The sequence below is a fragment of the Actinoallomurus sp. NBC_01490 genome, from assembly GCF_036227085.1.
Taxonomy (GTDB): Bacteria; Actinomycetota; Actinomycetes; order Streptosporangiales; family Streptosporangiaceae; genus Actinoallomurus; species Actinoallomurus oryzae.
Map to the genome: position 1 here is coordinate 5673863 of NZ_CP109433.1, position 57671 is coordinate 5731533.

The window sequence follows — 57671 nt, forward strand, 5'->3', positions numbered from 1 at the left end:
GGCCCCGCGCGCGTACGCTGCCGCCCGCGCTGGAGAAGGTCTCGGCCGCGATCCACGCCATGCCGACGCTTCTCGGCAACGGCGCGCCCGGCCTCGGCTCGAACTCCTGGGTGGTCGCGGGCAGCCGCACGGCCACCGGCAAGCCGCTCCTCGCCAACGACCCGCACCTCGCGCCGGCCATGCCCTCGCTCTGGTACCAGGCCGGCCTGCACTGCCGGCAGGTGGGCCAGGCGTGCCCGTTCGACGTCGGCGGCTTCACCTTCTCCGGAGTCCCCGGCGTCGTCATCGGGCACAACCAGCGCGTCGCCTGGGGCTTCACCAACCTCGGCCCGGACGTCACCGATCTCTACCTCGAACGCGTGAGCGGCGGGACGTACGAGTACGAGGGCCGCCGGGAGCCGCTCCAGACGCGGACCGAGCAGATCAAGGTCGCGGGCGGCCGGCCGGTCACCATCACCGTGCGGGCGACGCGGCACGGCCCACTGATCTCGGACGCGTTGGATGACGCGCGCCGGGCCGGAAACGGCCTCGCCGTCGCGCTCCGCTGGACGGCGCTGGACCCGGGCCGTACGGCCGACGCCATCGGGCTGATGGACACCGCGCGGAACTGGACGGAGTTCCGCGCCGCCGCCGCGTCCTTCGAGGTGCCCGCGCAGAACCTCGTGTACGCCGACGTCGACGGGAACATCGGGTACCAGGCGCCGGGGCGCATCCCGGTCCGTACGAAGGGGGACGGCACCTGGCCCGCCGAGGGCTGGACGGGGAAGCAGGAGTGGAAGGGCTACCTGCCCTTCGACCGGCTGCCCGCGGTCTACGACCCGAGGCAGGGCTACATCGTCACCGCGAACAACGCCGCCACCGGTCCCGGCTACCCGGACCTGCTGACCAAGGACTGGGCGTACGGTTACCGCGCCGCGCGCATCGAGCAGCTCATCCGGCAGACGCCGGTGATGGACGCCGCGGGGATGGCGCGGATCCAGATGGACGACCGCAACGGGTTCGCGCCGGCGCTCGTGCCGCACCTGCTCCGCGTCGGCGCGGGCGCGGCGGTGGACCTGCTGCGCGGCTGGGACTACACCCAGGGCGCCGGCTCCGCGCCCGCGGCCTACTACAACGCGGTCTACCGGCACCTGCTCATCCGCACGTTCAACGACGAGCTGCCGGACGGCGCCCGCCCCGACGGCGGTGACCGCTGGTTCGAGGTGCTGCGGAAGCTGCTCGACCGGCCGGCGGACCCCTGGTGGGACGACGTGCGGACGACCGGGGTGAAGGAGACCCGCGACGACGTCCTGCGCGCGGCGATGAAGGACGCCGGCACGGAGCTGCGCCACCGCCTCGGCGGCGACCCCGCGAAGTGGAAGTGGGGCGACCTGCACCGGCTGGAGCTGACCAACGAGACGTTCGGCGACTCGGGGATCGGGCCGATCGAGTGGCTCTTCAACCGCGGCCCGCTGAGGCTGGGCGGCGGTGACTCGCTCGTCGACGCCACCGGCTCGAACGCCCAGACCGGTTACGGAGTCGACTGGGTGCCGTCCATGCGCATGATCGTCGATCTCGCGGACCTCGACCGGTCGCGGTGGATCAACCTCACCGGGGAGTCCGGGCACGCCTTCGACGCGCACTACTGGGACCAGGCGAAACTGTGGGCGCGCGGCGAGACGATCCCGATGCGCGCCACGCCGGAGACGATCCGGCGCGAGGCCCGGCGGACGCTCACCCTGACGCCCTGAGCGCTCGCCGTCGTGTACGCCGGGTGACGGAAAGAACCCGGTCCCGTGCCGGCCGGACGTTATCCTGCCGCAGGGGAATGACGGGGGTGCGGGGGGTCGTCATCACTGATGTCGAGGGATCCGGGGGTCCGGGGCCGTGGCTTCGCTGGCTGCCGTTCCTGGCGATGGGCGTCGTCGCACTGAGCGACATACTCGCCGGCCCGGACGTACGGTTCCGGCCGCTGCTCGCGCTCGGGCCGGCCTTCGCGGCCCTGTGGTGCGGCATGCGGCGCACCGCGCTGGTGGGCGCGGCCGCGCTCGTTCTCGACGTGCTGCTCAGCTCCTACAGCCACGCGCTCGGCCGGCGGCAGAACACCCTCATGCTCGCCATGGTGGCCGGCATCACGGTCGCGAGCGTCTTCGCCAGCTCCGGACGGCAGCGGCGCGAGCGTCTGCTCGCGGAGGTGCGGTCGGTCGCCGAGGTGGCTCAGCAGGTGCTGCTGCGTCCGGTGCCACGCCGGGTCGGCCCGGTGCACGTCGCGGTCAGCTACACCTCCGCGACCGCGGAGGCCCGCATCGGCGGTGACCTGTACGAGGTCGCCTCGACCCGGGCCGGGGTCCGCGTCATCGTGGGCGACGTCCAGGGCAAGGGCCTGGAGGCGGTGGAGACCGCGGCGGCCGTGCTCGGGGCCTTCCGCGAGGCCGCCTACGACGAGCTCGAGCTCACCGGGGTGGTGGCGCGCATCGAGGCCTCGCTGGGCCGGCGGCTGTCGGGGGAGAAGTTCGTCACCGCGGTGCTGGCCGAGTTCGACGAGGGCGACACCGCCACGCTCGTCAACTGCGGTCACCCGTCGCCGCTCATCCTGCGCCAGGGCGGCGTCGGGGAGTTCGCCGAACCGGAGGACGTCGCGCCGCCGCTGGGCCTGACCGGCCTTGCCGACACCCGGCCGCGGCCGTACACCATCGGCTTCGCGCCCGGCGACCGGATGCTGTTCTACACCGACGGCGTCATCGAGGCGCGTGACAGCGAGGGCCGCTTCTACCCGCTGGCCGACCGCAGCGGGCTGCTGAAGGCCGCCGACCCGGAGAAGGCGCTGGAGGAGATGCGCTCCGACGTGCTGCGTCACGTGGGCGGGCGGATCACCGACGACGCCGCGATGTTGCTGGTCCGCCGCCGCTGATACTCCTGGGGCCTGCGTGGCCGATGTCTCCTGAAGGGTAGTGCGGTCCACCCGCCTGGCTACTCCTCACGCATGGCAAAGAGCCCACTACTAAGAGTAGTGGGCTACTGAAAGTAATCAGCGCAGGTCACGGGGGCTAGAACGCCATCGGCCTCCGGTCCTTCGTGCGCCATTCGATAGGAGCGGAGATGTCGGGGATCACACTCGACCACGGAGTTCGGGAGGGGCCGGACGCACCCGCGGCGACGCGATGTCGTCGTCCACGCGTGTGCGTGCCGGCTCCGGGGCCGGCTGCCGGGCCGGCGGCGCCGGCGTTACCGCCGGGGGCTTGTCCGGGTGACCGGGCGGGAGGCGCCGCCGGTCCACCGGAACGCCGTGGGGGTGGCACGTGATCGCGACCCTGCGGCAGTTCCGGTCCTTCGGCCGGCCCGCGCAGATCCTGTTCATCAACGAGATCGGCGTGAGCATCGCCCTTCTCATGCTGGTGCCCTACCTCGCCGACCACCTCGTACACGGCATCGGGGTGGCGGTCTGGATCGTCGGCATCGTGATGAGCCTGCGCCATTTCAGCGAGGGCCTCTTCGTCATCGGCGGCACGCTCGCCGACCGCATCGGGTACAAGCCGATGATCACCGCGGGTTGCCTGCTGAAGGCCGTCGGCTGCGGGATGTACGCGGTGTTCGGCAGCCTGCCGTGGCTGATCGCCGCGTCGGTGCTGACCGGAGTCTCCAGCGCGCTGTTCGTCCCGGCCAACCGCGCCTACCTCGCGCACGAGGAGAAGGAGCGGACCGTCGACGCGTTCGCGGTCTTCAGCGTCTGCCGCCGCCTGGGCGTGCTGGTCGGCCCGCTCGTCGGCGTCCCGCTCATCCACTTCGGGTTCCGTGCGGTGAGCCTGACCTCGGTCGCCATCCTGCTCGCGCTCGCGGCGGCGCAGTGGCGCTTCCTACCCGCGATCTCCGGGCCGGAGACGGGCTCGTCCCGGCCGATCTGGGCCGACTGGCGGGAGGCGCTGAGCAACCGGCCGTTCCTGGCCTTCGCGGCGACGATGTTCGCCTCGTACGCGCTGACGTTCCAGATCTCGTTCGGGCTGCCGCTCGAGATCCGTCACATCTCCGGCGGGCACGCGGGGATGACCGCGCTGTTCGTGATGTCCGCCGTCCTCGGTCTCGCCCTCCAGGTCCGCCTGATCAGCTGGTGCGAGAGGCGTTGGACGGCGGGTCAGGCGATGGTCCGCGGCCTGATCCTCATGGGGGTGGCGTTCATACCGCTGATGCTGCCGCCGATGCAGGGCTCGACGGTCATCCGGCTCCTGCCGATCCTCGTGTGCGCGGCGACGCTCAGCGTCGGATCGATGATGCTGCACCCGTTCGAGATGGCCACGATCGCCAACCTCTCGGGCGGCCGGGTGATCGGCACGTACTACAGCGTCAACAACCTGCTGTCGGGCTTCGGCGGGGTCTTCGGCAACCTGGTCAGCGCCGCCGCGATCGGCCTGTCCCAGAGTATGGGCATGAAGAGCCTGCCCTGGCTGGTGCTGCTGCTCCTCGGCCTGGCGTCCGCGGCCTGCCTGAAGTTCGTGGACCGCGGTGACCGGCTCTCGCCGGCACCGCTGCGGCCCCAGAGCGCGCCGGCGACGCCGTGACGGACGGCGGGGTGACCGGCCGGTGCCGGTCACCCCGCGCGCTCCGTTCGGGCGGTCGGCGGCTCAGCTCGGGGTGGAGGACGCGGCCGGGGAGGACGCGGGCGGTGTGGTCGGGCTGCCGGCCCCGCCGCTCGCCACGGTCATCACCGGCTTCTTCAGGGCGCTGCCCTTGACCCAGGTCTTCCAGGGCATCTGGTAGTAGCCCCAGCCGTTGTTCCACTCCAGCTTCCGGGAGGACCCGGTGATGTTGATGATGTCGCCCCGCAGGCTGAGGTTGTAGAACCAGCGGGCGCCGGCGACGCTCTGGCGGACGCAGCCGTGGCTGCAGTTGCGGTGGCCGAGGCACTCGTACTCACCGGGGCTCTGGTGGAGGTACTCACCGCTGTTGCTGATCTGTACGTCCTTCAGCACCAGCTCGTGGTAGTAACCCGCCTCGCCCTTCTTGACGTTGGGTGAGGTCATCCAGACCTCGGGCAGCTTGCCCATCGCGAGGTGAATGCCGCTCGTGGTGCGGAAGTCGTTGCCGTGGGAGTCGCCGCCACCCGTGCCGCCGCTGATCGGAATGGTCTTGGCGAGCTTGCCGTCGACGTAGACCTTGCTCTTGTGCGTCTTGAGGCTGACCTTCGCGACGTGCGACGCGCCGATCTTGAAGCTGCGCTTGAAGTCCTTCGTGCCGTACGCCTTGGAGGAGGCGCGGACGCCCGCCATGTGCGCCACCACCGATACCGACGTGTGCGCGGGCCAGTAGGACTTCGTCCGGAAGATGACCTCCTGGGAGGTGATCCAGCGCCAGGCGCCCTCGACCGGCTTGGTGGAACGCACCTCCAGGGCCTTCTCCACCGCGGCCTTGTTCGTGACCGGACCGTCGAAGTTGATCATGATCGGCATGCCGATGCCGACGGTCTCCTTGGAGCCCGGCGTCACGTCACTGATCGAGATGGAGGACGACGCCTTCATCGTGGAGAACTTGCTCGTCGCGGTGGTGACCTTGCCGTCGGCGTTCTTGGCGGTCGCCGTCACCGTGTAGATGGTGCCCGGCTTGAGCGTCCACTTGGTCTGCCAGCTCTTCTTGTCCGCCGACAGGACACCCTCGACGGTGCTCCCGCCGCCCTGCACCGTGACCTGGTCGATCACGCCGCTCGCGGCCGTCACCTGCACGCCCTTGTCCGGGCGGACCTTCTTCACCCCGTTCGCCGGGGTGATCGTCGCGGCGGCGGCCGGAGCCTTGGCCGCGGACTGGCTGGCGTTGCCGCTCGACGAGCAGGCCGCGATCGGTGTGAGGAGTAGCCCGGCCGCCACCGGCGCGAACCAACGACTGGACCATGTCACTTTCATCCTGCGATGCACCCCTGGGACCCCACTCTGCTGCAGACCATGCCAACTCAGTACAGAGAACGTTCGAGCCGTACATGTGATCGACCCCGCACAATCCGGGCATCATACTATCGATCACTGAATGGCCATTCCGGGGTTTCTCAGGTATCTCCCAGTCGCTCGTGCCACGCCGGAAATCGCCTGCGTTGACGGTGAGTGACATTAGGCGGGGCGCCCGTTCCTAATCGGCGGGTCCGCCCGAGGTCGGGCGTGCTCTGCCGGGTGCCGCGAAGCGGGGCGACTCCATTTCCCGATTCTTCGCGCGGGGCATCCGGGGGTGGCGTATTTCCGACTCCCGGCGCGGTCGCGCGCGTTCCGTTCTCGTGCGCCACCGGAGATCCGGCCCGCGCTCAGCGGCGTACGGCGGCCTGGTAGGCGCGCAGGGCGCCGGGGTCGTCGGCGCTGCCGTGATGGTGGATCTGCCGCCACCGTTCCTCGCCGGGAACCCACGCGAAGAAACGGCTCGTGCGGAACTCCACCGGTACCCGCGTGCCCTCGGCGTCCGTGTACTCGCAGCGTTCGCGGCCGGCGAAGACCGCGGTGTCCGCCGTGACGTAGGTCGCGGCGTCGGTGAAGGTCACGCTCAGGTCCATGCCGCTCGAGAAGATCCGCCGGTACAGCTCGGTGATGGCCGCGCCGGAGCGGATGATGCCGCCGACCGGGTTGTCGAGCTGGGCGAGCTCGTCATCGGACCACACCTCGGCGAGCGTGTCGAGATCGGCGCTGTTCAGCGCGTAGTAGAAGGTCTCCAGCGCGGCGACCGCCCCCTCCCGGCCGCGCAGCGTCGTGCCGGCGAGCCGGTTGCGGGCGGCCGGGCCGAAGTCGTAGTCGACCACTTCGTACATGTCGCTCCTTGGGGAGATCGCTGCTATGCCCGGGTGTCGTCCGCCCACGCGGGGTCGGCGACCTCCCGGGTGAGGTCGCCGGCGTCGACCTGCTCGCCGCAGGTGGTACAGAGCGTGACCGGCTCCAGCGGATGGTCGTGGTGCAGGATCCGCACCGGCGGCGCCGTCACGGCCCACCGGTTGCCCCACGTCAGGAGCGCGCGGATGACCGGGCCGAGGTCACGGCCCGCCTCCGTGAGGTGGTAGCCGTCGTATCGCCCGCCCTCCTCGGACGGCCGGCGTTCGAGCACGCCCGCCTCGACCAGGGTCTTCAGTCGCGCGGCGAGCCGGTCGCGCGGGGCGCCGGTGCCCCGCGCGATCTGGCCGAACCGGTGGTTCCCGAGCAGCACCTCGCGTACGGCCAGCAGCGCCCACCGGTCGCCGACGATCTCCAGCGCGGAGGCGGCGGAGCAAGGGCGGCCGGGAAGGGTGGCGGGGTCGATGCGCGTACCGGTCATGGCCTCACGCTAGCGGCTTACGGTTTGATTCTCAAACCAGATTGCGTTTAAGGTCTCGCCCATGACCTCTGTGGTTGGATTCTCAAACCGTTCTCGCGTGGCCGCCGGCGTCGTGGTGCTGGCCGTCTTCATGACCAACCTCGACCTGTGGATCGTCAACGTCGCGCTGCCGGCGATGGGCGCGAGCTTCTCCCACGGCGGCCGTCCCGCGTCGCTGGCCGACCTGTCCTGGGTGCTCAACGCCTACGCCATCACCCTGGCCGCGCTGCTCGTCGTGCTCGGCCGGGCCGGCGACCGCGTCGGGCAGCGGCCCGTGTTCATCGCCGGGGTCGTCGTGTTCACCGGTGCCTCGGTCGCGTGCGCGCTGGCGCCGGACCTGGGGGTCCTGGTGGTCGCGCGGGTCGTCCAGGCCGCCGGGGCGGCCGCCCAGCTGCCGACCTCGCTCGCCCTGCTCCTGGCCAGCGTGCCCGCCGAGCGGAGGACCGGTGCCACCCGCGCCTGGGCCGCGTTCGGCGGCCTCGCCGCGGCCGCCGGGCCGGTCGTCGGCGGGCTGCTCGTCGAGGTCGACTGGCGCTGGGTCTTCGTGGTGAACCTGCCGGTCGGCGTCGTCGCCGTCGTCGCGGGGCTGGCCGCCCTGCCCGCGCCCGCGGCGCGGGAGACCGGGCCGCTGCCCGACGTGTGGGGCGCCGTGCTGGTCACCGTCGCGGTCGCCGCGCTGACCGGAGCGCTCGTGCAGGCCCCCGGCTGGGGATGGGCCTCCGGCCGCACGCTCGGGCTCCTCGCGGTCGCCGTCGCGGTCGGCGCGTGGTTCGGGCTGCGGTCCGCGCGCCACGCGACGCCGCTGCTGGAACTGCACCTGTTGCGCCTGCCCCGGTTCGGGGTGGCCGGCGCCGGCACGTTCCTGTTCGGGGTCGCGTTCGCCGTGATGCTGCTGTCCAACGTGCTGTGGTGCCAGGACGTCTGGCACTGGAGCGCGCTGCGCACCGGCCTCGCCCTCGTGCCCGGCCCCGCGCTGGTCCCGATCGTCACCGCGCTCACCGCGCGGGCCGCGCGCCGGTTCGGTCACGGCCCGCTCGTCGTGGCCGGCGGCCTGCTGTTCGCCGCCGCCATGCTGTGGCGGGTCGCGATGGTCTCCACCGCGCCGGACTATGCGCGCGACCTGCTCCCCAGCCTGATCCTCGGCGGCACCGGCGTCGGCCTGACGCTCGGCACGCTGATCGCGGCGGGGGTCCAGTCACTGCCCGCGGCGCGTACCGCCACCGGCTCCGCCCTGGTCAACTCCTTCCGGCAGATCTCCTCCGCCCTCGGCGTCGCACTCCTGGTCACCCTGCTGGGCTCCCGTGTGGACGCGGGGTCCACCGGCGACTTCCGCCTGGCCTGGACGCTCGCCGCCGTCCTGAGCGTCGTCACCTCCGTCCTCGGCGCCCTGCTCGTACGGGCCCGGACCCCGGCCGTCTCCCCGGCGCCGTCCGGGCGGGAGAGGACCTCAGTGTGACTCGCGGCGGACCTCGCTCCCGCTGGAGCCGGTGAGGAAGTCCAGGTCGGCGCCCTGGTCGGCCTGGAGCACGTGGTCGATGTAGAGGCGCTCCCACCCGCGTGCGGGGGCGGCGTGCGCGGAGGCGGACGCGGGCTCCCGCGCCTCGAGCTCGCCGTCCGGCAGCTCGACGTCGAGCCGCCGGGCGGCCACGTCCAGGACGATCATGTCGCCGGTGCGGACTTTGGCCAGCGGGCCGCCCGCGGCCGACTCCGGCGCGGTGTGCAGCACGACCGTGCCGTACGCCGTGCCGCTCATGCGCGCGTCGCTGATCCGCACCATGTCGCGCACCCCGCGGGCGAGCAGCTTGGCCGGCAGCGGCATGTTCCCGACCTCGGGCATCCCCGGGTACCCCTTGGGGCCGCAGCCCCGCAGCACCAGCACGCTGTCCTCGTCGACGTCCAGGTCCGGGTCGTCCAGTGCCGCCCGCAGGTCCTCGATGCTGTCGAAGACGACCGCGCGCCCCCGGTGGCGCAAAAGCGACGGCGACGCGGCGGCCGGCTTGATCACCGCGCCGTCGGGGCACAGGTTGCCCCGCAGTACGGCGATGCCCGCCTCCTCCTGGAGCGGCGCCGTACGGCGGCGGATGACCGTATCGTCGTGGATCTCGGCGTCGGCCAGCCCCTCGCCGATCGGCCGCCCGGTGACCGTCGGCGCCGAGGCGTCGATCAGGTCGGCCATCTCGTTCAGCACCGCCCGCAGTCCGCCCGCGCGGTGGAAGTCCTCCATCAGGTGCGCGCCGGCCGGCTGCAGGTCCACGAGCAGCGGCACCTTGGCCCCGGTCTGGTCGAAGTCATCCAGGGTCAGCGGTACGCCCGCCCGGCCCGCGATCGCCAGCAGGTGGACGACCGCGTTGGTGGAGCCGCCGATCGCGGCGAGCGCCACGATCGCGTTGAGGAACGACCCGCGCGTCAGGACCGTGCTGGGCCGCCGGTCGCTCGCCACCATCTCGATGATCGTGCGGCCGGCCTGGTGGGCGCGTTCGAGCAGGCGGCTGTCCGGCGCGGGGATGCCCGCGACGCCCGGCAGCGTCATGCCCAGCGCCTCGGCCATGCAGGCCATCGTCGAGGCGGTCCCCATCGTGTTGCAGTGGCCGCGGCTGCGGATCATCGACGACTCCGCCTCCAGGAACCGGTCCTGCGACAGCGTGCCCGCCCGCACCTCCTCACTGAGCCGCCACACGTCGGTGCCGCAGCCCAGCGGCACACCGCGGAAGTGCCCGGTCAGCATCGGCCCGCCCGGCACGACGATCGCCGGCAGGTCGACCGACGCGGCGGCCATGAGCAGCGCGGGAATGGTCTTGTCGCACCCGCCGAGCAGCACGACGCCGTCGACGGGGTTGGCGCGGATCATCTCCTCGGCCGCCATCGCCGCCAGGTTGCGGAACAGCATCGCGGTCGGCCGGAGCTGCGTCTCGCCCAGCGAGGGCACCGGCAGCTCCAGCGGCACGCCGCCGGCCTCCCACACACCGGCCTTCACGCTCGCGGCGACCTCGCCGAGGTGGCTGTTGCACGGCGACAGGTCGGAGGCGGTGTTGGCGATCGCGATGTGCGGCCGCCCGTCGAACGCGTCGGAGGGGAGTCCGCGCCGCATCCAGGCGCGGTGGATGAAGGCGTTCCGGTCCGTTCCGGCGTACCAGTGCTGACTGCGCGGCGTCATGGGCGTGCTCCTGCGGTCGGCGGCGTCTACCGCCCATACTGGTCCGTGACCTCCCGGATTGCGACCGTCCGGTGATCACGAGAATCTGGGCACCGGGACGACCGGGCCGTTTCGGCCCGTACGGGAACCGGCCGCGCGCCGATCCCGGAGGCGGACCGCCGGGCGCTCGGTCCGCTCGCCGGACGCTTCCCGTGTTCGGCTGAGAGCCGATTGGGGCGCGAGTTGTCGGTGGTGTTGCCTACCCTTCCTTGGTCGGGCGGGTGGATGACGGGGGGAGTGGGCTGTGAGCGGCCGTAGGGCGCTGGATCTGGACTCGCTGGTGGTCAGCGACCGGTTCCGGCTGTTCAACTTCACCCGGCGTGACGACCACGTCGCGTACCTCTGGGTGCTGCGGGCCATGGACCGGCTGCGCGCCGTCCACCAGGTCCAGGTCGACAGCGACCAGGTCGGGGCGGCCCTCGCGGAGCTCGCCGAGCTGTACGACGACGTGCCCACGCTCGACGGCAACCTGCGCAGCCGCCTCGACGCGCTCTATGACGACCGGGTGGTCCACCGGTTCGACGACGCCTCACGGGCGGGCAACCTCGTCCGCTACCGCAACCGGCAGTCGGTCTACCAGTTCAGCGAGCTGGGCTACTGGGCCTACACCGCGGTCGAGGACCTCCTCGAGGCCCGCATCCAGGACGCCAACCTGTCACGTCTGGTCTTCTCCGACATCCTGGAGGACCTCAAGGCCCTCGCCGCGGCCAACCGCGCGGGCGAGACCGAGCAGGTCTACCGCCGCCTGTCCCGGCTCGACTCGGTGATGGAGGACATGGGGCGGCGCTCGGCGCAGTTCCACGTGACCCTCGGGGAGATCGTCCGTTCCACCGACACCTCGCCGGACCTGTTCCTCCGCTACAAGAACGCCCTGCTCACGCACATGACCGACTTCATGGCCGAGCTCGACCGCTACCTCGCGCGGCTCGCCCGCGCGGTGCACGAGGTCGAGGACACCGGGCTCGGCACCCTCCTGGCCCGCGCCGCCGAGGCCGATGAGCGGCCGTTCATGTCCTACACCGAGCGGCTCGACGAATGGGAGCGCCGCTGGGCCGCCCTGCGCGAGTGGTTCGCCGCGGAGGGCGACTCGCGCGCCGGCGACCTGCGCTCGGCGACCCGCACGGCGGTCTCCGGGGTGATCGCGCTGTTGCGCCAGATCACCGAGGCTCAGCGCGGGGGCGTCAACCGGGCGACCCAGCTGCGCCACCTGGCCGAGTGGGTGTGGCGCGTCCCCGACACCGACGCCGCGCACGCGCTGATGTCGGCGGCGTTCAACCTGCGTTCGGCCCGTCATCTCGGCGGCGCCCACGACGACGCCGAGGAGATCTCCGACCGCGCCACCTGGTGGGACGCGCCCGGCGTCGAGCTGTCGATCAGTCTCTTCCGCACCGGCAAGGCGCCCACGACGGGCGTGCCTCAGCCCGTGCGGGCCAACGCGGGCGCCCGCGTCGAGTTGCGGCGCCGGCAGGCGGCCGAGCGCGCCGCCGAGCGCGAGGCGGCCGGCCGGCTGCTGGACGCCGGAGCCTACGACCGGGTGCTCGACGACGACGAGACGCGGGTCCTGCTCAAGCTCCTGACCCGCGCCCTGGAGGCCCGCACGGTCGTCGCCGGCCGGCTCGGCGCCGGATCCGGCGCGAGCGACACGGTGATGATGCGCCTGTCGCCGGCCGAGGAGGGCAGCACGGTCCTCACCACGCGCGGACGCCTCCACCTGCCCGGCTTCACGGTCGAGATGGCGCCCGCCCGGCGAGGGAGGTCCTGATGCGGCGCCCCCGCGCGGCCGCCGGGGTCCAGGCCACCGACCTCGGCGCCTACCAGCAGGCGGTCCGCCGCGTGCTGACCTGCGACCTGATCACCGCGACCCGGCCGCGGCCGGGCGTGCTCGAACAGGTGCTCCGCTGGGCCGACGAGATGACCCGCGACTTCCGCGAGCTGCTCGGCTACACCCTCATCGCCGACACGCGCCAGGTTCGGCTCGTACGCCGGCTCGACCGGCTCGACCCGACCCAGGGCCTGATGTTCGCCCGCAAGGGCGGCCGGCCCTTCGACCAGCGGCGCATGGCCTATCTCTGCCTCGTCCTCGCCTCGTTCCAGCGGTCCCGGGTGGAGATCAGCCTGGCCGACCTGGTCCGGGTCTTCACCCCGGCCGCCAACGCCATCGAGGGCCTCGGCTTCGACCCGACGGTGAGCGCGCACAAGGCGGCCGTGGTCGACGTCCTCGGCTGGCTCGTCGAGCGCGGGGCCCTGCGCCTGTCCGACGGCTCGCTGGAGGCGTGGGCCCGCGACAGCGAGCACGGCGACGCGCTCTACGACATCGACCACGACATCTGCGCCGTCCTGTTCAAGCCCGCCCGGCCGGTGCAGCACCTGACGAGCGCGGCCGGCCTGCTCGACGACCCGCTGTCGCGCGTCGACGGCGCCGTACACCCGCAGGCCGTGGCACAGCGCGCGCGGAGGCTGCTCACCGAGCTGCCCGTGGTCTACTACGACGACGTCGAGCCCGCCATCGCCGACCTGCTCCGCCGTCCGGGCCTCGCCGAGGACCTGGCGCGCTTCACCGGCCTGGTGGTCGAGCGTCGCGCGGAGGGCGTCATGCTCGCCGACGCGGGCGGAGTGTTCACCGACCGGCCGTTCCCCGGGCGCGGCGGCGCCGTCAACCGTACGGCCGGGCTGCTGCTCGCCAAGATCGCCGATCTACTTGAGGACCCCGAGCAGGAGCCGGCGCTGATCGAGACGCCGCGCGAGGCCGACGACCACGCCGCACTCGTGGCGCGGATCGACTCCGGCCTGCCGGAGGCCGGAGTCGTACGCGAGCTGGCCTGGACACCACCCGAGACCGAGGAGCCGGCGGCCGGTCCGGCCGGCACCGCACCGCTGGTCGAGCGGACCCGGCTGGAGACGATGGTCGACGAGCTGTTCGAGGAGTTCGGCGCGGCGTCCTTCACCAGCGCCTGGCAGCACGACCCGCGCGGCCTGCTGGACGCCGCGGTGACGTTCCTGGCCGAGCTCAGTCTGGTGCGGCCGGTCCCGGGCGGGGTGCTCGTCCGGCCGGCCGCCGTGCGCTACCGCAACATCACGCTGGCCCTCGCCGACACCGCGCAGCTTCCGCTGCCCGCACCCGCAGGAGGAGAGACGTCATGACGGCACGGTTCCGCCCTTCTCGCGCGGGCGTCATCAACGTCTGGGACTACGCCGACGAGGAGTTCGTCTTCGCCGACGGGCGGCTGGTCCTGCGCGGTCACAACGGCTCGGGCAAGACCAAGGCCCTGGAGGTGCTGTTCCCGTTCGTCCTCGACGGGGTCGCCGACGCCCGGCGGCTCGACCCGTTCAGTGGCGACAACCGGACGATGAAGTCCAACCTGCTCTATCGCGGCCAGGAGTCCGAGTACGGCTACGTCTGGATGGAGTTCGCCCGAGCGGGGGATGAGGCGTCCACGGACGGGCGCGACCGTCAGGCCCGCGCGGAGGAGACGGTGACTCTGGTCATCGGCCTGCGGGCGCACCGCAACCGTGACGGGGTGCGCTCCTCCTTCTTCGTCACCGGCAAGCGGCTCGGCGTCGACTTCGGCCTGCTGGGCCCCGACTCACGGCCGCTGACCGACCGCCAGCTCCGCGAGTCGCTGGAGCCGGGCGCCTCCTACAAGACGGCCACCGAATACCGCGACGCCGTCGACGCGCGCCTGTTCGGCCTGGGGCGCGAGCGCTACACCCAGCTCCTCGACCTGCTCCTCGCGCTCCGGCGCCCGCTGCTGGCCAAGGACCTCGACCCGGCCAAGGTGTCCGACACGCTCACCGCCGGCCTCAGCCCGGTCGATGAGGATCTGGTCGACCAGGCGGCGCGCGACTTCGAGAACCTCGCCGCCGTACAGCGCCTCTTCGACGACCTGACCGCCGCCGACAGCGCGGTCACGGCGTTCATGGCCGACTACACGACCTACCTCCAGGTGCACGCGAAGGCCAAGCTCGACCGCATCGGGTCGGGGTTCGAGGGCGCGACCGGGCACGCACGGGGCGTCGCCGAGGCGCTGGCCGAGGTCGAGCGGGCGACGGCGGCCCACGCGGCGGCGGTCGCGGCCCGTGACGCCGCCGAGGAGGAGCGCTCCACGCTCGGCGCCCGGCTGGGCGCGCTGAAGAGCCACGACGCGTACCGCAAGCAGGGCGACCTCGACCGCATGCGCACGCAGATCACCGCCACCGCGGCCGAGATCGACAAAGAGCGCGCCCGCCTCGACCGCGCCGGGGAGACCGTACGCGCCCTCACCCGCGAGGCGGACGAGGCCGACGAACGGCTGCGGTCCTCGCGGCTGGCGGTCGGCCGCTGGACGGGCGCGCTGGAGGACGCCGCCGAGCGGGCCGGCATCGCCGCCGACGGCGACGGCCCGGCCGACAGCGGTGAGGAACTGGCGGTCGACGCCTCCGCGCGGAGCACCGCGCGGCGCGACGACGTCGCCAAGGTGCGCGAACACCTCGCGCTGGTCGGCGCCGCCGAGGCCGACCGCGCCCGCGCGGAGGAGGCGGTGACCGAGGCCGCCGACAAGCTGGCCCGGCGGGAGACCGAGTGCGCCGAGGCCGACGCGCATCTCGCCGCCGTGCGCGAACACGCTTCCTCCGCGCTCGCGGACTGGGCGTCGCGCTGGTCCGGCGGCGAGGAGCCGGTCGCCGAGGCCGCCGACGTGGAGGCGCTCACCGCCGCCCTGGAGCTGATCGGCGAGGCGGGCGCGCGGAGCCTGACCGAGGTGTTCGCCGACCTGTCCGACGACCGGCGTCTCGCCGTGGTCTCGCGCCGCCAGGACCTGGCCGGGCGGCGCGAGCGGCTGGCCGCGGAGCTGGCCGGGCAGCGCGCCCTGCGGGCCGAGATCGAGGCCGAACGCGACGACGCGCCGCCGCCGAGCGACCTGCGCACCGCCGACCGCACGTCCCGGCCGGGGGCGCCGCTGTGGCGGCTCGTGCGCTTCGCCGACGACGTGGAGCCGTCGAGGGCGGCGGGCATCGAGGGCGCGCTGTACGGCGCGGGCATGCTGACCGCGTGGATCCATCCGGATCCCGCCTCGACGATGGCGGCGGTGTCCGAGACCGAGGCCGACGGTTACCTCGTCCCGGTGACGCCGGGTCCGAAGGGGCCGACGCTGGCCGACGTCCTCGTGCCCGAAGAGCAGGATCTGGTGCCGGCCGGGGCGATCTCGGCCGTGCTGCGCTCGGTCGCGCTGACCGATGATCCGGCGGGTTTCTCCGGCGCCGCGGCGGTCACGGACCGGGCCCAGTTCAGCCTCGGCGTCCATGTCGGCGCCCGGCCGAAGGAGGCTCCGGAGTTCATCGGCGCGACCAACCGCGAACACCGCCGCCGGGCGCGCCTGGCCGCCTGCGACGAGGCGATCGCGGAGCTGGAGGCGCGTGACGCCGAGGCCGCCGCGGAGTCCGAGCGGCTGGAGGAGCTGCTCGGCGACTTCAAACGCGCCCAGCGCGAGCTGCCCCCGGCGAAACCGGTGGTGGACGCGGTCAAGCGGGTGGCCGACAACGCCATTCTGCTGACCGTCGCCCGTACCGCCGAGACGGAGGCGCGCAAGGCCCTCGAAGGCGCGTCCGCCGAGGTCGACGCGCGCCGGCGGCGGCTGCGCCAGACGGCGGCCGAGCGCGGCATGCCGGCCACGGCCGAGGCGGTCGACGCGGTCGCCCAGGCGGTCGAGGACTTCACCGCCGCCGCCGGCCACCTCGACGCCGAGCGGCGCAACGTCGCCGTCCTGGCCAACGACGTCGCCGGCCGCCGCGACAACATCGAACGCCTCGCCTCCGACCGCGCCGAGAGCGCCGAGGCGCTGGCCGAGAAGGAGAAGGCGCACGCCGCGGCCGTCGAGGAGCTCGCCGAGCGGGAGAAGGCCCTCGACGCCCCGCTGAAGGAGGTCCTCGCCCGGATCGAGGAGACCGAGGCGCTGATCAGGGCGGCCGACGAGGAGTACCGGCGGCAGCGGTCCGAGGCGGAAAAGCAGGACCGCCGCCTCATCAAGGCCGAGGCCGACCTGAGCAACGGCCGCAAGCTGGTCACCGAGGCGATGAACGGCCTGTTCGAACAGGCGGCGTCCTTCGCCCCGTACGCCCACCGCGACCTGCGGGTCCTCCTGGGCGTCGCCGACGCGCGCCCCTGGCCCGCCGACGCGAGCTGGGAGCCCGCCCGCGCCGGCGAGGCCGTCATCGAGGCCCTGTGCCGCCCCACCGCCGAACCGGCGGACTCCGCCACCGCCGCCTCGGACGGCGGCACCACGGTCACCGGCGATCCGACCGTCACCGGACCGGCCGGTACGGGTTCGGCCGAGGCCGGCGCGTCCGGCGTATCCGCCGCGCCCGACGCTGTCGCCGGCGCGGCGGGCACGGCCGGTACAGCGGACACGATCGGGGCGGGGACGGCCGGTCCGGGCGAAACCCGCGTGCCGGGGGCCACCGCCGGGACGGCCGCGGGCCGCTCCGCGCCGCTGGATCCCGCGGCGGCGGTGCGGGCGGCGTTCCCGGCCGGTGTGGTGGAGCTGCTGGACGCGTTCCGGGCCGAGATCGGCGGGGGCCGTCCGGTCACGGACGGCGCGCTCAAGAGCGCCGCCGGGCGGATGTCCGACGCGCTGCGCACCTTCGGTGACGCGCTCACCTCCTGCGAGGCGGACTACCGCCTCGACTACGACCCCACCGGCGTCGTGATGGTCTTCGTCATCGACGAGGACGGCCGCAACCCGGTCGGAGTCTTCGCCTCCAGGGTCGCCGAACGGGCCCGGGAGCAGGGCGTCCTGCTGGAGGAGCGCGAGCGTACGGTCCTGGAGGACGAGCTGCTCACCGGCCTGGCCCTGCAGATCCACGGGCGCGTCCTGGCGGCGCGCGACCTCGTCCGGGGGATGAACGCCGACACGCGGTCCCGCCCGATGTCGTCGGGCACCGCCATCGGCATCCGCTGGGCCCACTCGGACCGGATCGACGACCGGCAGCGCGCCACGTCACGGCTGCTCACCCGCGACGCGCAGGGCCTGGGCCCCTCCGGCCTGGCCGAGCTGCGCGGCATGCTCCGCGAGATGATCCGCGACTACCGCGCCGCCCATCCGCGCGCCACCTACAAAGAGGTGCTGTCGGAGGTCCTCGACTACCGCACCTGGCACACGTTCGAACTGCTGCTCATCGTGCCGGGCGAGCCCGAGGTCCGTCTCACCCGGGCCCGGCACTCGGTGATGTCGGGGGGTGAGAAGTCCGCCGCGATCCACCTGCCGCTGTTCGCGGCCGCGAACGCCCTCTACTCCTCGGCCGGCCCGAACTGCCCGCGCATGATCGCCCTGGACGAGGCGTTCGCCGGCATCGACGACAAGTACAAGCCGGACCTGCTCGGCCTTACGGTCAAGTTCGACCTGGACCTGTTCATGACCGGCCACGACCTGTGGGTGCACCACGAGACGGTCCCGATGGCCGCCCACTACGACATGCACCACGACAAGACCGCGCACGCGGTGTCGGCGATGCTCGTCCTGTGGGACGGCACCCAGCTCATCGACGCCGAGGCCGGGTTCGCCGGCAACGACGAGCTCGCCGAAGAACTCCTCGGCATCAAGCCCCGCCGCCACGTCCCGCCCGTCGCCGACGACTCGCTCCTGAGCGCCCTGCCCGAGGGCGAGGACGAGGAGGACGAGCCGTGACGGTCGAGGAGCGTGCGATCGAGCGCTTCCACGGCCCGGCGTACCGGCGGCTGCTGGATCGCGCGCGCGACCGGCTCGAACGCCGCGGCGGTCCCTGAGCGGCACGATCAGCCTTCCCGAGCCCACTCATGACGAGCGCAGGGCACTCGACGGCCTCCTCGGCGGCGCGCGGCGGCCGGATGCCAAGACCACCTCGGTGGATCTGACCCGGCTGGACGCCGCCGTCCGTACGTCCTGCGGGCTGAGCCTCGTCGAGCTGCTGGAGACGGTTTTCGGCCGGACGCTGAGCGACCGCCCCGCCGAGGAGGCCGCCAAGGAGGCCGCGCGTGCCGAGTTGCTCCGCGTCGCGGAGGAGAGCCCGCTGTACGCCTCGGCGGACTGGTTCCGCGACTGGGCCGGCACCCGCGGCATGCCGGCCCGGCTCATCACGCAGGGCAACGGGCGTCTGTTCGCTCGCGCGGTCAAGGTTCTCGAACGCCTGGAGGATTCTTCGGGCCCGGTCGAGCTCACCACACTCGCCGACGAGGTCACCGGAGACACCAAGGCGCTCGGGCCACGGTCTCCGCTGTCGACGCTGGTTCTCGACGCGCTGGCCCGCCGGATCGGTGTGCCCAAGCCGACGGCGGCCGAGGACCGCCGCGCGCTGTGGGAGGCATTCGGCGTCCTTCCGGACGATCTGGCGAGCCGCGTCCTCGTGCTCAACCTCCGGGCCGAGGGCGCGGGGCTGGGCGAGTGGCTCACCGGCGCCGCACGCCACGGCACACCGTTCCATGTCACACTGCACCAGCTCACGACACTGCCGGTCACCACCGACCGGCCGGTGGCGTACGTCTGCGAGAACCCCACCGTCGTCCGGCGCGCGGCGGCCGAGCTGGGCCCGGCCGCGCCGCCGCTGGTGTGCACCGAGGGACTGCCGTCGCTCGCCTTCCACCGCCTCGCGAGCACGGTCACCGCGGGTGGGGACACACTGCGTTACCACGGCGACTTCGACTGGCCGGGTCTGGCGATCGCGCAGTCGGTGATGCGACGGCACGGCGCCGAGCCCTGGCGCATGTCGGCCGCCGACTACCTCGCCGGCGTCCGCGGCGCCGACCCTCACCTGCCGCTGAAGGGCAAGGAGTCCCCGAGCCCGTGGGCGCCCGATCTTGCCACGACCATGGCCGAGACGGGCCTGGTCGTCTCCGAGGAGACGGTCGCGGACCGGCTGCTCGCCGACCTGAGAGGCGCGTCATAGGCCGCGTTCGCAGCGAGCGGGCGTTCCGACGACCTCTACTCGTGCCCGCACGACCCGCCGCGGGCCGGTCGCCGGCGGCCACCGCGTCACGCCCACCTGAGCCATGACACGATCCGGACCCATGAGACGGACCTCACCTGCCCCGCCGTCCGTGCCACGGTGCCCGCGTCGCGGTACGTCTCGGTGACCGTTCACTGTCCCGTGAAGTAGCGTCAGGCCAGCAGCAGCACCCCGAACAGGGCGACACCCGCGAGCAGCCAGGCCACATAGTCGCCGACGTGTCCGGAGTGCAGGCGGTGCAGCACGGTCGCGCGCGGCAGGTGACCCCGGACGCCCAGCACCGCGATCCCGAACGCCAGCGCCACCGCCGGCAGGCCCGACACCACGCTCTTCACCGTCCACGGTGCCGGCTCCGCCCCCGGCAGGAGCGGTGCGACGGCGTGCCCGAGCACCGCACCCGGCAGCAGGCCCAGCAGCAGTCCCGCGATCACCAGCAGCAGGCCCGGCGCCAGCATCGTCCACGGCAGCCGTGACAGCCTGACCTCCGTCTCCGGGTCGTGGTGGTCTTCGATGCCCGGGAGCCGCTGCCCCACGCCGTGGAACACCCGCAGCCACACCCGCAGCACCGCCCCCGCCGTCAGGGCCGACGCGATGATGCCGAGGGCCAGGATCCAGTGCCCGCCCTCCTCCTCGATCAGGGCCTTACCCGCCCAGGTGCCCGACGGCGGCAGGCCCGCCAGACCGACGCCGCCGAGGAGGAAGATCGCGCTGGTGAGGTGCATCGACCGTCCGCGGCCGTGCAGGTCGTGCTCGTCGACCGTCTCGTACCGGTTCAGCAGCGCCCCCGCCCCGACGAACAGGCCCGCCTTCACGCCCGCGTGGCCGATCAGGTACCAGGCGGCGCCGGCCAGCGCGTCCGCGCGCAGCAGGCCGAGGCCGACGAGGAGGAGGCCGACGTGGCTGACCGTGGAGTACGCGAGCAGCCGCTTGATGTGCCGTTGCAGCACGCACATGACCCCGCCGAGCAGCGCCGCCGCGGAGCCGAAGACGATCAGCGCCGTACGGACCGGGGCGGCCGGGACGGCGTGCGCGAAACTCGTCAGGTACGTCCGGGCCACCGCGTACACGCCGAGTTCCACCATCACGCCGGAGAACAGCATGCAGACCGGCGTCGGCGCCACGGCGTGCGCGTCCGCCAGCCAGAAGTGGAAGGGCACCGCCGCCGCCTTCACCAGGAAACCGGTGCAGATGAGGACGAAGGAGACGGTCACCAGTGCGTCGTGACCGTGCAGGTGCCGGCCGACCGCGGCGAAGCCGAGCTGGCCCGTACGGGCGTAGACGAGCGCGATGCCGGTGAGGGTGAGATAGGCCCCGAGGGAGTTCACGATGCCGAAGTTCAGCGCGCCGTGCACGGTCTCCGGCTCCTCGGGCTGGTACCCGGTCAGCGCGTACGCGACGACGCTCATCAGCTCGAAGAACACGAAGGCGTCGAACAGGTCCCCGGTGAGCGTGAACGCGCACATCGAGCCGCTGAACAGCAGCACCAGCGTGTGGAAGATCGCCTGAACGTCGTCGAAGTAGTGCCAGGAGACGACGAGCGCGCACAGCGCCACGGCCGCGACCGTCAGCGCCAGCCCGGCCCCGGTCATGTCGCCGACCAGGGCGATGCCGACGCCCTCGCCCCAGCCGCCCATCCACACCGTGGTGCCGCCCTGGGCGAGCACCACCGCGAGCAGCACGATCTGCGCGGACACCGTGCTCGTGGCCAGCGCGTCGGCGGCGAACCGCGGCAGCCGCCGCCCCACCGCCGCGAGCAGCGCGGCCACCGCGAACGGCAGCCCGATCGCGAGTTGCAGGATCACGGTTCGAGCGAGCGCAGCTCGTCCGGGTCGACCGTGCCGCGGCGCTTGGCCACCTGCACCGTGAGGGCGAGGAGCAGCGCGGTCACCGTCGCACCGACCACGATGTCGGTGAGCGTCATCGCCTGCACCAGCGGGTCGACGACGTTCCGCGTGGGCTTGATGTCGGAGAAGACCGGAGCGGTCGCCTTCTTCTGGTAGCCGACGGTGAGCAGGAGCACGTACGTCGCGGACTGCGCCACCGACAGGCAGACGACGGCGTGGACGAGGTTCCGGCTGGTCACGATGCCGTAGATGCCGACGAGCAGGATCCAGCCCGGGACCAGGTAGGGGAGATGGCTCATGAGCCCTCCTTCGTCGGGGGAGAGACCATGGGGGCTGTGTCGCCGATTCGCTCACTCCGTTCGCTCATGAGTCCTTCCTCACGAGGAGGGCCTGCTCGAAGAACTTGGCCAGCGCCAGCACGAACGCGCAGCCGACCTCGAGGCCGACCACCGCGTTCATGGCCTTGACCTGCCCGGCGAACCACAGCGCCAGCACGACGAACGCGCCCGCCGCGAGCGCCTCGCCGGTCTCGAACATCGGAATCGGCCGGATCCGGGCGAGCGCGGGGTAGTCGCCGGCCAGGTAGACCAGATGGATCGCGCTGCCGAGGACCACGCCGCCCTGGAAACCGCCGCCGGGGGACAGGTAACCGTGCGCGACGATGTAGACGCCCGTCATCAGCGTGATCGGCAGCAGCAGGTACCCGGTGATGCGCAGCGCGTCGAAGACCTGGGCGGCGCCGTACGCGTGCTCGCCCGCGGAGTCCTCCTGCTCGGCGCGCACGGTCCGCAGCACCAGGACGGTGGCGAGCGCGGAGGCCATGAGGATCAGCTCCTCGCCGAGCGTGTCGAGCGCCCGCTGGTCGAAGTTGATCGAGGAGATGACGTTGGGGGTGTGGTGGGCGAGCGCGTTCGGCAGCGTCCGCCGGCCGTACGGGTGGACGGTGCCGCCGAATCCGGGCAGCCGGAACGCGGCCAGCGCGAACAGCACCGCCAGCCCGATGCCGCCGACGGCCAGCACGAGCAGCCGCACCCGGCCGGTCACGACTCGTCTCCTTCGTCGGGTTCGCGCGTGTGGTGGCGGCGGATCGCGTGGATCGCCAGCATCACGATGAGGGGGACGACCACCGTGCCGACGCCGGTCTGCGACATCGCCACGTCGGGCGCCTGGAGCACGACGAACAGGACCGCCAGCACGATCCCGTACCCGGACAGCACGATCGCCTGCCGCGCCGGGTCGCGCGTGAGCACGACCGCGGTCGCCATGAACGCCGTCAGCAGCAGGGCGGCGATGACCAGCACCTCACTCATGGGAGACCCGCCTTCCGGCGCGCGCCGTGGTGATGACGGTCGCCGGCCCGGTGACGAGGAGCAGCAGCCCGATGAAGATGATCTTCACCACGTCGTGCCAGGACGACCACGGCGCGAGGGCGAGCCCGGCGGTCACGAGGGGCGTGGCGATCACCGAGCCGATCGAGATGAAGTGCAGGCGCAGGAAGCGGTCGCGGTTCAGCAGCAGCCACAGCGTGGCGAATGCCATCAGCGCCGTGCCCGCCCAGATCAGCACGGCGCTCGCCACGCTCACGCGGTGCCCCCGAGAAAGCGCGCGTACACCAGGGAGCCGGCGAACGACAGCAGCGCCATGACGAACGCCGCGTCGAGGTAGGCCGGCCGCCCGTACCCGGCGGCCAGCAGCATGAGCACGAGCGTCGCGGCCGGCCCGGCGATGATGAGCCCGGCGAGCCGGTCCACCGGCTCGCCCCGCAGCGTCGCGAGCAGGCAGGGGAACAGCGCGGCCACCAGCAGCGCGAACGCCGCCGGCAGCCCCACGGCCAGGGCGGTCATCGCGTCACCTCGCGTTCGAGCGCGGACGGCCGGTCGCCGATCCGGTGGACGATGAGCGTGTTCCGGTCGGGGTCGACGTCCGCCACGTAGGTGTTCGGCGCGACGGACACCGCCAGCGCGCCGAACCCGCGTCGCGCCGCCGACCGATCGTCCTGGGGCAGGCGGATCTCGGCGAACGCCCCGTGCGGGCGCACCAGCAGGCGCACGAACCCGCTGACGGCCTGGTCCGGCAGGCGCAGCAGCCACCGCAGCCATCCGGCGCGGGGCCAGTAGATCTCGTCGTTGTCGGAGGCCAGCAACGTGCGGCGGGTGAGGACCGCCGCCGCGCCCCACGCGGCCCCGGTGATCGCTCCGACCACGATCTCGGTCAGTGAGATGGTGGAGATGATCGCCAGGTACACCGCGAACAGGACCACGGCCCACACCGCCGCTTCGATGAACTCCCGTCGTCTCATGCCGCCGTTCGTTCCCCCGTACGTGGCGTGAATGCACCGACGACGCCACGACCCGCGCACCGCGGGAACGGATGACGGGCGGTGACCCCCGAGGCGAAATGGCCGGATTGGGACGTTCCAACCCCCTTGCGCGGGGTTTACAAGCCTTGTCAGGGTTTCTGATGGCTAGGCAGCCGGTTCTCACCCCCCGCTCCGGCAGCCGCGGGAAATGCCATCGTGTCGGCATGTCCTCGGCCGCCGGGAGCCGAGCGCCAGTGCCCATGCCATCCCGGGGCGCGCCACACGGGCGTGCCCGACGAACTGGGAGGCACGTTGAAGTCCATTCCCCTGACCCGGCGTACCGGTATGGCCGTCGCGGCCGCCGGAGTCCTCGCGATCGCGGTCGTCCCCGCGGCCCATGCGGCGACCCCGAGCCCCACCGCGCAGTCGAAGGTCGCCTCTGACCTGGCCCGGCAGCTCGGGTCCCGTTCCGCCGGCGCGTATCTCGACGCTTCGCACCAGCTGGTCGTCACGGTGACGAACGCGGCCGACGCGAAGACCGTCAAGGCCGCCGGGGCGACACCGAAGACCGTCGCACGTACGGGCGCGCAACTCCAGGCGGCGAAGAAGGCCCTGGACGACGCCGCGGTGCCGGGCACCGCGCGGATGATCGACCCGAAGACGAACCAGGTCGTCGTCGCGGTTGACAGCACTGTCACGGGCGACCGTCTCGGCAAGGTCGAGAAGGCCGCGTCCGCGCAGGGCGCCGCCGTCCGCATCCGGCACGTGAGCGGTGAGTTCCGTCCGCTCATCGGCGGCGGCGACGCCATCTGGGGCAGCGGCTACCGCTGCTCGCTCGGGTTCAACGTGACCACCAGCAGCGGCGCTGCCGGCTTCATCACCGCCGGGCACTGCGGCAACGTGGTCAGTACGTGGTACTCCGACCAGGGCGAGAGCAGCGAGCTCGCCACGACCGGAAAGAGCGTGTTCCCGGGCAACGACTACTCGATCGCCACGTACACGGGCAGCGCCTCACACCCCAGCGAGGTCGACCTGTACAACGGCTCCACGCAGGCGATCAGCGGCGCCGGTGACGCGACGGTCGGCGAGTCCGTCAAGCGCAGCGGCAGCACGACCGGCGTACACGGCGGCACCGTGACCGCCGTCGGCGCGTCGGTGACGTACGAGGAGGGCACGGTCAACGGGCTCATCGACACGAACGTGTGCGCCGAGCCCGGTGACAGCGGCGGCGCGCTGTTCGACGGCGGCACCGCGCTCGGTCTCACCTCCGGCGGCAGCGGCGACTGCAGCTCCGGCGGGGAGACGTTCTTCCAGCCGGTGCCGGCCGCGCTGAGCGCCCTGGGCGCCAGCATCGGCTGAGCCTCCGGTGACGGGACCCCTTCGGCCTGGTCCGGAGGGGTCCTTCGCCGGCCCGGACCGCCGTGCGTAGGCGGGCGACGTCAGCGGACGGGCGGCGGGTCGGTGTGCTCGTGCAGTTCCCGGGAGAGTGCCTGTACGGCGTGCGTGAGAAGAGCCACCTTCGTCTCGAGTTGAAGGATGCGTTCTTCCAGGTGGGCGGCCGAGGGGGCGCGGAACCCGATGTTGATCTGCCGTGTCATCCTGCCTTCTCTCGTTTGCTGAACGGCCCCGCCGGCTCACTCGGCGGCCCCGTCGGGCCCGGCATCGGGGCGCGGCGCGGTGACCGGCGGTCAGCGCGGCGCCCGGCGTCCGCGCGGTGCCGCACCGCCCTCGGCGTACCGGCTCGGCAGCACCGGCTCGATGCGGTACAGCGTCGGGCGTCCCAGGTGGCCCGGCGTCGGCCGGTGCCTGCGCCCCGCGACGGCGGCGACCAGGTCCCGCGCGGTGATCAGTCCGACGAGCCGGTCCTCGCCGTCGGTGACGGCCACGAAGTCCAGTTGGGCGGCGAGCATCGCCCGCGCGGCCGCCGCGACCGAGTCCGAGACGCCGACCTGCGGCATGAGGCGGTGGCCGACGACCGTGCTCACCGGCATGCGCATGCGGTCCGGCCCGCCGCCGTCCCACGCGGCGGCCATCGTCTCGGCGTCCAGGACGCCGATGCAGTGACCGTCGGTGCTGACCACCGGCACGTGGTGATACCCGCCCTGGCGCATGAGTTCCCACGCCATGAGCGTGGTCTCCTCGGCCGCGACGGTGAGCACCTCGGTGGACATCACGTCGCCGACGAGGTTCTCCTCGAAGCTCGAGGTCATCGTGTGGCCTCCAGATAGGTCGGGTGGATCCGCCGTCCGCTGACGTACTCGCCGCGAATGCGGATGAAGTAGCCGAGGCCTCCCGGGGCCCACGATCTCAGCGGGAGCCGGGAGAGGCGCTCGATCTCGGTGGCGACGCGGACGACCCGTGCTTCCCCGATCACGGTGACCGACCAGCCCGAGCGGCTGCCCGGCTCGAAGGCGTCGGTCTCGAAGGCGACGACCGCACCGCGGGCCGAGACCAGCTTCGAGCCCGGCGGCATCGAGATGATCACGTCGTCGCCGTCGAACACGAAGTGGACCGGCTCGATCGCGGGCAGCGCACGGTCGGTGAAGACCACCCGGCCGAGCGTCACGGACCGCATCAGCGCCAGGCAGTCGTCGCGATCAAGGACCTCGATCCCGTTCGCGTCGAGTCTCATGGCTCGATACTCCCCGGGGGCCCGATCGGCGGGCAGGGGCGAAGGTCCCGGACGGGCCCGCCATTCCTCCGCATCGGGCCCCGATGGGGAGGACCTTCGCCTGGGTAGGACCTGGAGCGGTCCTGCCGAAATGCCGCCTGACCTCGTCTTTCATACTGGTCTGAGCAGGACTTGCCGGTCGGGGGCAGGACGTTGACGCGGAGGACGGGAGGCATGCGCCGTGCGCCCTGAAGGGCGGCCCGGGGACGATCGCGCGGGCAGGGTGCTGCCGCAGCTACGGCTGGACGATCTTCTCGCCGAACTGCAGTCGCGGGTGGCGGCGGTGCTCGCCACCCGGGACCGGGTCCACGCGCTCCTCGACGCGGTCGTCTCGATCGAGAGCGATCTGGAGCTGGACACCGTGCTGCACCGGATCGTCGAGGCGGCGGCCACGCTGGTCGACGCCCGGTACGGAGCGCTCGGGGTGATCGGCCAGGACGACCGGCTGTCGCGGTTCGTGACCGTCGGCATCAGCGAGGAGGAGATCAAGGCGATCGGCTCCTGGCCGACGGGCCAGGGCATCCTCGGCCTGCTGATCAAGGAACCGGCGTCGATCCGGCTGGCCGACCTTTCCACGCATCCGGCCTCGTCGGGGTTCCCGCCCGCCCATCCGCCGATGCGCCGGTTCCTGGGCGTGCCCGTACGCGTGCGCGACGAGGTGTTCGGCAACCTCTACCTGACCGAGAAGGCCGGCGGCGGAGAGTTCGACAAGGACGACGAGAGCGTGGTCGCCGCCCTCGCCACGGCCGCCGGTGTGGCGATCGAGAACGCCCGTCTCTACGAGGAGGCCCGGCGGCGCGAACGCTGGCGGGAGGCCTCGGCCGAGGTGTCCACCTCGCTGCTGTCCGGTACCGCGCCGGCCGAGGTGCTCACCCTGGTGGCGCGGCGCGCCCGGGAGATCTGTGACGCCGGCTACGCCATGGTGGCGCTCGCGGAGGGGGAGGAGCTCACGGTCCAGGCGGCCGAGGGGGAGCACGCCGACGCGCTCGCCGGGCGCCGGCTGCGGATCGATGACGTGCTGGCCGGGCGGGTGTTTCGCACCGGCGAGTCGCTGCTGCTGGCCGACGCCGGGGAGGCCGCCCGCGAGGTGAGGTCACCGCCGCCCGTGCCGCTGGAGGCCGTCCTGATCGTCCCCATGGGGACCGGACGGGAGGTGCGCGGCGTGCTGGCGGTGGCCAACGCTCCGGGCCGCCCGGCCTTCACCAGGTCCGCCCAGCGGCTGCTGGAGGCGTTCGCCGCCCAGGCGGCGGTCGCCATCGAGCTGGCCGAACGCCGTCGCGACGCGGAGCGCCTCGTCCTGCTGGAGGACCGGGACCGGATCGCCAAGGACCTGCACGACACCGTCATCCAGCGGCTGTTCGCCACGGCCATGACGCTGATGAGCGCGATGAAGATGACCGACCGGCCCGACGTCGCCGTACGGGTCCAGCGCGCGGTCGACGACCTCGACGAGACGATCCGCCAGATCCGCTCGACGATCTTCGCGCTGCAGGCGGTGCCCGGCGCCCATCCCGCACTGCGCGAACGGATCCTGGAGGTCGTCCAGGGGGCCACGGAGAGCCTGGGATTCGCGCCCGCCGTACGCCTGGAGGGCCTGCTGGACACCGCGGTGAGCGCCGAGACCGGCGAACATCTGGTCGCCGTGCTCCAGGAGGCCCTGTCCAACGTCGTACGGCACGCGCACGCGCGCCACGTGCACGTCACGGTCGACGCCGGCGACTCCCTGGTGCTCGTGGTCGAGGACGACGGCACCGGCATCCCGCCGTGCGGCCGGCGCAGCGGCCTGCGCAACCTCGCCGAACGTGCCCGCGCCCTCGGCGGCTCCTTCGAGATTCGCGACCGGGAGGGCGGCGGGAGCGTCCTGGACTGGCGGGTCCCGCTGGGCCGCGACTGACCCGGGTGCCTCCGGCCGAGGCGAGCGAACCCGGACGGACCTCATATAGGGGACTTTCGACCTCTTTCTGACGTCCGGTCGCCGCCGAGACGCTGGGGGAAGCAGCCGCGGCGGCCGACGGGGCCCCGCCGCGCGCCGACCACCAGGAGACATCATGATCCAGCCGATCGTCGTCGGAACAGACGGCTCGTCCCGAGCCGACCTCGCCGTGGAATGGGCCGCGGACGAGGCGACCCTGAGACGCCGGCCGCTGCACATCGTGCACGCGGCCGAACGCTGGGACCACGACATGCCGTTCTACACGGTGCCCGGGACCTGCGAGTCACTGACGGAGACGGGCGAGCACGTGCTCGCCGAGGCCGTCGAACGCGCCGCCAAGGCCCGTCCCGGCCTGCCGGTCACCAGCGAACTGGTCTTCGACGCGCCCGTACGCGCGCTGCGGTCACAGGGCCGGCGCGCGGGCGAGATCGTGGTCGGCCATCGCGGGCTCGGCGGATTCGCCGGGATGCTGCTCGGCTCCACCGGACTGCGGCTCGCCGCCCACGTCCCGGTCCCGACGATCGTCGTGCGCGGCGAGGCCCGGGAGCGCCAGCACGAAGTGCTCGCCGGCGTGGACCTGTCGGAGGACACCGAGGCGTCCGGTGCGTCCAAGGCGTCCGAGGCGGTGCTCCGGTACGCGTTCGAGGCCGCGGCGCTGCGCGACGCGTGGGTCCACGTCGTACACGCCTGGCAGGTACCCGCCATGCTGCCCACCGTCTCGGTGTGCGAGGCCGAGGCCGTGACCCGTGACCGCCTCGACGACGCGCTCGCCCCCTGGCGGGCGCGTTATCCGGATGTCGGCGTGGTCGAGCAGACGCCCCGTGCGCACCCGGTGGCCGCGCTCACGGCCTGCTCCTCCCGCGCCGTCCTCCTCGTCATCGGGCCCGGCCGCCGCGAGACCCGGCTCGGTTCCGTGGGTCACGGCGTCATCCACCACGCCGACTGCCCCGTCGCCCTCGTCGGCCTCCCGGGGTGACCGGCTGCGGCGGCGTACGGGCCGGCGTCGCCCGCGGCCCGGCCGCGGATGGCCCGCGCGAGTGAGGTCGTGTTCATACTTCCCGGCGATGTCCGACCAGGCCGACGCGAGAAGGATCGACGCCGTTCCCCTCGCGAAAGGAGACTGGTCGGTGGTCGCGAAGAGTCGGTCGGTCGTCGCTGTTGCCGGGGTCACGGTGGCGTCGGCACTGCTGTTCCATTTCGGTACCGGTCTGCGGCCGGTGCCCTGGCTCACCTGGCTCGCGCCGTTTCCGGTGCTGATGCTCGCACCGCGGGTGCGCGCACGCACCGCGTTCGGCGCCGCCGCCGTCGCGTGGCTGGGCGGCGAGACGGCGATGTGGGGGTACTTCCTCGGCACCGTACGGATACCGCCGCCCATGGTCGTCCTCATCATCGTCGGCTCGGCCCTGCTCTTCGGGCTCGTGGTCCTGCCGACGCGGGCGCTGCTGCTGCGGGGGCGGCCCCTGCTGGCGGCCGCCGCCTTCCCGGCGGGCTGGGTCACCGTGGAGTACACGGTGTCGCTGACGGCGCCGAACGGCGCCTGGTGGAGCCTGGCCTACAGCCAGGCCGGTGTCCTGCCCGTCCTGCAGACCGTGTCGATCACCGGCGTGTGGGGCGTCACCTTCCTCGTCATGGGAGTGCCGGCCGCGGTGGCGGCCCTGTTCGCACCGGACGCGAAGGGACGGCTGCGCGTGGCCGTGGCCGCGGCGACGGTCCTGGTCCTGGCGCTGGGGTACGGCGGGTGGCGGCTACGTTCCCCGGACGGCCGGCAGACCGAACGGGCGGCGCTGGTGTCGACCGACCGGACGATCGATCCGGTCTCCGTGGACACCCGCGCCGGCCGGGACCTGCTCGACGCGTACACCGCTCGGATCCGCTCCCTGACCGCGCCCCACATCCGCGTGGTGGTGCTCCCCGAGAAGGTGTTCATGGCGGATGACGCGAGCCTGCCCGCGCTCACGGGTCCCCTGTCCCGCCTCGCGGTCGAGCGGCACGCCGACATCATCGCCGGGCTGGTCCTCAGGCGGGGCGGCGCGCTGTACAACGTGGCGGTCGACCTCCCGCCCGACGGCGGACGCCCGGTCACCTACGTGAAGCGGCATCTGGTCCCCGGTGCTGAAAGCGCCCTCACGCCGGGTGACGGAACCGCCTTCGTGCCCGGCACCGGCACGCGCTGGGCCATCGCCATCTGCTTCGATCTGGACTTCCCCGGCCTCGTACGCGACTACCGAGGCAGGGGGGCCACCGCGCTGTTCGCGCCGGCCTGGGACTTCACCGACGACGCGTGGCTGCACAGCCGGATGGCGGTGACCCGCGGGGTCGAGAACGGCATGACCGTGGTGCGCGCCTCGCGGCAGGGCGCGCTGACGGTGAGCGACCCGCACGGTCGCGTACGGGCGGAGGCGCGTACGTCCGGCGCGTCGATCGTCTCCGTCACCGCCGACCTGCCGACGCGCGCGGTCGCCACGCTGTACACGCGGCTCGGCGACTGGTTCGCGTGGGCCTGCGCTCTGCTGTTCGTCGCCGCGGCCGCGCTGTCATACCTCGCCCGGGCCGGCCGGACCGGGAGCGGCGAGACGCACCGGACCGGCGCGCGTCGGCCGGGCGTTCGCCCGAACGCGCCCGTCTGAGTCACGGAACCTCCGGCCCCGGCTCGTCGTCGACCATGTCCACGAGGTCGGCGATCGAGTCGGTGATGCGTGACGGGCGGAAGGGGAAGCGGTCGACGTCGCCCGCCTGGGTCACGCCGGTGAGGACGAGGATCGTGTAGAGGCCCGCCTCCATGCCCGAGACGACGTCGGTGTCCATCCGATCGCCGATCATGGCCGTCGTCTCCGAGTGGCCGCCCACGGTGTTGAGGGCGCTGCGCATCATCAGCGGGTTCGGCTTGCCGACGAAGTAGGGCGTGACGTTGGTGGCCTTGGTGATCAGCGCGGCGACCGCCCCCGTCGCGGGGAGGGAGCCCTCGGCCGACGGGCCGATCGGGTCCGGGTTGGTCGCGATGAACCGCGCGCCGGCGTCGATGAGGCGGATCGCCCGGGTGATCGAGGTGAAACTGTACGTACGGGTCTCGCCGAGGACGACGTAGTCGGGATCGATGTCGGTCAGGACGTACCCGACCTCGTGCAGCGCGGTCGTCAGCCCCGACTCGCCCAGCACGAAGGCCGACCCGTGCGGCCGCTGGTCGTTTAGGAACTGCGCGGTCGCCAGCGCGGAGGTGTAGATCGACTCGACCGGGACGTCGAGACCGGCCGCTCGCAGCCGTACGTGAAGGTCCCGGGGCGTGTAGATCGAGTTGTTCGTCAGGACGAGGAACCGTCGCCCGGCCTTGGTCAGCCGCTCCAGGAACTCCCGCGCCCCGGGCACCGGCTGGCCCTCGTGGACCAGGACGCCGTCCATGTCCGTCAACCAGCATTCGATCTTTCTGCGCTCACTCATGCGCTCAATATCCCGCAATAACGTGAACGGGCGGTATGCCGGGTCAGGGGTCCGCGGTGATGGCAGACGCCGTTTCGCTCGCCGGGTTCCTCGCCCGCCGGGTTCCTCGCCCGGCGACGTCACAGCGCGAGCTCGAACCAGACCGCCTTGCCCGCCGCCGTGTGGCTCGCGCCCCACCGGCTGGAGAGCTTGTCGACGAGGTAGATGCCGCGCCCGGACTCGTCGTCGTCGCCGGGTTCGCGCAGGACGGGCAGGTGGGGGTCGTCGTCGGTGACCTCGCACAGCAGTGTCTCGGTGCGGAGTAACCGCATGGTGATCGGGCGCGTGGTGTAGCGGATCGCGTTGGTGACGAGCTCGGTGGCGAGGAGGGAGGCGGCGTCGATCTGGTCCTCCAGCCCCCAGCCGGAGAGCGTGCTGGCGATCAGTCCCCGTGCGTGGCGTGCCGCCTGCGCGTGCGGACGCATGATCCAGTTGGCGACGCCGGCGCTCGGGATACCGTCGAACCGTGCGATGAGGAGCGCGACGTCGTCCTCCCGTTCGCCGGTGCGCAGGGCGCGCAGGACGTTCTCGCACAGGTCGTCGGGCGGGTCGGACACCTTCGTCAGGCTCTCGCGCAGCGCGTCGAGGCCCTCGGTGATGTCCAGGCCGCGCGTCTCGACCAGGCCGTCGGTGCACAGCGCGATCAGCGTGCCGTCCGGCGCGGGCACCTCGATCGTCTCGAACGCGACGTTGCCGACGCCGAGCGGCACGCCGGCCGGCACCGGGACCAGTTCCGTACGGCCGTCGGCGTAGGCGAAGACCGGAGGGACGTGCCCGGCGTTCGCGATCGCGCAGCGCCGGGCGACCGGGTCGTACACGCAGTAGACGCACGTGGCGAGGAACTGTTCGCCGGCCTGCCCGACGGTCTCCTCGAACAGCTGGTCGAGGTGGCGCAGCACCTGGTCCGGGGGAGGGTCGAGGGCGGCGAGCGTGCGCACGGCGGTACGGAGCTGGCCCATCGTGGCGGCCGAGTGCACGCCGTGCCCCATGACGTCGCCGACGATGAGCGCGACCCGGCTGCCCGGCAGCGGGACGGCGTCGAACCAGTCGCCGCCGACCTGCGCGGCCGGGTTGCCCGGCAGGTAGCGGTAGGCGATCTCCACGCCGGGCAGCCGCGGCGGGTGCTTGGGCAGCATGCTGCGCTGGAGCGCGTCCGCGACGCGCGCCTCCCGCTGGTACAGCAACGCCTTGTGCGCGCCGAGCGCCGCCTGGTCGGCCATCAGCGTGGCGGTCAGCACGTCGGTCTCGTCGAAGCCGGGACGCCCGGCCGAGCGCAGCAGCACCGCGAACCCGAGCAGGTGCCGGCCCGCCCGGAGAGGGACGACGATGAGCGACCCGGGCGCCGCCGCGGGCAGGAGGCAGCCGACGTCGTCGTAGCCGCCGGAACCGGCGCGCCCGGGCCCGGTGGCGTCCCCGCTGCCGGAATCCGTGCCGTCCGGGCCGGGATCGGGCCACACGACGAGCTGCCCGCTGGTGACGCTGGCCGCGAACGGGCCGGTCAGCTCGGAGACGGCGACCTTGCCGACGAGCGCGTGAGCCGCCGGGGCGCCACCCCGGCCGTCCGGCCGGGCGGGGGCGGAGTGGCAGGCGACCTTGCGTAACACGCCGTCCGACGGCGCACCGGGCGACTCGGGCGGGTCGCCGTCGGTGAGCACCACCTCGTACAGGTAAGCCGCGGCGAGGTCGGCGACGCGCGGCACCGCCGTCTCGCAGAGGGAGGTCATGACCTGTGTCAGCTCCAGGTCACCGCCGATCCGCACCGTCGCGGCGTGCAGGAAGGCGAGATGCTCGTGTACGTCGGACGGGTCCGGCCGCCCGTGGCCCCGCCACCTCACCGAAGGCCGTCGCGGCGGCAGAACAGGAACAGCTGCACCTCGGGCAGGAGCTCGGCGCTGGCCGGAGCGTACGTCAGGTGGCGCAGCTCGGTGACCTCGAACCCCGCCTCGGCGACGAGCGCCACCAGTTCGTCGCGCATGTACCCGGTCACGCGTACGGGACTGCCGAGGAACTGGATCGGCGTGTCGTCCAGGTCCGCCTCCACCATGCCGAGCACGAAATGACCTCCCGGCTCGAGCAGGTCGTGAATGTTCCTGAGCGCGAGAGGGATCTCCGCCCGCGGCAGCATCAGCAGCGAGAAGAACGCGACGACTGCCGCGAATTCCCCCAAAGACGCATCAAGCTCCTCAATAGGGCGGCGGAGGAATTCCGCTTCCGGCACGTCCCGGCGGGCCAGCCGGAGCATCTCCTCGGAGATGTCGATCCCGACCACCGAGTGACCGGCGTCGGCGAGCTGCCGCGCGGTCGGTGAGCCCGTGCCGCATCCGGCGTCGAGGATCCGCGCCCGGGGCGGGAGCAGGTCGAGCAGCCGGTGCACGGCCGAGAGCTGCCCGTCCTTGTGCGGGAACGCCTCGTCGTAGCGCTCCCCGATCCGGTCGAACGCCCAGGCCTGAGCGGTCTGCCGATCGGCCTGGAAACCCAAGACGTGCGGAGCCTGGGTCATCACACCGTCCCTCCTCGCCCTCCGGCTGCGTCGAGCGTGGTGCCTATTCAACACGTCCTCGCGAGGAGTCGCGGCCGTTCACGGCCGGAGGAATCGCATCCAAGAAGTCCCGATAGCCGCCTGGCAGTGGTCCGGGAGGCTGTCGGTCGGTCCGGGTATTTGTGGCTTTTGAGGGCATAGGGGAGCTGGACAATGCTCTGTCGCGGCGTATTTTCCGGGGTTGGAAGCGCATCGTGGCGGGGTCGGCAATATGATGCAGGTCGTGAAGCTGGTGGTGCAGGTGAAGCTGCTCCCGGATGAGGCGACCGAAATGGCCTTGCGGGAGACGTTGCGTTCGTGTAACGCCGCAGCGAATCTCGCCTCCCGTCGCGCTTTCGACACTGGTGTCATGGGGAAGACGTCTTTGCAGCGTCTGGTTTACGGTGAGCTGAAGCAGTTGGGGTTGTCGGCTCAGCCGGCGATCCACGCGGTTCGGAAGGTCGCGGGGGCTTATGCGGCGTTGAAGGCGAATCTGAAGGCGGGGAACTACGGTCCCGAAGGCTCCAGGCGGCGCGTCAAAGCAGAGAGCGCGCCGGTCCGGTTCCGTAAGGACGCCGCCCAACCGTTCGATGATCGTTGCTTGTCCTGGCAGCTCGATGCCCGCACGATCTCGATCTGGACCGTCCACGGCCGCTCGGGCCGTATCGGGTTCCAGTGCTCCCCCGAGCAGATGAAGCTGCTGACCGAGTTTCGGCGTGGGGAGTCGGATCTGGTGTTCCGGAGCGGGAACTGGTACCTGTACGCGACCTGCGACATCCCCGAACCTGACACACGTGAACCGAAGAAGGGTTTTCTCGGCGTCGATCTCGGTATTGCGAACATCGCCGTCACCTCCGACGGCACCGTCCACGCCGGCAAACGCCTCAACCAGGTCCGGCACCGCAACCGCCGCCTCCGCCAACGTTTACAGAAGAAAGGCACCAAGTCCGCGAAACGGCTGTTGCGGAAGCTGTCGAGCCGGGAAGCGCGTTTCGCGGCCGACACCAACCATTGCATCTCCAAGAAGCTGGTGACCGAGGCTGAACGCACCTGTCGCGGCATCGCCCTGGAAGATCTGGGCGGTATCCGCGAGAGGGTACGGCTCCGCAAGCCCCAGCGGGTCACCCTGCATTCGTGGAGCTTTGCCCAACTCGGCGGCTACATCTCCTACAAGGCGGCGCGTGCCGGGGTGCCGGTGGTGTTCGTGGACCCTCGCTACACCTCCCAGGGGTGCAGCGGGTGCGGCCACGTCAGTAAGAAGAACCGGCCTGATCAGGCCACCTTCGCCTGCATGTCGTGCGGCTTCGCTGAGCACGCCGACATCAACGCAGCCCGCAACATCGCCGCGCGTGGTGTGGCGGGCTGGGCAGTGAGTCACGCTGCCGACGACGCGGCCTGACCCGTACCCGCCAGGTACAGGCCAGAGCTGCGAGCTCGGCCCTTCTTTCAGGATCGAGAAGCTGACCACGGATTCCGGCGCAAGCACGGCCGCACGGTCGCCGTCAGACGCCTCGACGTGGATATCGCGAATCTCGTCGTCTCCGCCGCCGACCAGGCGGTCTACGCGCGAATGATCGAGCGCCACGGGCAGCGTTCACTCGTGCTGGCGACCACGGACCTGCGGACCGGCCGGACCACGCTCGGTGAGCCCGCGTCCGTCCCGCTGCTCGATCTGGCCGGGACCGACTCCCGAGGCCGCGTGTACGCCCGCACGCCCGACGGCGTCGCCGCCCTCGACCCGGCCGGCCGTACGCTGTGGCGACTCCGTCCGCAGGGCGCCGTCACCGTCCGGGAGAAGGAACATCTGGTCATCGCGTACGGCGACGATCCCGGCCGGCTCACGCTCGTCGGCTACGATGCCGCCGGCGCCCCTCGGCGAACCTCGTCCGTGCGCCTGGATCCGGCCGTCACGGAGAACAGGACGGTCCGGCTCGTCGCCGTCGAGGAAGGGGACCGGTTCGTGTTCCACGTCGCCATGAGGGAACGCCTTCCCGGGCGTCTCATCACCACGACCGCCGACGGGCGCCTGCTGGCGGACGTCGACGATCCCGATGCCGTTGCCCGCACGCTCCCTGCCATCGAGAGCAGGATCGATCTCGCCATGTCGGCGGTGACCCCGGAGGGTGCGGTGCTGATCCCGTTCAGCGACGTCGGTGGCTACCGGATCCTCCGCCTTGAGCCGAGCTGAGGTCCGGACCGTCTGCCGTTCCCGATCACGAGGTCACGGATCCAAGGCGGACAGGACCACGCGGGGCCGGGCTTTGTCGGATTCGTCCACCGCCACCTGACGTTCGAACCGCCCGGTGGAGGTCGGGGACTCACCGTAATAGCGCGGATGGGAAAAGGACACCGACCCGAATCCGCAGCTCGGGCCCTCCACCGCCGCGGGAACTTCGCCGTCCGAGCCGTCCGCCGTGTCGGTGCGGGGCAGGCCTGCTGTGGCCAGGAAGGCGTGCAACCCGGACGCGGTGGTCTGGAAGGACAGTCGCAGGCTGTACTCGCCGAAGAGCGGATGCAGGTCGGAGGAGAAGCGCAGGTCCTTCGCATCCGCCGGGATCGTGACTCCGAAGTGCCCGGCGACCTCGGCCAGGGAGACGTTGCTGCCCGGACAGGCCCGCGGATCGCGCACGTCCGGCCCGTGAGGGTCCCAGGTCAGCACGCGCCAGACGATGAAGATCGCCCCCACCAGGAGGAGGGCGGCGCACGCGGTCGCCGTTAACAGGCAGCCGCGACGAGGCAGGGACATCCGTGCTCCGATCGCTGCGTGTCGCGGAAGAATACCGGGCCGCTCGGGCGGTCGTTCCGGCCTACTTGCGGTGGTTGAGGATGCGCAGGACCCGCTGGATCCCCCGCGGGGGCGGCGGGCCGAACGGCGAGGCGAGGCGGGTACGGGCGGGGCGGCCGCGCAGGGTCACCGTGTTGCCCAGGCGCCAGCGGGACGCCTCGCCGTCGTGCGCCGCGCGGACCACCGTGGCCGACGCCAGGAGGCGTTCGTCGGTGCTCTTGGCCAGGTCGCTCAGCCGGGCGGCCTCGTTGACCGGGTCGCCGATGACGGTGTACTCCAGCCGCTGTTCCGCGCCGATGTGCCCGGCCACGACCTGTCCCGAGGACACCCCGATGCCCGCGTGCAGCTGGGGCAGCTCGGCCCGCAGCCGGTGGGACAGCTTGCGTGCGGCGGCGAGCGCCTGACCGGCCGGGTCCTCCAGGGGCTGCGGCGCGCCGAAGACGGCCAGCGCCGCGTCGCCCTGGAACTTGTTGATCAGGCCGCCGTGCGCGGACACGACCTCGACGACGATGCCGAAGTACGCGTTGAGCAGGCCGACCACCTCGCCGGGCGGACGGGTCGCGGCCAGCCGCGTCGAGCCCTTGAGGTCGGCGAAGATGACGGCCGCCTCGCAGACCTCGCCGCCGAGGGCGACGCCGTGTTCGAGCGCGTGCCGGGCGACGTCCTCGCCGACGTGCCGGCCGAACAGGTCGCGGATCCGCTCGTTCTCGCGCAGGCCGGCGGCCATGTGGTTGAACCCGGCCTGCAGGCCGCCCAGCTCGCCCGCGTCGTACACGGGAACGGACGCCTGCAGGTCGCCGCGTTCGACCCGGGCCAGGCCCTCCCGTACCGACCGGACCGGGTCGGCGACCGCCCGCGCGGCGATGTAGGTGACCTCGAACCCGACCAGCAGCGCCACCCCGCCGAGGACGAGGATCGTGACCGCGAGCTGCGTCAGCGACATGCCGCTCACCACCAGGGCGGCCACCGCGGTGATGACCAGGCCGAGCAGGGGCACACCGGTGCCGAGCGCCCAGGCCAGCATGGTGCGCGGCGTGATGCCGAACCATCCGTCGCGCGGGGTCGCGCGCGACGCCATCACGACGGCCGCGAACGGCCGCAGCAGGCGTTCGGCGAGCAGGTAGACGATCGCGCAGGTGGTGATGGCGCCGAGCAGGGTGATCATGCTCACCTTGAGCGCGAGCAGCGGAGAGTAGGCCAGGTCGATGGCGGCCCACCCGGCGGCTCCGCACCCCCACAGCGTCGCCTGCATCACCATCAGCCGCAGCGGCCCGCGCAGCACCGCGCGGCGTTCGGTCTCGGACGGCTCCCCGTCGTGGGCGGCGAAGGTGCGCAGCGGCCGGCACAACCGCCACCCCCACACGATCCCGAACGGCGCGCCGAACACCACGTACGAGGAGAACACCACCAGATTGACCAGGCGCACGCGCGCGGGGTCGGACAGCCCCGGCGGGTCGGGCATCACGAAGGTCGAGAACACCAGGACGAACAGCGCACCGGCGAGGTTGGCGCCGCCGACCGCGATGATGAGCATCCACCGCGTACGGCGTTCGAGGTCGGCGCGAGAGACGCCGGTCGGCCCGTCGAGCCACGCCCGGAGCCGCTCGGCCTGCTGCCTGCCGCCCACCGCCATCCCTCCCGTCGCGGGACATTCGGGGACACTAGTGTTACCGAAAGCCGGTCGGCCGACGACGGTGGGCATCCGATTGGCCGGGAAACCCGGAAGAACATGGTGAGAATCGGGGGAACGGTACGCATGCGGATGGGCATCGGGCTGGCGGCCCTGGGCAGGCCCGCCTACATCAACCTCGGCCGCGAGGGCGCGCTGCCCGCGGAGCGTACGGTCGAGGCGATGCGGGCCGCGACCTGGGAGGTGCTCGACGCCGCGTACGCGGCCGGGGTCCGGTGGATCGACGCCGCGCGGTCCTACGGCCGGTCGGAGGAGTTCCTCGCGGGCTGGCTGGACGAGCGCGGGCACACCGACGTCACGGTCTCCAGCAAGTGGGGGTACGCCTACGTCGGCGGCTGGCGTACCGACGCCGGGGTGCACGAGGTCAAGGAGCACTCCCTGGACCGGTTCCGCGCGCAGCTCGCCGAGACGCGGGCGCTCCTCGGTGACCGGCTCGACGTGTACCAGGTGCACTCCCTGACCGCCGACAGCTCTCTCTTCGGCGACGCCGCGCTGCTCGACGCCCTGGCGGAGCTGGCCGCCGAGGGCGTGCGCGTCGGGTTCTCCACCTCCGGGCCCGCCCAGGCCGAGACCGTGCGCCGGGCGCTCGCGCTGCAGGTCGCCGGGCGGCGTCTGTTCACGACGGTCCAGTCGACGTGGAACGTCCTGGAGTCCTCCGCCGGCGAGGCGCTGGCCGAGGCGCATGACGCCGGAGTGCACGTCATCGTCAAGGAGGGGCTGGCCAACGGCCGCCTGGCGGCCGAGCCGCCCGAGACCGTACGGCGCGTGGCGGCCGGGCGCGGCCTGACCGCGGACACGGTCGCGCTGGCGGCGGTCCTCGCGAGGCCGTGGGCGGACACGGTGCTGTCCGGGGCGGTCAGCGTGCAGCAGATCCGCACGAACCTCGCGGCGGAGTCCATTCCCCTCGAACCGGGCGAATTGCGCGATTTGTCCGCTCTGGCCATGTCGTCTGACGCATATTGGCAGGCCAGAGCCGCGCTGCCCTGGAACTGAGGCCGACCGAAACGTGAGGTCGTCGCCTATGGTCGGGTGAATGTCGGGACATGGTCGTTTCCATGCGCGAATATGACTCTTGATACCCGATGAGTAACCCGCGATCATCGGGGCCCGTGAGACGAGGAAACCCGATGTCGATTCGACGCCGCTCGGAAGGCCCGGCGCATGGGTGCCGCTGACATCAAGGGAGCCATCCTTGCGGCGATGGCGACGATCATCTATTACCTGGGGTTCATCGTCTTCCGGGTCGCGGCGAACCGCATGCCCGTGCTGCGCGGCACCCGTCCGCTGCGGCTGATCAGGTACACCTACACGAACTGGCTCTGGCTCACCGGCCTGGTCATCGTTCTGTCGGGCGTCGCCACGCAGGTCGAGGCGCTGACGATGCTGCCGCTCAGCCTGGCCGAGCCGATCTTCGTCGCCAGCCTGGCGTTCATCCTCTTCTACGCCGGCGTGTTCTTCCGCGAACGGCTGACCGGCCGCGAGTGGTCCAGCATCGCGCTGTTCGGGGTCGCGACCGTGTGCATCGGCGTCTCCAACGGAGACCGCGAGGTGCTGACCAACAGCGTCGCCGGCCCCGCCGTGCTGGCCGCCGTGGTCGTCCCGGGCGTCCTGATCAGCGCGGTGGTGCTGGTCGGCGGCGACGTGCGCGCGTTCGGCCGGCACGCCCGGCCGCTCGCCGGGGTCGCGTACGGGTTCGGGTCCGGCATCAGCCTCGGCATCTCCGAGCTGGCGATCAAGGGTGTCGCCTCGGTCTACAGCACGCACGGCCTGGCCGCCGCCGCGTACACGACGCCGTATCCGTACGTCGCGGTCGGGATGGCGGTGTTCGGACTGGCCCAGCTGCAGATCGGGCTGCAACGATGCCGGATGTCGATCGTCGTGACGGTGCTGACCGTGGCGGCGAAGACGGAGCTGGCGCTGTTCGGGCCGCTGCTCTACAAGGAGCCCTGGCCGGCCGACCGGCTCCTGATGGTGCTGCGACTCGGCGGGTTCGGCCTGGCACTGGTGGCCCTGGTGCTGTTCCCCCGGCACGAGACCGCCCAGGAGCCGACCGGCCTCCCCGTGCTCGCCACCCGCGAACGCGCCTGAGAACGAGAGCCACCCGCCAACGATCCTCGGCGTGCCGGCCCGTCCGCGGTCTCCGGACACAGCGAGCCAGTGCCCTCGGGAGGCGAGCGGCTGGCGTCCTCGGGAGGCGAGCGGCTGGCATCCTCGGGCGAGCGGGCGGGTCGGTGTGCTCGGGTGAGCGGGCGGGTCGGTGTGCTCGGGTGAGCGGGCGGGTCGGTGTGCTCGGGTGAGCGGGCGGGTCGGTGTGCTCGGGTGAGCGGGCGATGTCCGGCCCAGTGGATCAGTGTCCTCGGAAGGCCTCCTCCAGCCACCAGGACGGGCGGTCGCTCGTGACCTTGGCGTGGATCAGCAGCGGCCGGTCGCGAGGGCCCGACAGCCACTCGGTCAGGGGCGCGAGGTCCTCCCGGCGGCGGACGGTCAGCGCGGCGCAGCCGAAGCCGCGGGCGATCGCGGCGATGTCGGCCGGCGGGAAGCGGACCGTGTCGAGCGGGTCGCCGCTCGGGCCGAAGTGGTGGACCTCCGCGCCGTACGCCTCGTCGTCGTAGACCACGATGACGAGCCCCAGGCCGAGGCGCACCGCCGTCTCCAGCTCGGCGACGCCCATCAGGGCGCCGCCGTCGCCCAGGGCGGCGACGGTCAGCCGGTGCGGCCGGGCGACCGCCGCGCCGATGGCGGTGGCCAGCCCGAGGCCGATCGACTGGTATGCCTGGGTGAAGACCAGGCCGTCGACGTCGGGGACCTCGAGGTACATCGCCGGATAGCCCATGAAGTTTCCGGAGTCGACTGCGACGGTGCGCTCGGCGGGTAGCAGATCGTCCAGGGCGATGGACAGGGTCCGGGGATCGATCGTGACCTCGTCGGAGTCGTCGTCGTAGGGAACGTCGCGCCAGCGTCGCTCCCGGGCCAGCCGTGCCGCCAGCGCGGGGGAGCGGGCACCGTCGGACGCGTGGCCGCGCCGGGCCAGCTCCGCCTCGGCCGCCAGCGCGGTGCCGGCGACGTCGCCGACGAGACCGAGGTCGATCGGCCGGTTGGCGCCGAGGGCCTCGGTGTCGAGATCGACCTGGACGACCGTCGTGTCCTCGCCGACGAGGGTGCCGTGCCGCAGCGTCCACATGTTCAGCGAACAGCCCCAGCCGACGAGCACGTCGGCGCCCCGCACCAGCTCGGCGGTCACCGGAGCGGCGAAGCCGCCGCTCACGTCGAGGTCGAACTCCTCACCGCGGAACAGCCCGCGCGCCACGGCCGAGGTGGCGAGCAGCGCCCCGGTGCGCGCGGCCAGCGCGACGAGAGCCTCGCGCGCTCCGCGCGCGCCCCGGCCCGCCAGGAACACCGGGCGCTCGGCCCCGGCCAGGACGTCGGCCAGCCGCGCGACCCCCTCCGGCCCCGGCACGGGCGGGGGTGGGGCCGGCGGAACAGCGATCGCGACCGGACGGGAGGTCGCGGACGCGCCGGAGGCCGCCATCGCGTTGCCCGTCGCGGGCGGGCCGGATGTCGTGAGCGGGCCCGGCCGGGCGTCGGGAGGCTGTGCGGCCTCGGGCCGCGTGCCGGTGTCCGGCTCTTCGGCGTGGCCGCGCGCGGGGTCGTCGGTCGGCGGCGTGGGCGTCGGCCGCCCGGATGCGACCGTGGGGCCGGGGAACTCGGCGGCCTGGACGTCGAGCGGCAGGCCCAGGACGACCGTGCGGCGTTCGGTGACCGCGGTGCGCCAGGCGCGGGCCACGTCGGCGAGGGCCGACGCGGGAGAGTGCACCCGCTCGGGGACGGCGCCGACCGCCGCGGCCAGCGCGGCCTGGTCGACGCGGAAGTTGGACCGCACCGCGGATCCGGCGGTCTCGGCGGCCAGCACGAGGAGCGGCGTGCGGCTCTTGGCCGCCTCGGTGATGCCGGTGAGCGCGTTGGTCAGGCCGGGGCCCTGGTGCACCGACAGGACACCGACGCCGCCGCCCGCCCGCGCGAACGCGTCGGCCATCGTGGCGGCCCCGCCCTCGTGGCGGGCCGCGACGAACCGCGCGCCGCCCGCCACCAGAGCGTTCGTGACGTGGAAGTTGCCGCTGCCCACGACGCCGAACACCGTGCGGACGCCCAGCCCGGCGAGCGCCTCGCCCACCGCCTCCGCGACGATCAACGCTCGACCAGGGCGAGAACCCGGGCCGGGCTGCCCGAACCGCCGACGATCGGCAGCGGCGAGGCGATCACCGCGGCGCCGCGTACGGGCAGGCGGTCGAGGTTGCGCAGCTGCGTCAGCCCGTATTTGCCCGCGCCCAGCAGGAACGAATGGCAGGGGAACGGCGGGTCGAGCGCGGGCGCGCCGCCCGCGTCGGTGCCGACCGTCTCCACCCCGAGCCCCAGGATCGGCGTCTCCTCGGCCAGCCAGCGCGCGCACTCGGCCGAGATGCCCGGCGTGTGGGAGCCGCTCTCGTCGGCGTTGAGGAACGCGTCCTGGTCGGCCGAGCGCGCGTCCCAGCCGGTGCGGTAGAGCAGCCAGCCGCCCTCGGGCAGCGGCCCGTTGGCCTTCGTCCAGTCGCGCACGTCGTCGACCTGGAGCAGGAAGTCGGGGTCGCCGGCCACCCGGTCGGCGACGTCCAGCACGACCGCCGGGGCGATGAGCCGCCGCGGCGCCACCTGGGAGATGTCGTCGCCGTCGCGGCCGGTGATCCAGTGCACCGGCGCGTCGAAGTGGGTGCCGGTGTGCTCGCCGGTGACGATGTCGTTCCAGTACCAGGCCGGCCCGCGGTCGTCGTACCGGCTGATCTCCCGCAGCGAGAAGTGCACCGTGTTGCCGAACGGCTCCGGCAACTGGAGGATCGGCGTGTCCTCCGAGAGCGGCGCGGTCAGGTCGACGACCTCGATCGAGCCGTCACCGATCGCGGCGGTCAGTTGAGCGAGCAGCGACATGCGTCCTCCCACCGGCCCGTACGCGGAGGGCGTCCCCGCGGGCAGTGGCCCGAACGTACCCGGCACGGCACGGCGGCGGCCAGCCTCCGGAGCGCCCTGGGGAAAACCTTGGACGCCAGATTCTCCGGTTCGCGTAGTAAAACGTTAATGTCTGTCATCCGGCGCTTTACCGACCAATGGGCAACGAGTCTTGGTCGTCCTGCGTCCAATTGGGGGAGCGGAACTTCTCGTACGGCCACGGCCTGCGAACGGACTGATGAGGTGTGATGGCGGACAACGGCGCCGACGGCCCGGCCAAGGACGTCGACCCCCGGCCCGAGCCCACCGAGCCCGAGCCCACCAAGGCCGAGCCCACAGAGCCTGAGCCCACCAAGGAGGCCGAGCTCACCGAGGCCGAGGCCGGGCCCGCGGAGCCGGAACCGGGTGAGGGCGAGGCCGAGGCCGAGGCCGAGGAGACCACGGCCACTGAGGACGGTAACGGCGACGGCGGGGAGCCCCCCGCGGCGAAGCCGGACGCGTCCGAGCCCGTACGGCCCGCGCGCAAGCGCCGCCGCGGTCTGCGATGGGTCGCGGGCGTCGCCGCGTTCGTCGTGCTCGCCGCCGGCGGGACGGTCGTGTACCTGTACGAGCACTTCGAGGGAAACATCCACAAGGAGCACGTCGAGGACCAGCTCGGCGCCGACCGCCCCGCCAAGCTGAACAAGTCGATGAACATCCTGCTGCTCGGCTCGGACTCCCGTGACGGGGCGAACAAGGCCTACTGGTCGCCCGACATCAGCGGCGAGCGCTCCGACACGACGATCCTGCTGCACATCTCGCCCAACCGCGACCACGCCGTCGCCGTGAGCTTCCCTCGTGACTCCATGGTCCAGGTGCCCGGCTGCACCAAGAAGAACGGCCAGAAGGTCGCGCCGTACTTCGGCATGCTCAACTCCGCCTTCGCGTACGCGGGCGCGCCCTGCACGTGGAAGACGATCGAGTCCACCACCGACATCCACATCGACCACTACGTCAAGATCGACTTCACCGGTTTCAAGCGGGTCGTCGACGCCCTCGGCGGGGTGGAGATCTGCGTGCCGCACGCGGTGTACGACCCGCGCGCCAACCTCAGCCTCAAGGCCGGCCGCCAGATCGTCAAGGGCAACGACGCGCTCGGCTACGTGCGGACGAGGTACGGCCTGGGCGACGGCTCGGACCTGGAGCGCATCCAGCGGCAGCAGAAGTTCATGGCCTCGGTGGTCAACAAGGCCACGAGCAGCAGCATGTTCACCGACCCGGCCAAGATGTACCGGTTCCTCGACGCCGTGACCAAGTCGATCGCGACCGACGACAAGCTGAGCGTGTCGGCGATGCGCAAGCTGGCCACGAGCCTGCGGGGGATGACCGCGGGCACGGTGCGGTTCGTCACCGTCCCGACCCAGGTGTACCCGAGGGACCCGAACCGGGTGCAGTGGAACACGGCCGAGGCGAAACCGCTGTTCGAGGCCATCCGCAAGGACGACGCGCTCCCCGCACCCGCCCCCGCGCCGCCGCAGGCCGAGCAGCCCAAGCCCCAGGAGGTCAAGGTCCGCGTCGTCAACGGCTCGAAGAAGGTCATCAAGGACCTGCGGGCCCGCCACTTCCAGGTGACCGCGGCCAAGGGCCCCGTGCAGCAGGAGACCAAAATCCTGTACGGCACCGGCGCGGAGCGCCAGGCGGACGCGCTGGGCGTCGCCGTCCCGGGCGTGCGGATCCTGCCCGACGCTACGGTGCCCCCGGGCACGGTCTCCCTGGTCGTCGCCCCGGCCGGCGTTCAGGTGACCCCGGAGATCCCGAAGGTCAACGGCGAGATCAAGGCCGACCAGGTGCCCTGCTAGTCGCCCGGCGAGGTAAGAGCCCGCGCGGGGGCACCTCGACTGCGGCTCGTTCGCCCGCTGGCAGCGTCGGCCTCGTCTGCGCCGCCGTGCGGCGTTCAGGCGGTGGCCGGCCGCGCTGTCGGCGGTCGACGGCCGAACCCCGGGCCGAAGTTCAGGACCGCAGCCCGGAGAGCAGTTGTTCGATGCAGGCCAAGGCCGTCCGGCGCGCCGCAGGTGGGTCGTCGTCCGCGGCCAGGCTCAGGGCGGCTTCGGCGACGACCGCGCAGATGAGTCTGCTGGTGACGGAAATGTCGACCGGCTTGATGACGTCCGCCTCGGTGAGTCGCTCCACCAGCTGACGCACGATCCCGCCCGTGGCCCGTTCATCGAGCGCTCGCCAGCGCGCCCAGCCGAGGACTCCGGGGGCCTCCTCCAGCACGATCCGGCGGAACCGTTCCGAGGTCGTGATGTCGAGGTAGGCGCCCACGGCGGCCATGACGTCCGGCCATTCGAGCGCCGGTCCGGCCGGCGCGAGCGCGATCTGCTCGACGGCCTCGCGCTGCACGCGTTCCAGGACCGCCGTGAAGACCGCTTCTTTGTTGGCGAAATGCCGATACAGCGCTCCTTTGGTGAAACGCGCGGCCTCGGCGATCGCGTCGAGTGACGTCGCGCGATAGCCCGCCGAAATGAAGTGGCTCTCGGCCGCGTCCAGGAGCGATCGGCGGGTCTGTTCCACATACATCAGCCGCTGGGGTTGCACGTCCATACGACCGACCGTACCGTAGATACTATGAGTATCAGCGATACCAAGAGGGGTGCGGTCGTCGACGCCTTCGCGTCGGGCTGGCGGGCTCCCGCGCCGCACGCCTGGGACGACCTTCTCCACCCCGAAGTCGTACTGGAGCAACCCCTCCTGCGCGACGGCCGCGGCCGGGCCGTCTGGCACGATGCCGTCGCCCGGCTGCTGACGTTCGTGCCCGATCTGACCGGCCACGTCCACGGCTGGGCCGGCGACGGCGACATCCTGTACGTCGATGTCGAGCTCACGGGCACGGTCGGCGGGCGGCCGTACAGCGTCCGCGCCGTCGATCGGCTGACACTCGACGAGGACGGGCTGATCACGGCGCGTCGGTCGTTCCTCGACCCCACAACATTCGTGACGGCCATCGCCACACGACCATCCGCCTGGCCGGCGTGGTGGCGGTCGGGCCTACCTCCGCTGGCGGCCCGGACATCGGGCGACCTCGCGGCGCGCGTCACGACGGGGCTGGGCGCGACCCGTCTGCTGGTCGGATCGGCCGCGCTCGCCTCACCACGGTTGGCGCGCCGCGCGGTCGGACTCGCCAGGGCGGCCGAGGACGACCGTGGCCTGTTCGTCCGTCTCTTCGCCGCGCGGGATGCCGCGTTCGGTGCCGCCACTCTGTCCTCGAGCCCGACGGCGAGCGCCCTCGGCCTGCGTCTCGGGGCGTTGTGCGATCTTGCCGACGTCGCGGCCGGGCTGCTGGCCGGTCGTCGCGGGATGGCTCTGGCCGCCGCCGGATTCGCCGCCCTGGGAGGGCTCGCCATTCTCTCCGAGCGACCGGGGCGGCCACCGAATCGCTAATCCGACCGGCCGGTCTCCGGATCGCCGCGCCGCGTCGGCGGGAGCACGACGTCATTGGGCCGGGGACCGGAGCGGACGCCGGCCCACAGGCCGCGGAGCAGTTCGCGCCCCAGCCGCGCCCGCCCGGACGACCGGCCGAACGCGCGAGCCCACCGCCGCAGCGTCGCGCCGGCGTACAGCAGCCGCTCGCCCGGCCCCAGGCACCGGCTGCGGGTGAACAACCACACCTTGTTGCGCACCTCGTGGAAGAAGCGCGTCCCCACGTCGAACACCGGGGCGGCCGTGTGGTGCACCACGACACTGCGCGGGCACAGCAGGCCGAGCCGCCCGCGCAGCAGCCGCAGCGTGTACTCGAAGTCGTCGTTCCACAGGAAGTAGTCCGCCAGCGGAAGCCCGCACTCCCGTACGACCTCGGCGTCGAGCAGGACCGACACGAACGAGGCCGAGCGGATGCGCGGATGGCCCGCGACGCCCGACGGCCGGGAGCGCGGCGTGTTCATCGGATGGTCGCGCCCGTCGGTCCACAGCACGCGGCTGGCGGCGAGCGCGGGCCGGTGGCGGCCGAAGGTGGACAGCAGTTCCTCCAGCGCCTCCGGCCGGGGGAGCGTGTCGTCGTCCATCAGCCACAGCGCCGTCGCACCGAGGTCGAGCGCCCGCGCGATGCCGGCCGCGAAGCCGCCGGCGCCGCCCGTGTTGTAGGGCAGGACGAGGAGGTCCGCCGCGGAAAAGCGCGAGCGCACGAGTTCGGCGGTGCCGTCGGTGGAGGCGTTGTCGACCACGATCACCACGTCCGGCGGGCGGGTCTGCGCGCCGATCGCCGCCAGCGCGCGGGCCAGGAGATCACGCCGCTCGTACGTGACAACCACAGACGCGACATACGCGTCCTTAAGACTGATATCTACTGTTACCTCGCTATTACCGCTTAATGCCGGTAAAGCTCCGGAAAGTAAGTCCAAACTTAGCATAAGATTCATTCCGCCTAACTGGCCTCAGCTCTTCCCGTACCAGGAACATCGCCTCGAGATGGACGAATGGCCGAACCCTTCTCGCTCCTCCTCACCGTCTACGCGGGGGATCGCGCGGACTACGTCCGCGAAGCCTTCCGCAGCGCGGTGGACGCGCAGACCCGCCGCCCCGAGCAGGTCGTCCTCGTCCAGGACGGTCCGGTGCCGGCGGAACTGGAGGTGTGCCTGGAGGAGGTACGGGCGGGCAGCCCGGTGGACGTGACGTTCCTGCGTCTCGAACGCAACGCCGGCCTGGGCGTCGCGCTCGACGCGGGGCTGGCGGCCGGCCGGCACGACATCGTGGCCCGTATGGACGCGGACGACATCGCGATGCCGCAGCGGTTCGCGGTACAGCTTCCGGTCATCGAGGACGGGGCGGACCTGGTCGGCGCGGGCATGCTGGAGTTCGGCAGCGACCGGCACGACATCGTGGGCCGGCGCACGCCGGTCTCCGCGCCCGCCGACATCGCCCGGTACGCCCGGCTGCACGACCCCTTCAACCACCCGACCGTGGTGTACCGGCGGCGCGCCGTGCTCGCCGCGGGCGGCTACGGCGACCTGCCGCTGATGGAGGATTACTGGCTCTTCGCCCGTATGATCGCCAGCGGCGCGACGGTCGTGAACCTGCCCGAGCCGCTCGTGTACTACCGCGTGGGCGACGGGGCGTACGAACGGCGCGGCGGCATGGCCCTGCTGCGCGCCGAGCTGCGCCTGCAGCGCGAGCTGCGGCGCGGCGGGTTCACCACCCGCGCCCAGTACGTCCGCAACGTGAGTGTCCGCGGGGGATACCGGCTGACGCCGGCCTGGATCCGCCGTCCGCTCTACCGGCGGTTCGTCGCCCCGAAAGGGGCGCGCGACACGCCGGCCGTCCCGACCGAGGATGTCCGTGAACGCTGATCTGGTCATCGCGGGCTCCGGCCTGTTCGGCCTGACCGTGGCCGAACGCTGCGCCCGCGACCTCGGACTGCGCGTGCTGATCGTCGAGCGCCGCGACCACGTCGGCGGCAACGCCTACAGCGAGATCGAGCCCTCGACCGGCATCGAGGTGCACCGCTACGGCGCGCACCTGTTCCACACCTCCAACGAGCGCGTGTGGGAGTACGTCAACCGGTTCACCTCCTTCACCGGTTACCGGCACCGGGTATTCACGATCTTCAAGGGCCGCGTCTACCCGATGCCGATCAACCTGGGCACCATCTGCGCGTACTTCGGCCGCGCCATGTCCCCGGACGAGGCACGCGCGCTCGTCGCCGAGCAGGCCGCCGAGGTCACCGACCCGGCGAACCTGGAGGAGAAGGCGATCTCGCTGGTCGGCCGCCCGCTGTACGAGGCGTTCATCCGCGGGTACACGGCCAAGCAGTGGCAGACCGACCCGCGCGAGCTGCCTCCGGAGATCATCACGCGGCTGCCGGTGCGGTACACCTTCGACGACCGTTACTTCAGCGACCGGTACGAGGGCCTGCCGGTCGACGGCTACACCGCCTGGCTCGAACGCATGGCCGACCACCCGAACATCGAGGTGCGCCTCGGCACCGACTTCTTCGACCTCGACGCCGCCGGCAACGTCCCGGTCGTCTACACCGGTCCGCTGGACCGCTACTTCGGCCACGCCGAGGGCCGGCTGGGGTGGCGCACCCTCGACTTCGCGCCCGAGGTGGTGGCGACCGGCGACTTCCAGGGCACGCCGGTGATGAACTACGCCGACGAGGACGTGCCGTACACGCGGATCCACGAGTTCCGCCACTTCCACCCCGAGCGTGAGTACCCGCCGGACCGCACCGTGATCGTCCGGGAGTACTCCCGGTTCGCCGACGCCGGCGACGAGCCGTACTACCCGATCGACACCGCCGCCGACCGGGCCAAGCTCGTCCGCTACCGCGAACGCGCCCGCGCCGAGAAGGGCGTGTGGTTCGGCGGGCGCCTCGGCACGTACCAGTACCTCGACATGCACATGGCCATCGCGTCCGCGCTGACCATGTACGACAACCGCCTGCGCCCGCACTTCGCGGCCCGTGGCACCAAGGGGGCCAGATGAGAGTTCTGCAGCGGGTCGTGCTGCCCGCCGACCGCGACCTCGACGTGCAGAAGCTGTACGTCGAGAGCCGGGGCGGGCGGGGCGGGACGGCCGCCGCCGGGCCGGGCGCCCGCGAGGTGCGGATCGCCGGGCGCCGCAGCGTCGCCGTGGCCCCCGGCGGACGGGCCTCGTTCTGCACCTACTTCAACGCGTTCCCGGCGAGCTACTGGCGCCGCTGGACGGTCGTGGACGAGATCCGGCTGCGCCTGCGGCTGCGCGGCGACGCCATCGTCGTCGTCTACCGCTCGACCGGCAAGGGCTTCGTCCAGCGCGTCACCCAGATCGAGGTCGACGCGGACACGGCCGTCGACCGCGAGCTGGAGCTGCCGCTGGAGCCGTTCATCGACGGCGGCTGGTACTGGTTCGACGTCGCCGCCGGCGACCGCGAGGTCGTGCTCGAACGCGCCGAGTGGTGCGCCGACGCCGACCGGCCGCACGGCAGCGTCAGCATCGGCATCACCACGTTCAACCGGCCGGACTACTGCGTCGACCAGCTCCGCGCGCTCGGCGAGGCGAGCGACGTCCTGGACGTCGTCGATCAGATCTACGTGATCGACCAGGGCACCCGGCGGGTGGCGGACCGGCCGGACTTCGCAGCGGCCGAGCAGGCGCTGGGCGGGCGGCTCCGGCTCATCGACCAGGGCAACATCGGCGGCTCCGGCGGGTTTTCCCGCGCGATGATCGAGACCCTCGACGCCGGCCGCAGCGACTACGTCCTGCTGCTGGACGACGACGTCGTGGTCGAGCCCGAGGGCGTCCTGCGCGCCGTGGTGTTCGCCGACCTCGCCCGTACGCCCACGATCGTCGGCGGGCACATGATGGACATCTTCCACCGGTCGGTGCTGCACGTCTTCGGCGAGACCATCGCCCGCTACCGCTGGTGGATGACGCCGGCGCCGCACACCCTCCTGGGCCACGACCTGGCCGCCCACCCGCTGCGCGAGACGCCCTGGCTCCACCGGCGCGTCGACGTCGACTACAACGCCTGGTGGATGTGCCTGATCCCGCTCGACGTGATCCGCAAGGTCGGCCTGTCGCTGCCGTTCTTCATCAAGTGGGACGACATCGAGTACGGCGTGCGGGCGCGTGAGGCGGGGTTCCCCACCGTCTCGCTGCCGGGGGCGGCCGTCTGGCACGTGCCCTGGCACTCCAAGGACGACACGCTCGACTGGCAGGCCTACTTCACCGAGCGGAACCGCCTGATCACGGCGCTGATGTACTCCCCGTACACGCGGGGCGGCAACATGCTCAAGGAGAGCCTGTTCATCGCCACCAAGCACGCGCTCGCGATGCAGTACTCCACGGTCGAGCTGATGCTCAAGGCGGTCGAGGACGTCCTGCGCGGCCCAGGGGAGCTGCACCGGTCGATGACGACGAAGATGGCCGAGCTGCGTGCCCTGCGCGCGGACTTCACCGACGCGCGCGCAGAGCCGGACTTCGACGAGTTCCCCGAGATCAAACGCCGCAGGCCGCCGAAGAAGGGCCGTGAGCCGGTCGCCCCCGAAGGGCGCCGGGCAATGATCAGGACGGCCCTCGCCGGGGCGGTGCGCCAGCTCCGGCCGGTCGACTCCTACTCGCGCGAGCACCCCGAGGTCGCGGTGCCGCACGTCGACCAGACCTGGTGGCTGCTGTCGCGGTACGACAGCGCCCTGGTGTCCTCGGCCGACGGCACCAAGGCCGCCTGGTACCAGCGCGACCCGAAGCGGTTCCGGGCGCTCGTCCAGCGGAACATGGCCCTGCACGCCCGGCTCATGCGCGAGTGGCCCGAGCTGAGCCGGCGCTACCGTGAGGCGATTCCCGAGCTCGCGTCGGTCGACCGGTGGCGGGAGACCTTCGAGGCCGCCCGCCGGGAGGGTCGGTGACCGTACCGCCGCTGGTCGCGCCCGGCCGCGGCGGCGGACTGCTCGACGTCGCGCGGCGGCGCTACCTGCTGCGCCTGCTCGTCCGCCGGGAGCTGCGCAGCCGCTACCAGGGATCGCTGCTCGGGCTCGGCTGGTCCTACGTGCGGCCGGCGGTCAACTTCGCGGTCTACTTCTTCGTCGTCGGCATCTTCTTGAAGATGAGCAAGGCGATCCCGAACTTCCCGGTGTTCCTGTTCTCCGGGATGGTGCTCGTCAGCTTCTTCACCGAGACGCTGATCACGACGGCGTGGTCGGTCGTCGGCAACGCCTCGCTGGTGAAGAAGGTCTACCTGCCGCGCGAGCTGTTCCCGGTCTCCTCGATGCTGGTGTCCGGCGTGCACATGCTGCCCGCGCTGGGCGTGCTCATGGGCGGCGCCATCTGGGCCGGGTGGACGCCGTCGTGGATCGCGACCGGCTCGATCGTGCTGGCGTTCGCCATCGTCGGGGCGCTGGCCATGGCGTTCGGCCTGCTGTTCGCCGCGGTGAACGTCTTCTTCCGCGACTTCGGGCAGGTCGTGGACATCATCAACATCGTCGTCCCCTGGTCGGTTCCGATGATCTACCCGTGGACGACCGTGCAGGAGGCGGCGCACGGCGGCTGGCCGCTCCAGGTCTACCTGGCCAACCCGCTGACGAGCGCGGTGCTGCTGTTCGAGCGGGCGTTCTGGTGGCCCACCAACGATCACGCCGCGACCCTTCCCAACGGCGCGCCGGCCCTGCCCGGCGGCCTGCTCGCCTTCCCCTACCACCTGACCGTCCGCGGGCTGGTGAGCCTGCTCGCCGCGCTGCTGCTGCTGGCCGTGGCCCAGCTGGTCTTCGCCCGCCTGCAGCGGCGGTTCGCCCAGGAGCTGTAGAAGATGGAATCGATCGTCGTCGACGGGGTGTCGAAGCACTTCACCCTGCGGCACGCGCACTCCATCAAGGAGATCACCGTACGCGCCGCGCGCCGGCAGAGCCTGTCCGAACGCTTCACCGCGCTGGACGACGTGTCGCTCACCGTCGCGCAGGGGGAGTCGCTGGCCCTCATGGGCCTCAACGGCTCGGGCAAGAGCACCCTGCTCAAACTCATCTCCGGCGTCATGCAGCCCGACGCGGGGTCGGTGCGCGTACGCGGCCGGGTGGCCGGCCTGATCGAGGTCGGCGCGGGCCTGCACCCCGACCTCACCGGGCGGGAGAACATCTTCCTCAACGCCGCCATCCTCGGCATGACCAAGGCCGAGACCGAGGCGCGCTACGACGAGATCGTGGCGTTCTCCGAGATCGAGGACTTCCTCGACACGCAGGTGAAGTTCTACTCCTCGGGCATGTTCATGCGGCTCGGGTTCGCCGTCGCCGTGCACACCGACCCGGAGATCTTCCTCGTCGACGAGGTGCTCGCGGTCGGCGACCCGCCGTTCCAGAAGAAGTGCCTCGAACGCATCGGTGAGTTCCACGCCGAGGGCCGCACGCTCGTCATCGTCTCCCACGACATGGGGACGCTGGAGCGGGTCTGCGGGCGCGGCGTCGTGCTGGAGCGCGGCCGCACCGCGTACGAGGGCGGCATCGAGGGCGCGGTCGACTTCCTCGCGCCGCCCGCGACGCCGCTGGAGGCCGAACAGCGGCGGCGGGCGCGCGAGGAGGCGAGGCTCGCCGCGCTGCCGGCCGATGAGTCCGCCCGGGCCGAGGCCGAACTCCTCGCCCGGCAGATCATGCCCGGCGCGCCCCGCCTGCCCGACCCGCGCGCGACGCTGGAGTACGCCCTGTCGCTGGCCGCCGGGCAGGACGGCATGGCGCTGGAGTTCGGCGTGCACACCGGCGGCACCCTCGCGGTCGTCGCCGAGGCGCGCGAGGGCAAGAACGTCTTCGGCTTCGACTCGTTCGCGGGGCTGCCGGAGGACTGGCGGGAGGGGTTCCCGGCCGGCCACTTCGCCGTCGAGGAGCCGCCGGAGGTCGTCGGCGCGGAGCTCGTCGTCGGGCTCTTCGAGGACACCCTGCCGGGCTTCCTCGCCGACCATCCCGAGCCGGTGGCGTTCGTGCACATCGACGCCGACCTGTACTCCTCGGCCCGTACCGTCCTTACGCACCTCGGCCCCCGGCTGAGCGTGGGCACGGTGATCGTCTTCGACGAGTACTTCGGCTATCCCGGCTGGCGGGAGCACGAGTACCGGGCGTGGGAGGAGTTCGTGTCCGCGTCGGGCGTGCGGTTCGACTATGAGGGGTTCACCGAGGGGAACGAGCAGGTCATCGTGCGGATCAGGGATATCTGATGGACGCCGGGACGACACGCTCCGAGGCCGTGCCGGGCGACGCCGCGCCGAGCGGGGCGGTGCCGACCGAGGCGGTGCCGACGGCGACGCCGTCGGAGGAGGCCTCGCCGGCGCAGGCCGAGCGGCGCGCCATGGGCCGGCTCCGCGAGCTCGACGTGCTGCGCTTCGTCGCCGCGGCGGTGGTCATGCTGCACCACTACACCGGTGTGCCCGCCCCCGAGTGGCCGGGCGGCAACGCCCGGCGGATCTTCCCGGGGCTGGCGCCGTTCACGCGGTACGGCTTCCTGGGCGTCGAGCTGTTCTTCCTCATCAGCGGGTTCGTCATCCTGCTGAGCGCCTGGGGCCGCAAACCGGGCGACTTCGTCGTGTCGCGGTTCCTGCGGCTGTTCCCGGCGTACTGGGTCGGCGTGCTGCTGTCGCTCGCGGCGTACCTGGCGTTCGACTCGTGGGTGCCCTTCGGCCCGAACACCGACGGCCCGCTCAAGCGGCTCCTGCCGAACCTGACCATGCTCCAGGAGGGCGTCGGCTCCCAGCGCATGGAGGTCGTCTACTGGACCCTCTACGTCGAGCTGCACTTCTACGTGCTGATCGCCCTGTTCACCTGGTGGGGGATCACGTTCAACCGGTGCGTGGCCTTCATGACGGGCTGGCTGCTGTTCAGCGTCTTCGCGCTGGAGTCGGGCGAGAACTTCCTCAAGGTCGTTCTCCTGTGGCGGTACGCGCCGTTCTTCGTGGCCGGGATGGGCTTCTTCCTCATCTACCGGTACGGGTCGAACATCCTCGTGTGGCTGCTGATCGCCCTCTCCTGGGCGCTCGGCTGCTACTACGACGTCAAGTACAACTTCCCCGACTTCACCGCGGCGCCGCACTCGCTGTACATCATCCCGGCCGGGGTGACCGTCGTCTTCCTCATCATGGCCCTGGTCGCGACGCACCGGCTGTCGTGGCTGCGCTGGCGCGGCCTGACCCTGCTCGGCCTGCTGACGTACCCGCTGTACCTGATCCACCAGACGGTCTCCCGCACGTTCGTGCCCCGCCTGCTGCCGCACATGGGCCGCTGGGAGGTCCTCGCCGTGCTCATCGTGGGCGCGCTGGTGGCGTCGTACCTGATCCACGTGCTGATCGAGCGCCCGGCCCAGCGCCTGCTGCGCCCCCGGCTGAAGGCGGCCCTGGCGAGAATCCGCGCCGAGAGCAACCCCTAGCGCGCGGGGGCGAGGGCGATGGCGTCGATCTCGGCGCTGCAGGTCGCCCGCGTGAGGCGCAGCGTGTCGCGGCCGGCGTTCAGGGCGACGTCGGCCGCGGTGATGGTCCACCGGTCCCAGCCGTACGCCGGGTAGCGCAGCCGTCCGTCGGCCCGGCCGTTCACGGTCAGCCGCTGTTCGCACGGCTCGCCCGTGCCGTTGCCCGCCCGTACGTAGAGCCGGTAGCGACCGGTCTGCGGCATCTCCAGCGTGAACTGCAGGAAGCTGCCCGCCCCCGCCAGGTAGCCGACCTTGCCGTCGCCGGAGGCGTTCGCCGTCTCCAGCCGCTCTCCGTCGCTGACCGTCGCGTACGACGGTGACTCCGCCTCCCACCGGGTCAGCGGCTCGCCGGTGATGGCCGAATACCAGCGCGCGGCCATCTTCGCGTAGCCGCCGTTCGTCGGGTGGATGCCGTCGGCGAACAGGTCGCCCTTGCCCAGCGCCGCGTGCATGTCGACCAGGTGGACGTGGCGGCCCGCGGACGCCCGGGCCGCGACGATCGGCGGGATCGCGGCGTTGAAGGCGCGGGCCCGCGCCTCCCTCGCCTTGGCGGCCAGCGGCGTGATCGTCGCGACGTACACCTGCGCGGACGGCACCGTCGTGGTGATCAGGTCGATCAGCGCGGCCAGGCGCGCGGGCGCGGACCGCAGGTCCCGGCGCTGGATGACGTCGTTCGTGCCGATCTGCAGGAGCACGACGTCGGGCCGGTACTCCAGCAGCCAGGCGCGCGCGTGGGCGGTCAGCTGCTGGATGCGCCAGCCGGAATGGCCCTCGTTGTCGCGGTCGGCGAGCTGCGGCGGGCCGCTGGACCGCGAGCCGACGAAGTCGACCTTCATCCCGTCGGCCCTCATGTACTGCCACAGGTCGCTGCGGTAGCCGCCCGGCGACTGCAGGCCGTCGGTGATCGAGTCGCCCAGCGGCATGACGCGTGTCGGGAACACCGCCGGATCCGCCTTCGGCGCCGACGCCAGGTCGCGGTGCGGTCCGTCACCGCCGGCCGCCACGCGCACGCCGGCACAGGCCGCGAGGCACAGCAGCGACGCGACCGCGGCGAGGAGGGTCCGTTCCAGGCGCGTCACGAAAGGCGTTCCCGGGGGTAGGAGGCGCTCACGGTGAGGGGTTTGACAGCGATGGGACTCCCGGCAGTATGACTGATGTGCCCTCCTTTCGCCGGAGGAGTGGCCAGAGCGCTGTGCTTGTCGATTCGCTCGCTGCGCTCGCTCATGGCACGGGCCGCCGCCACAGGGTCGGCTGTTCGCCCCGGTGATCCGCGCTGATCCCGACGCCGAGCAGCTCGGTGCCGGCCGCGGCCAGCCCGGTGAGCCACTGGTCGCCGCGCCCGGACAGCCCGGTGCCCTGCGGCGTCTGCGCCACCCACGAGCGGCCGTCCGCCGAGGTCCACAGCACCACGTCCGTGCGCCCGGTGCGCCCGGCCGCGCCCGCGATGACGAAACCGTGCGGCGTGGCGGTCAGAGCGGTGGCGGTGGAGTTGCGGTCACTGGAGTCGGCACCGTCCTGTCCCGCCTTCGGCAGCCGGACCTCCTGCCACGACGCGCCGCCGTCGGCGGAGACGAAGGCGAACGCCGTGCGGCCGGAGGCGGTGGCGGCCGTGCCGGTCGCCACGAGCAGGCTGCCGCGGACCGCCACGTGGTCGAACCACCCCTCCAGGGCCCCGGACGGCTGCGGGAGCTGTTTCAGCGTCCACTTCACGCCGTCGGATGACGTCCAGACGGCGGGGCGGCCCTGCGGCGCGTCCTTGACCGACGGGTCGCTGACACCGCCGACCGCGACGTAGCCGGACGCCCCGGCGACGACGCCCCGCATCCAGCGGTTCGCCGTCTTGGTGCCCTCCAGGTCGCCGCCGCTGCCGGGGGTCCAGGACTTCAGGTCGGAGGAGACCCAGGTGCCGGCCGAGGAGCCCGACTCTCCGACGATCACATATCCGGCCTTGCCATAGGCGGCCGCGTAGGTGGCGGCGTGGCCCGAGCCGGGGTCGAACCCGGCGGCCGAGTGCCAGCTCGTGCCGTCCGGCGAGGTGACCGCGAGCGGCCGGTCGCCGTCGTAGCCGACGGCGACCCAGCCCGCGGCGCCCGAGGTCACGTTGATGAGCCGCTGCTTGCCGGGCCGTGCCAGGGCACCGCCCGTGTCGCTCGCGCGGGTCC

Annotated in this window: 49 protein-coding genes (2 of these 49 running past the window's edge); 24 read left to right on the forward strand and 25 right to left on the reverse strand. The window is 72.3% G+C overall.

The window, feature by feature from the left end; all coding sequences use genetic code 11:
* The 3 genes from OG417_RS26460 to OG417_RS26470 all read left to right on the forward strand — a co-directional run.
* Positions 1-1730, forward strand: the 3' portion of a protein-coding gene (locus OG417_RS26460; protein WP_329261548.1) for a penicillin acylase family protein. The gene continues 751 nt to the left of window position 1, outside the view; 1730 of the gene's 2481 nt are visible here — the last part of the coding sequence; its start codon lies beyond the left edge, outside the window; the stop codon is at positions 1728-1730.
* 77 nt (positions 1731-1807) lie between these two features.
* Entirely contained in the window at positions 1808-2890 is a 1083-nt protein-coding gene (locus OG417_RS26465; protein WP_329261551.1) for a PP2C family protein-serine/threonine phosphatase, read from the forward strand.
* Positions 2891-3278: 388 nt separating this feature from the next.
* Complete coding sequence (locus tag OG417_RS26470; protein WP_329261554.1) at positions 3279-4532, forward strand: MFS transporter; 1254 nt, start codon at positions 3279-3281, stop codon at positions 4530-4532.
* A gap of 63 nt (positions 4533-4595) precedes the next feature.
* Here the strand turns inward: OG417_RS26470 and OG417_RS26475 are convergent, their stop codons facing one another.
* From OG417_RS26475 to OG417_RS26485, 3 genes are all read right to left on the reverse strand, one after another.
* Complete coding sequence (locus OG417_RS26475) at positions 4596-5861, reverse strand: L,D-transpeptidase (RefSeq protein WP_329261557.1); 1266 nt, start codon at positions 5859-5861, stop codon at positions 4596-4598.
* Between the two features lie 395 nt (positions 5862-6256).
* Positions 6257-6751: a YybH family protein gene (locus tag OG417_RS26480; protein ID WP_329261559.1), complete on the reverse strand. Its 495-nt coding sequence runs from the start codon at positions 6749-6751 to the stop codon at positions 6257-6259.
* Positions 6752-6774: 23 nt separating this feature from the next.
* Positions 6775-7248, reverse strand: a complete 474-nt coding sequence (locus tag OG417_RS26485) for a winged helix-turn-helix transcriptional regulator (RefSeq protein WP_329261562.1) — start codon at positions 7246-7248, stop codon at positions 6775-6777.
* 97 nt (positions 7249-7345) lie between these two features.
* Between OG417_RS26485 and OG417_RS26490 the strand changes: the two genes are divergently transcribed.
* Positions 7346-8743, forward strand: a complete 1398-nt coding sequence (locus OG417_RS26490) for an MFS transporter (RefSeq protein ID WP_329261565.1) — start codon at positions 7346-7348, stop codon at positions 8741-8743.
* On the opposite strand, the gene OG417_RS26495 is transcribed toward OG417_RS26490, so the two are convergent.
* Complete coding sequence (locus tag OG417_RS26495; RefSeq protein ID WP_329261568.1) at positions 8735-10441, reverse strand: IlvD/Edd family dehydratase; 1707 nt, start codon at positions 10439-10441, stop codon at positions 8735-8737. The genes OG417_RS26490 and OG417_RS26495 overlap by 9 nt on opposite strands.
* Before the next feature lie 283 nt (positions 10442-10724).
* Between OG417_RS26495 and OG417_RS26500 the strand changes: the two genes are divergently transcribed.
* The 4 genes from OG417_RS26500 (at position 10725) to OG417_RS26515 (ending at position 19372) form a co-directional block, all read left to right on the forward strand.
* Entirely contained in the window at positions 10725-12242 is a 1518-nt protein-coding gene (locus tag OG417_RS26500) for a TIGR02677 family protein (RefSeq protein WP_329261571.1), read from the forward strand.
* Positions 12242-13621, forward strand: coding sequence for a DUF2398 family protein (locus tag OG417_RS26505; protein WP_329261574.1), 1380 nt, complete (start codon positions 12242-12244; stop codon positions 13619-13621). Before OG417_RS26500 ends, OG417_RS26505 begins: the two co-directional genes overlap by 1 nt.
* Positions 13618-18138 (forward strand): TIGR02680 family protein, encoded by a 4521-nt coding sequence (locus tag OG417_RS26510; RefSeq protein WP_329261576.1) that lies wholly within the window; start codon positions 13618-13620, stop codon positions 18136-18138. The genes OG417_RS26505 and OG417_RS26510 overlap by 4 nt, the downstream gene beginning before the upstream one ends.
* A gap of 106 nt (positions 18139-18244) precedes the next feature.
* Entirely contained in the window at positions 18245-19372 is a 1128-nt protein-coding gene (locus OG417_RS26515; RefSeq protein ID WP_329262577.1) for a TIGR02679 family protein, read from the forward strand.
* A 212-nt stretch (positions 19373-19584) separates the two neighbouring features.
* Here the strand turns inward: OG417_RS26515 and OG417_RS26520 are convergent, their stop codons facing one another.
* From OG417_RS26520 to OG417_RS26550, 7 genes are all read right to left on the reverse strand, one after another.
* Positions 19585-21234 (reverse strand): complex I subunit 5 family protein, encoded by a 1650-nt coding sequence (locus OG417_RS26520; RefSeq protein WP_329261579.1) that lies wholly within the window; start codon positions 21232-21234, stop codon positions 19585-19587.
* Positions 21231-21575: a sodium:proton antiporter gene (locus OG417_RS26525; protein WP_329261581.1), complete on the reverse strand. Its 345-nt coding sequence runs from the start codon at positions 21573-21575 to the stop codon at positions 21231-21233. Before OG417_RS26525 ends, OG417_RS26520 begins: the two co-directional genes overlap by 4 nt.
* Positions 21576-21639: 64 nt before the next feature.
* Positions 21640-22320 (reverse strand): MnhB domain-containing protein, encoded by a 681-nt coding sequence (locus OG417_RS26530; protein WP_329261584.1) that lies wholly within the window; start codon positions 22318-22320, stop codon positions 21640-21642.
* A complete protein-coding gene (locus OG417_RS26535; protein ID WP_329261587.1) occupies positions 22317-22586 on the reverse strand; it encodes a Na(+)/H(+) antiporter subunit B in 270 nt (89 codons plus the stop codon). The genes OG417_RS26530 and OG417_RS26535 overlap by 4 nt, the downstream gene beginning before the upstream one ends.
* Positions 22579-22860, reverse strand: a complete 282-nt coding sequence (locus OG417_RS26540) for a monovalent cation/H(+) antiporter subunit G (RefSeq protein ID WP_329261590.1) — start codon at positions 22858-22860, stop codon at positions 22579-22581. The genes OG417_RS26535 and OG417_RS26540 overlap by 8 nt, the downstream gene beginning before the upstream one ends.
* Positions 22857-23120: an MrpF/PhaF family protein gene (locus OG417_RS26545; RefSeq protein WP_329261593.1), complete on the reverse strand. Its 264-nt coding sequence runs from the start codon at positions 23118-23120 to the stop codon at positions 22857-22859. The genes OG417_RS26540 and OG417_RS26545 overlap by 4 nt, the downstream gene beginning before the upstream one ends.
* Positions 23117-23575 carry a hypothetical protein gene (locus tag OG417_RS26550; protein ID WP_329261595.1) on the reverse strand — a complete coding sequence of 153 codons (459 nt, stop codon included), beginning with the start codon at positions 23573-23575 and terminating at the stop codon, positions 23117-23119. The genes OG417_RS26545 and OG417_RS26550 overlap by 4 nt, the downstream gene beginning before the upstream one ends.
* Before the next feature lie 312 nt (positions 23576-23887).
* Between OG417_RS26550 and OG417_RS26555 the strand changes: the two genes are divergently transcribed.
* Entirely contained in the window at positions 23888-24934 is a 1047-nt protein-coding gene (locus OG417_RS26555) for a S1 family peptidase (protein ID WP_329261598.1), read from the forward strand.
* 80 nt (positions 24935-25014) lie between these two features.
* Here OG417_RS26555 and OG417_RS26560 read toward each other — a convergent pair whose 3' ends face one another.
* The 3 genes from OG417_RS26560 to OG417_RS26570 all read right to left on the reverse strand — a co-directional run bounded on the left by OG417_RS26560 (position 25015) and on the right by OG417_RS26570 (position 26207).
* Positions 25015-25173: a hypothetical protein gene (locus OG417_RS26560; RefSeq protein ID WP_329261601.1), complete on the reverse strand. Its 159-nt coding sequence runs from the start codon at positions 25171-25173 to the stop codon at positions 25015-25017.
* Between the two features lie 90 nt (positions 25174-25263).
* Positions 25264-25785: a CBS domain-containing protein gene (locus tag OG417_RS26565; protein WP_329261604.1), complete on the reverse strand. Its 522-nt coding sequence runs from the start codon at positions 25783-25785 to the stop codon at positions 25264-25266.
* On the reverse strand, positions 25782-26207 hold the full coding sequence (locus tag OG417_RS26570; RefSeq protein WP_329261607.1) for a pyridoxamine 5'-phosphate oxidase family protein: 426 nt from the start codon (positions 26205-26207) through the stop codon (positions 25782-25784). Before OG417_RS26570 ends, OG417_RS26565 begins: the two co-directional genes overlap by 4 nt.
* 220 nt (positions 26208-26427) lie before the next feature.
* Between OG417_RS26570 and OG417_RS26575 the strand changes: the two genes are divergently transcribed.
* From OG417_RS26575 to OG417_RS26585, 3 genes are all read left to right on the forward strand, one after another.
* Positions 26428-28140, forward strand: coding sequence for a GAF domain-containing sensor histidine kinase (locus tag OG417_RS26575; RefSeq protein WP_329261610.1), 1713 nt, complete (start codon positions 26428-26430; stop codon positions 28138-28140).
* Between the two features lie 154 nt (positions 28141-28294).
* Positions 28295-29155 (forward strand): universal stress protein, encoded by an 861-nt coding sequence (locus OG417_RS26580; protein ID WP_329261613.1) that lies wholly within the window; start codon positions 28295-28297, stop codon positions 29153-29155.
* Between the two features lie 151 nt (positions 29156-29306).
* Positions 29307-30806 (forward strand): nitrilase-related carbon-nitrogen hydrolase, encoded by a 1500-nt coding sequence (locus tag OG417_RS26585; RefSeq protein WP_329261616.1) that lies wholly within the window; start codon positions 29307-29309, stop codon positions 30804-30806.
* Position 30807: 1 nt separating this feature from the next.
* Here the strand turns inward: OG417_RS26585 and OG417_RS26590 are convergent, their stop codons facing one another.
* The 3 genes from OG417_RS26590 to OG417_RS26600 form a co-directional block, all read right to left on the reverse strand.
* Positions 30808-31614 carry an HAD-IIA family hydrolase gene (locus OG417_RS26590; RefSeq protein WP_329261618.1) on the reverse strand — a complete coding sequence of 269 codons (807 nt, stop codon included), beginning with the start codon at positions 31612-31614 and terminating at the stop codon, positions 30808-30810.
* A 119-nt stretch (positions 31615-31733) separates the two neighbouring features.
* Entirely contained in the window at positions 31734-33488 is a 1755-nt protein-coding gene (locus OG417_RS26595) for an ATP-binding SpoIIE family protein phosphatase (protein WP_329261620.1), read from the reverse strand.
* Positions 33485-34153: a class I SAM-dependent methyltransferase gene (locus OG417_RS26600; RefSeq protein ID WP_329261623.1), complete on the reverse strand. Its 669-nt coding sequence runs from the start codon at positions 34151-34153 to the stop codon at positions 33485-33487. The genes OG417_RS26595 and OG417_RS26600 overlap by 4 nt, the downstream gene beginning before the upstream one ends.
* 262 nt (positions 34154-34415) lie before the next feature.
* Here OG417_RS26600 and OG417_RS26605 point away from each other — a divergent pair, with 262 nt between their 5' ends.
* Positions 34416-35570: an RNA-guided endonuclease InsQ/TnpB family protein gene (locus OG417_RS26605; RefSeq protein WP_442875730.1), complete on the forward strand. Its 1155-nt coding sequence runs from the start codon at positions 34416-34418 to the stop codon at positions 35568-35570.
* A gap of 117 nt (positions 35571-35687) precedes the next feature.
* Positions 35688-36359 carry a hypothetical protein gene (locus OG417_RS26610; protein ID WP_329261626.1) on the forward strand — a complete coding sequence of 224 codons (672 nt, stop codon included), beginning with the start codon at positions 35688-35690 and terminating at the stop codon, positions 36357-36359.
* Between the two features lie 33 nt (positions 36360-36392).
* On the opposite strand, the gene OG417_RS26615 is transcribed toward OG417_RS26610, so the two are convergent.
* Entirely contained in the window at positions 36393-36917 is a 525-nt protein-coding gene (locus OG417_RS26615) for a hypothetical protein (RefSeq protein WP_329261629.1), read from the reverse strand.
* Positions 36918-36978: 61 nt separating this feature from the next.
* Positions 36979-38583 (reverse strand): adenylate/guanylate cyclase domain-containing protein, encoded by a 1605-nt coding sequence (locus OG417_RS26620; protein WP_329261632.1) that lies wholly within the window; start codon positions 38581-38583, stop codon positions 36979-36981.
* Positions 38584-38712: 129 nt separating this feature from the next.
* Between OG417_RS26620 and OG417_RS26625 the strand changes: the two genes are divergently transcribed.
* Both OG417_RS26625 and OG417_RS26630 read left to right on the forward strand, forming a co-directional pair.
* Positions 38713-39639, forward strand: a complete 927-nt coding sequence (locus OG417_RS26625) for an aldo/keto reductase (protein WP_329261635.1) — start codon at positions 38713-38715, stop codon at positions 39637-39639.
* 207 nt (positions 39640-39846) lie between these two features.
* A complete protein-coding gene (locus OG417_RS26630) occupies positions 39847-40734 on the forward strand; it encodes a hypothetical protein (protein ID WP_329261637.1) in 888 nt (295 codons plus the stop codon).
* Between the two features lie 259 nt (positions 40735-40993).
* Here the strand turns inward: OG417_RS26630 and OG417_RS26635 are convergent, their stop codons facing one another.
* Together OG417_RS26635 and OG417_RS26640 are read right to left on the reverse strand one after the other, a co-directional pair.
* Positions 40994-42835, reverse strand: a complete 1842-nt coding sequence (locus OG417_RS26635) for a thiamine pyrophosphate-binding protein (RefSeq protein ID WP_329261640.1) — start codon at positions 42833-42835, stop codon at positions 40994-40996.
* Complete coding sequence (locus OG417_RS26640) at positions 42832-43605, reverse strand: cyclase family protein (RefSeq protein WP_329261643.1); 774 nt, start codon at positions 43603-43605, stop codon at positions 42832-42834. The genes OG417_RS26635 and OG417_RS26640 overlap by 4 nt, the downstream gene beginning before the upstream one ends.
* Before the next feature lie 266 nt (positions 43606-43871).
* Between OG417_RS26640 and OG417_RS26645 the strand changes: the two genes are divergently transcribed.
* A complete protein-coding gene (locus tag OG417_RS26645) occupies positions 43872-45461 on the forward strand; it encodes an LCP family protein (protein ID WP_329261646.1) in 1590 nt (529 codons plus the stop codon).
* 151 nt (positions 45462-45612) lie between these two features.
* Here OG417_RS26645 and OG417_RS26650 read toward each other — a convergent pair whose 3' ends face one another.
* Positions 45613-46206: a TetR/AcrR family transcriptional regulator gene (locus tag OG417_RS26650; protein ID WP_329261650.1), complete on the reverse strand. Its 594-nt coding sequence runs from the start codon at positions 46204-46206 to the stop codon at positions 45613-45615.
* Positions 46207-46230: 24 nt separating this feature from the next.
* Here OG417_RS26650 and OG417_RS26655 point away from each other — a divergent pair, with 24 nt between their 5' ends.
* On the forward strand, positions 46231-47043 hold the full coding sequence (locus OG417_RS26655) for a nuclear transport factor 2 family protein (RefSeq protein WP_329261653.1): 813 nt from the start codon (positions 46231-46233) through the stop codon (positions 47041-47043).
* On the opposite strand, the gene OG417_RS26660 is transcribed toward OG417_RS26655, so the two are convergent.
* Positions 47040-47909, reverse strand: coding sequence for a glycosyltransferase (locus OG417_RS26660; RefSeq protein ID WP_329261656.1), 870 nt, complete (start codon positions 47907-47909; stop codon positions 47040-47042). The two genes, OG417_RS26655 and OG417_RS26660, sit on opposite strands and share 4 nt — an antisense overlap.
* 165 nt (positions 47910-48074) lie before the next feature.
* Between OG417_RS26660 and OG417_RS26665 the strand changes: the two genes are divergently transcribed.
* Genes OG417_RS26665 through OG417_RS26690 form a run of 6 tightly spaced genes read left to right on the forward strand, consistent with a single transcriptional unit; the run spans position 48075 to position 55470 of the window.
* A complete protein-coding gene (locus OG417_RS26665; protein ID WP_329261659.1) occupies positions 48075-48944 on the forward strand; it encodes a glycosyltransferase in 870 nt (289 codons plus the stop codon).
* The gene (glf, locus tag OG417_RS26670; protein WP_329261663.1) at positions 48934-50082 is read left to right on the forward strand and encodes a UDP-galactopyranose mutase; all 1149 of its coding nucleotides are present in this window, start codon (positions 48934-48936) and stop codon (positions 50080-50082) included. The genes OG417_RS26665 and glf overlap by 11 nt, the downstream gene beginning before the upstream one ends.
* Positions 50079-51983: a glycosyltransferase gene (locus OG417_RS26675; protein WP_329261668.1), complete on the forward strand. Its 1905-nt coding sequence runs from the start codon at positions 50079-50081 to the stop codon at positions 51981-51983. The genes glf and OG417_RS26675 overlap by 4 nt, the downstream gene beginning before the upstream one ends.
* Positions 51980-52876 (forward strand): ABC transporter permease, encoded by an 897-nt coding sequence (locus OG417_RS26680; RefSeq protein ID WP_329261670.1) that lies wholly within the window; start codon positions 51980-51982, stop codon positions 52874-52876. Before OG417_RS26675 ends, OG417_RS26680 begins: the two co-directional genes overlap by 4 nt.
* Before the next feature lie 3 nt (positions 52877-52879).
* Positions 52880-54268 (forward strand): ATP-binding cassette domain-containing protein, encoded by a 1389-nt coding sequence (locus tag OG417_RS26685; RefSeq protein ID WP_329261673.1) that lies wholly within the window; start codon positions 52880-52882, stop codon positions 54266-54268.
* The gene (locus tag OG417_RS26690) at positions 54268-55470 is read left to right on the forward strand and encodes an acyltransferase family protein (protein WP_329261676.1); all 1203 of its coding nucleotides are present in this window, start codon (positions 54268-54270) and stop codon (positions 55468-55470) included. The genes OG417_RS26685 and OG417_RS26690 overlap by 1 nt, the downstream gene beginning before the upstream one ends.
* On the opposite strand, the gene OG417_RS26695 is transcribed toward OG417_RS26690, so the two are convergent.
* Together OG417_RS26695 and OG417_RS26700 are read right to left on the reverse strand one after the other, a co-directional pair.
* The gene (locus OG417_RS26695; protein WP_329261678.1) at positions 55467-56588 is read right to left on the reverse strand and encodes a GDSL-type esterase/lipase family protein; all 1122 of its coding nucleotides are present in this window, start codon (positions 56586-56588) and stop codon (positions 55467-55469) included. The two genes, OG417_RS26690 and OG417_RS26695, sit on opposite strands and share 4 nt — an antisense overlap.
* Positions 56589-56730: 142 nt before the next feature.
* Positions 56731-57671 carry the 3' portion of a hypothetical protein gene (locus OG417_RS26700; protein WP_329261680.1) on the reverse strand. The gene runs 1942 nt beyond the window's last position, so the window shows 941 of its 2883 coding nt (coding positions 1943-2883); its start codon lies beyond the right edge, outside the window — the gene reads right to left on this strand; it ends in the stop codon at positions 56731-56733.

Bases quoted from the DNA above. Each gene is read 5' to 3' on its own strand.
- OG417_RS26665 (WP_329261659.1), top strand. From the start codon at position 48,075: ATGGCCGAACCCTTCTCGCTCCTCCTCACCGTCTACGCGGGGGATCGC.
- OG417_RS26525 (WP_329261581.1), bottom strand. From the start codon at position 21,575: ATGAGCCATCTCCCCTACCTGGTCCCGGGCTGGATCCTGCTCGTCGGC.
- OG417_RS26465 (WP_329261551.1), top strand. From the start codon at position 1,808: ATGACGGGGGTGCGGGGGGTCGTCATCACTGATGTCGAGGGATCCGGG.
- OG417_RS26590 (WP_329261618.1), bottom strand. From the start codon at position 31,614: ATGAGTGAGCGCAGAAAGATCGAATGCTGGTTGACGGACATGGACGGC.
- OG417_RS26485 (WP_329261562.1), bottom strand. From the start codon at position 7,248: ATGACCGGTACGCGCATCGACCCCGCCACCCTTCCCGGCCGCCCTTGC.
- OG417_RS26630 (WP_329261637.1), top strand. From the start codon at position 39,847: ATGGCGACGATCATCTATTACCTGGGGTTCATCGTCTTCCGGGTCGCG.
- OG417_RS26650 (WP_329261650.1), bottom strand. From the start codon at position 46,206: ATGGACGTGCAACCCCAGCGGCTGATGTATGTGGAACAGACCCGCCGA.
- OG417_RS26645 (WP_329261646.1), top strand. From the start codon at position 43,872: ATGGCGGACAACGGCGCCGACGGCCCGGCCAAGGACGTCGACCCCCGG.
- OG417_RS26655 (WP_329261653.1), top strand. From the start codon at position 46,231: ATGAGTATCAGCGATACCAAGAGGGGTGCGGTCGTCGACGCCTTCGCG.
- OG417_RS26505 (WP_329261574.1), top strand. From the start codon at position 12,242: ATGCGGCGCCCCCGCGCGGCCGCCGGGGTCCAGGCCACCGACCTCGGC.
- OG417_RS26535 (WP_329261587.1), bottom strand. From the start codon at position 22,586: ATGAGTGAGGTGCTGGTCATCGCCGCCCTGCTGCTGACGGCGTTCATG.
- OG417_RS26675 (WP_329261668.1), top strand. From the start codon at position 50,079: ATGAGAGTTCTGCAGCGGGTCGTGCTGCCCGCCGACCGCGACCTCGAC.
- OG417_RS26615 (WP_329261629.1), bottom strand. From the start codon at position 36,917: ATGTCCCTGCCTCGTCGCGGCTGCCTGTTAACGGCGACCGCGTGCGCC.
- OG417_RS26550 (WP_329261595.1), bottom strand. From the start codon at position 23,575: ATGAGACGACGGGAGTTCATCGAAGCGGCGGTGTGGGCCGTGGTCCTG.
- OG417_RS26600 (WP_329261623.1), bottom strand. From the start codon at position 34,153: ATGACCCAGGCTCCGCACGTCTTGGGTTTCCAGGCCGATCGGCAGACC.
- OG417_RS26545 (WP_329261593.1), bottom strand. From the start codon at position 23,120: ATGACCGCCCTGGCCGTGGGGCTGCCGGCGGCGTTCGCGCTGCTGGTG.
- OG417_RS26480 (WP_329261559.1), bottom strand. From the start codon at position 6,751: ATGTACGAAGTGGTCGACTACGACTTCGGCCCGGCCGCCCGCAACCGG.
- OG417_RS26495 (WP_329261568.1), bottom strand. From the start codon at position 10,441: ATGACGCCGCGCAGTCAGCACTGGTACGCCGGAACGGACCGGAACGCC.
- OG417_RS26570 (WP_329261607.1), bottom strand. From the start codon at position 26,207: ATGAGACTCGACGCGAACGGGATCGAGGTCCTTGATCGCGACGACTGC.
- OG417_RS26640 (WP_329261643.1), bottom strand. From the start codon at position 43,605: ATGTCGCTGCTCGCTCAACTGACCGCCGCGATCGGTGACGGCTCGATC.
- OG417_RS26625 (WP_329261635.1), top strand. From the start codon at position 38,713: ATGCGGATGGGCATCGGGCTGGCGGCCCTGGGCAGGCCCGCCTACATC.
- OG417_RS26510 (WP_329261576.1), top strand. From the start codon at position 13,618: ATGACGGCACGGTTCCGCCCTTCTCGCGCGGGCGTCATCAACGTCTGG.
- OG417_RS26560 (WP_329261601.1), bottom strand. From the start codon at position 25,173: ATGACACGGCAGATCAACATCGGGTTCCGCGCCCCCTCGGCCGCCCAC.
- OG417_RS26685 (WP_329261673.1), top strand. From the start codon at position 52,880: ATGGAATCGATCGTCGTCGACGGGGTGTCGAAGCACTTCACCCTGCGG.
- OG417_RS26580 (WP_329261613.1), top strand. From the start codon at position 28,295: ATGATCCAGCCGATCGTCGTCGGAACAGACGGCTCGTCCCGAGCCGAC.
- OG417_RS26690 (WP_329261676.1), top strand. From the start codon at position 54,268: ATGGACGCCGGGACGACACGCTCCGAGGCCGTGCCGGGCGACGCCGCG.
- OG417_RS26565 (WP_329261604.1), bottom strand. From the start codon at position 25,785: ATGACCTCGAGCTTCGAGGAGAACCTCGTCGGCGACGTGATGTCCACC.